Source organism: Thalassolituus alkanivorans (assembly GCF_020447205.1).
Taxonomy (GTDB): domain Bacteria; phylum Pseudomonadota; class Gammaproteobacteria; order Pseudomonadales; family Oceanobacteraceae; genus Venatoribacter; species Venatoribacter alkanivorans.
In genome coordinates, this window is sequence record NZ_JAJAEL010000007.1 from 104712 (window position 1) to 162382 (window position 57671).

General features: G+C 53.6%; 52 protein-coding genes and 4 tRNA genes (2 of these 56 cut by a window edge). 18 read left to right on the plus strand and 38 right to left on the minus strand.

Features of this window, described 5'->3' with window-relative positions:
- The 5 genes in view from sixA to LGT44_RS05160 are tightly spaced (at most 51 nt apart) and all read right to left on the minus strand, a layout consistent with a single transcriptional unit that may run on beyond the window.
- Positions 1-169 carry the 5' end (the start) of a phosphohistidine phosphatase SixA gene (gene sixA / locus LGT44_RS05140; RefSeq protein WP_145468574.1) on the minus strand. 296 nt of this gene lie to the left of the window's left edge, so 169 of the gene's 465 nt are visible here — the first part of the coding sequence; it begins with the start codon at positions 167-169; the stop codon falls past the left edge of the window.
- Positions 166-459 carry a DUF4389 domain-containing protein gene (locus LGT44_RS05145; RefSeq protein ID WP_230332278.1) on the minus strand — a complete coding sequence of 98 codons (294 nt, stop codon included), beginning with the start codon at positions 457-459 and terminating at the stop codon, positions 166-168. Before LGT44_RS05145 ends, sixA begins: the two co-directional genes overlap by 4 nt.
- A 51-nt stretch (positions 460-510) precedes the next feature.
- Positions 511-1536, minus strand: coding sequence for an NAD(P)H-dependent glycerol-3-phosphate dehydrogenase (locus LGT44_RS05150; protein ID WP_225692660.1), 1026 nt, complete (start codon positions 1534-1536; stop codon positions 511-513).
- 36 nt (positions 1537-1572) lie between these two features.
- Positions 1573-2067: an STAS domain-containing protein gene (locus LGT44_RS05155; RefSeq protein WP_230332279.1), complete on the minus strand. Its 495-nt coding sequence runs from the start codon at positions 2065-2067 to the stop codon at positions 1573-1575.
- Entirely contained in the window at positions 2064-3236 is a 1173-nt protein-coding gene (locus tag LGT44_RS05160) for a fused response regulator/phosphatase (protein ID WP_230332280.1), read from the minus strand. The genes LGT44_RS05155 and LGT44_RS05160 overlap by 4 nt, the downstream gene beginning before the upstream one ends.
- Before the next feature lie 270 nt (positions 3237-3506).
- On the opposite strand from LGT44_RS05160, the gene LGT44_RS05165 reads away from it, so the two are divergent.
- Positions 3507-3809 carry a PilZ domain-containing protein gene (locus tag LGT44_RS05165; protein ID WP_186435864.1) on the plus strand — a complete coding sequence of 101 codons (303 nt, stop codon included), beginning with the start codon at positions 3507-3509 and terminating at the stop codon, positions 3807-3809.
- A gap of 68 nt (positions 3810-3877) precedes the next feature.
- Here the strand turns inward: LGT44_RS05165 and nfuA are convergent, their stop codons facing one another.
- On the minus strand, positions 3878-4468 hold the full coding sequence (gene nfuA, locus LGT44_RS05170; protein WP_145468562.1) for a Fe-S biogenesis protein NfuA: 591 nt from the start codon (positions 4466-4468) through the stop codon (positions 3878-3880).
- Between the two features lie 143 nt (positions 4469-4611).
- Here nfuA and metH point away from each other — a divergent pair, with 143 nt between their 5' ends.
- The 6 genes from metH (at position 4612) to LGT44_RS05200 (ending at position 14083) form a co-directional block, all read left to right on the plus strand.
- Positions 4612-8322 carry a methionine synthase gene (gene metH, locus LGT44_RS05175; RefSeq protein ID WP_230332281.1) on the plus strand — a complete coding sequence of 1237 codons (3711 nt, stop codon included), beginning with the start codon at positions 4612-4614 and terminating at the stop codon, positions 8320-8322.
- A gap of 3 nt (positions 8323-8325) precedes the next feature.
- A complete protein-coding gene (locus tag LGT44_RS05180; protein ID WP_230332282.1) occupies positions 8326-9684 on the plus strand; it encodes an MATE family efflux transporter in 1359 nt (452 codons plus the stop codon).
- A 38-nt stretch (positions 9685-9722) separates the two neighbouring features.
- Positions 9723-10514 carry a glycerophosphodiester phosphodiesterase family protein gene (locus tag LGT44_RS05185; protein WP_230332283.1) on the plus strand — a complete coding sequence of 264 codons (792 nt, stop codon included), beginning with the start codon at positions 9723-9725 and terminating at the stop codon, positions 10512-10514.
- Positions 10515-10682: 168 nt separating this feature from the next.
- Positions 10683-12344: a nitrite/sulfite reductase gene (locus LGT44_RS05190; RefSeq protein WP_145468556.1), complete on the plus strand. Its 1662-nt coding sequence runs from the start codon at positions 10683-10685 to the stop codon at positions 12342-12344.
- A complete protein-coding gene (locus LGT44_RS05195) occupies positions 12328-12816 on the plus strand; it encodes a DUF934 domain-containing protein (protein ID WP_145468554.1) in 489 nt (162 codons plus the stop codon). The genes LGT44_RS05190 and LGT44_RS05195 overlap by 17 nt, the downstream gene beginning before the upstream one ends.
- A gap of 106 nt (positions 12817-12922) precedes the next feature.
- Positions 12923-14083 carry a cation:proton antiporter domain-containing protein gene (locus LGT44_RS05200; RefSeq protein ID WP_230332284.1) on the plus strand — a complete coding sequence of 387 codons (1161 nt, stop codon included), beginning with the start codon at positions 12923-12925 and terminating at the stop codon, positions 14081-14083.
- Between the two features lie 10 nt (positions 14084-14093).
- Here LGT44_RS05200 and LGT44_RS05205 read toward each other — a convergent pair whose 3' ends face one another.
- From LGT44_RS05205 to sohB, 4 genes are all read right to left on the minus strand, one after another.
- The gene (locus LGT44_RS05205) at positions 14094-14474 is read right to left on the minus strand and encodes a VOC family protein (protein ID WP_145468550.1); all 381 of its coding nucleotides are present in this window, start codon (positions 14472-14474) and stop codon (positions 14094-14096) included.
- Between the two features lie 73 nt (positions 14475-14547).
- Entirely contained in the window at positions 14548-15261 is a 714-nt protein-coding gene (locus LGT44_RS05210) for a helix-turn-helix transcriptional regulator (protein WP_230332285.1), read from the minus strand.
- Between the two features lie 124 nt (positions 15262-15385).
- Positions 15386-16378, minus strand: coding sequence for a YhdH/YhfP family quinone oxidoreductase (locus LGT44_RS05215; protein ID WP_230332286.1), 993 nt, complete (start codon positions 16376-16378; stop codon positions 15386-15388).
- Positions 16379-16403: 25 nt separating this feature from the next.
- Complete coding sequence (gene sohB / locus LGT44_RS05220) at positions 16404-17465, minus strand: protease SohB (RefSeq protein WP_225692651.1); 1062 nt, start codon at positions 17463-17465, stop codon at positions 16404-16406.
- A 234-nt stretch (positions 17466-17699) separates the two neighbouring features.
- Here sohB and LGT44_RS05225 point away from each other — a divergent pair, with 234 nt between their 5' ends.
- The gene (locus LGT44_RS05225) at positions 17700-18014 is read left to right on the plus strand and encodes an SCP2 sterol-binding domain-containing protein (protein ID WP_145468542.1); all 315 of its coding nucleotides are present in this window, start codon (positions 17700-17702) and stop codon (positions 18012-18014) included.
- A 64-nt stretch (positions 18015-18078) separates the two neighbouring features.
- Here LGT44_RS05225 and LGT44_RS05230 read toward each other — a convergent pair whose 3' ends face one another.
- Complete coding sequence (locus tag LGT44_RS05230; RefSeq protein ID WP_145468540.1) at positions 18079-18720, minus strand: cation/multidrug efflux pump; 642 nt, start codon at positions 18718-18720, stop codon at positions 18079-18081.
- A 1-nt stretch (position 18721) separates the two neighbouring features.
- Complete coding sequence (locus tag LGT44_RS05235) at positions 18722-20365, minus strand: hypothetical protein (protein ID WP_145468538.1); 1644 nt, start codon at positions 20363-20365, stop codon at positions 18722-18724.
- A gap of 259 nt (positions 20366-20624) precedes the next feature.
- Between LGT44_RS05235 and nhaB the strand changes: the two genes are divergently transcribed.
- Positions 20625-22136 carry a sodium/proton antiporter NhaB gene (gene nhaB, locus LGT44_RS05240; protein ID WP_145468536.1) on the plus strand — a complete coding sequence of 504 codons (1512 nt, stop codon included), beginning with the start codon at positions 20625-20627 and terminating at the stop codon, positions 22134-22136.
- 31 nt (positions 22137-22167) lie between these two features.
- Here the strand turns inward: nhaB and dnaQ are convergent, their stop codons facing one another.
- From dnaQ to LGT44_RS05255, 3 genes are read right to left on the minus strand one after another with little or no spacing between them, the layout of a single operon-like run.
- The gene (gene dnaQ / locus LGT44_RS05245; RefSeq protein WP_145468534.1) at positions 22168-22866 is read right to left on the minus strand and encodes a DNA polymerase III subunit epsilon; all 699 of its coding nucleotides are present in this window, start codon (positions 22864-22866) and stop codon (positions 22168-22170) included.
- Positions 22863-23303 carry a ribonuclease HI gene (gene rnhA, locus LGT44_RS05250; protein ID WP_230332287.1) on the minus strand — a complete coding sequence of 147 codons (441 nt, stop codon included), beginning with the start codon at positions 23301-23303 and terminating at the stop codon, positions 22863-22865. The genes dnaQ and rnhA overlap by 4 nt, the downstream gene beginning before the upstream one ends.
- 1 nt (position 23304) lies before the next feature.
- A complete protein-coding gene (locus tag LGT44_RS05255; RefSeq protein WP_230332288.1) occupies positions 23305-24075 on the minus strand; it encodes a class I SAM-dependent methyltransferase in 771 nt (256 codons plus the stop codon).
- A gap of 126 nt (positions 24076-24201) precedes the next feature.
- On the opposite strand from LGT44_RS05255, the gene LGT44_RS05260 reads away from it, so the two are divergent.
- The 3 genes from LGT44_RS05260 to LGT44_RS05270 all read left to right on the plus strand — a co-directional run bounded on the left by LGT44_RS05260 (position 24202) and on the right by LGT44_RS05270 (position 28358).
- On the plus strand, positions 24202-25695 hold the full coding sequence (locus LGT44_RS05260) for a lytic transglycosylase (protein ID WP_225692648.1): 1494 nt from the start codon (positions 24202-24204) through the stop codon (positions 25693-25695).
- Between the two features lie 87 nt (positions 25696-25782).
- Entirely contained in the window at positions 25783-27516 is a 1734-nt protein-coding gene (locus tag LGT44_RS05265; protein WP_230332289.1) for an ABC transporter substrate-binding protein, read from the plus strand.
- Between the two features lie 44 nt (positions 27517-27560).
- A complete protein-coding gene (locus LGT44_RS05270; RefSeq protein ID WP_225692646.1) occupies positions 27561-28358 on the plus strand; it encodes an enoyl-ACP reductase FabI in 798 nt (265 codons plus the stop codon).
- An 87-nt stretch (positions 28359-28445) separates the two neighbouring features.
- Here the strand turns inward: LGT44_RS05270 and LGT44_RS05275 are convergent, their stop codons facing one another.
- The 10 genes from LGT44_RS05275 to LGT44_RS05320 form a co-directional block, all read right to left on the minus strand.
- A complete protein-coding gene (locus LGT44_RS05275) occupies positions 28446-30281 on the minus strand; it encodes a SurA N-terminal domain-containing protein (protein WP_230332290.1) in 1836 nt (611 codons plus the stop codon).
- A 66-nt stretch (positions 30282-30347) separates the two neighbouring features.
- A tRNA-Asp gene (locus LGT44_RS05280) sits at positions 30348-30424 on the minus strand.
- Positions 30425-30438: 14 nt separating this feature from the next.
- Positions 30439-30711 carry an HU family DNA-binding protein gene (locus LGT44_RS05285; RefSeq protein WP_145468521.1) on the minus strand — a complete coding sequence of 91 codons (273 nt, stop codon included), beginning with the start codon at positions 30709-30711 and terminating at the stop codon, positions 30439-30441.
- A 117-nt stretch (positions 30712-30828) separates the two neighbouring features.
- Positions 30829-33219, minus strand: a complete 2391-nt coding sequence (gene lon, locus LGT44_RS05290) for an endopeptidase La (protein WP_145468519.1) — start codon at positions 33217-33219, stop codon at positions 30829-30831.
- A gap of 131 nt (positions 33220-33350) precedes the next feature.
- Positions 33351-34637, minus strand: coding sequence for an ATP-dependent Clp protease ATP-binding subunit ClpX (gene clpX, locus LGT44_RS05295; RefSeq protein ID WP_145468517.1), 1287 nt, complete (start codon positions 34635-34637; stop codon positions 33351-33353).
- Between the two features lie 95 nt (positions 34638-34732).
- The gene (clpP, locus tag LGT44_RS05300; protein WP_145468515.1) at positions 34733-35356 is read right to left on the minus strand and encodes an ATP-dependent Clp endopeptidase proteolytic subunit ClpP; all 624 of its coding nucleotides are present in this window, start codon (positions 35354-35356) and stop codon (positions 34733-34735) included.
- Positions 35357-35470: 114 nt separating this feature from the next.
- Positions 35471-36784: a trigger factor gene (gene tig, locus LGT44_RS05305; RefSeq protein WP_230332291.1), complete on the minus strand. Its 1314-nt coding sequence runs from the start codon at positions 36782-36784 to the stop codon at positions 35471-35473.
- A 171-nt stretch (positions 36785-36955) separates the two neighbouring features.
- Positions 36956-37031 (minus strand) — tRNA-His (locus LGT44_RS05310).
- A 27-nt stretch (positions 37032-37058) separates the two neighbouring features.
- Positions 37059-37135, minus strand: a tRNA-Arg gene (locus LGT44_RS05315).
- Between the two features lie 23 nt (positions 37136-37158).
- Positions 37159-37235, minus strand: a tRNA-Pro gene (locus tag LGT44_RS05320).
- Between the two features lie 225 nt (positions 37236-37460).
- Between LGT44_RS05320 and folD the strand changes: the two genes are divergently transcribed.
- The gene (gene folD, locus LGT44_RS05325) at positions 37461-38318 is read left to right on the plus strand and encodes a bifunctional methylenetetrahydrofolate dehydrogenase/methenyltetrahydrofolate cyclohydrolase FolD (RefSeq protein ID WP_230332292.1); all 858 of its coding nucleotides are present in this window, start codon (positions 37461-37463) and stop codon (positions 38316-38318) included.
- A gap of 79 nt (positions 38319-38397) precedes the next feature.
- On the opposite strand, the gene cysS is transcribed toward folD, so the two are convergent.
- Both cysS and LGT44_RS05335 read right to left on the minus strand, forming a co-directional pair.
- Entirely contained in the window at positions 38398-39768 is a 1371-nt protein-coding gene (gene cysS, locus LGT44_RS05330; protein WP_230332293.1) for a cysteine--tRNA ligase, read from the minus strand.
- Between the two features lie 8 nt (positions 39769-39776).
- A complete protein-coding gene (locus LGT44_RS05335; protein WP_230332294.1) occupies positions 39777-41447 on the minus strand; it encodes a glutamine--tRNA ligase/YqeY domain fusion protein in 1671 nt (556 codons plus the stop codon).
- 161 nt (positions 41448-41608) lie between these two features.
- On the opposite strand from LGT44_RS05335, the gene LGT44_RS05340 reads away from it, so the two are divergent.
- Both LGT44_RS05340 and LGT44_RS05345 read left to right on the plus strand, forming a co-directional pair.
- Complete coding sequence (locus LGT44_RS05340; RefSeq protein WP_230332295.1) at positions 41609-42103, plus strand: peptidylprolyl isomerase; 495 nt, start codon at positions 41609-41611, stop codon at positions 42101-42103.
- A complete protein-coding gene (locus LGT44_RS05345; RefSeq protein ID WP_230332296.1) occupies positions 42103-42828 on the plus strand; it encodes a UDP-2,3-diacylglucosamine diphosphatase in 726 nt (241 codons plus the stop codon). Before LGT44_RS05340 ends, LGT44_RS05345 begins: the two co-directional genes overlap by 1 nt.
- Positions 42829-42918: 90 nt before the next feature.
- On the opposite strand, the gene murB is transcribed toward LGT44_RS05345, so the two are convergent.
- The 8 genes from murB to LGT44_RS05385 form a co-directional block, all read right to left on the minus strand.
- Positions 42919-43944: a UDP-N-acetylmuramate dehydrogenase gene (gene murB / locus LGT44_RS05350; RefSeq protein WP_230332297.1), complete on the minus strand. Its 1026-nt coding sequence runs from the start codon at positions 43942-43944 to the stop codon at positions 42919-42921.
- Positions 43941-44438: a low molecular weight protein-tyrosine-phosphatase gene (locus LGT44_RS05355; protein ID WP_230332298.1), complete on the minus strand. Its 498-nt coding sequence runs from the start codon at positions 44436-44438 to the stop codon at positions 43941-43943. The genes murB and LGT44_RS05355 overlap by 4 nt, the downstream gene beginning before the upstream one ends.
- A 5-nt stretch (positions 44439-44443) precedes the next feature.
- Positions 44444-44659: a Trm112 family protein gene (locus tag LGT44_RS05360; protein ID WP_145468501.1), complete on the minus strand. Its 216-nt coding sequence runs from the start codon at positions 44657-44659 to the stop codon at positions 44444-44446.
- Positions 44652-45659, minus strand: coding sequence for a tetraacyldisaccharide 4'-kinase (gene lpxK / locus LGT44_RS05365; protein ID WP_230332299.1), 1008 nt, complete (start codon positions 45657-45659; stop codon positions 44652-44654). The genes LGT44_RS05360 and lpxK overlap by 8 nt, the downstream gene beginning before the upstream one ends.
- A 7-nt stretch (positions 45660-45666) precedes the next feature.
- Positions 45667-47406, minus strand: coding sequence for a lipid A export permease/ATP-binding protein MsbA (msbA, locus tag LGT44_RS05370; RefSeq protein ID WP_230332300.1), 1740 nt, complete (start codon positions 47404-47406; stop codon positions 45667-45669).
- 5 nt (positions 47407-47411) lie between these two features.
- Entirely contained in the window at positions 47412-47834 is a 423-nt protein-coding gene (locus LGT44_RS05375; protein ID WP_145468495.1) for an ExbD/TolR family protein, read from the minus strand.
- The gene (locus LGT44_RS05380) at positions 47835-48467 is read right to left on the minus strand and encodes a MotA/TolQ/ExbB proton channel family protein (RefSeq protein WP_145468493.1); all 633 of its coding nucleotides are present in this window, start codon (positions 48465-48467) and stop codon (positions 47835-47837) included.
- Between the two features lie 115 nt (positions 48468-48582).
- Positions 48583-50937 carry a DNA internalization-related competence protein ComEC/Rec2 gene (locus LGT44_RS05385; RefSeq protein ID WP_230332301.1) on the minus strand — a complete coding sequence of 785 codons (2355 nt, stop codon included), beginning with the start codon at positions 50935-50937 and terminating at the stop codon, positions 48583-48585.
- A 57-nt stretch (positions 50938-50994) separates the two neighbouring features.
- Between LGT44_RS05385 and LGT44_RS05390 the strand changes: the two genes are divergently transcribed.
- Positions 50995-51540 carry a DUF2062 domain-containing protein gene (locus tag LGT44_RS05390; protein WP_145468489.1) on the plus strand — a complete coding sequence of 182 codons (546 nt, stop codon included), beginning with the start codon at positions 50995-50997 and terminating at the stop codon, positions 51538-51540.
- Between the two features lie 50 nt (positions 51541-51590).
- Here LGT44_RS05390 and LGT44_RS05395 read toward each other — a convergent pair whose 3' ends face one another.
- Together LGT44_RS05395 and LGT44_RS05400 are read right to left on the minus strand one after the other, a co-directional pair.
- Positions 51591-52280, minus strand: coding sequence for an ABC transporter ATP-binding protein (locus LGT44_RS05395; RefSeq protein WP_145468487.1), 690 nt, complete (start codon positions 52278-52280; stop codon positions 51591-51593).
- Complete coding sequence (locus LGT44_RS05400) at positions 52273-53523, minus strand: lipoprotein-releasing ABC transporter permease subunit (protein WP_230332302.1); 1251 nt, start codon at positions 53521-53523, stop codon at positions 52273-52275. The genes LGT44_RS05395 and LGT44_RS05400 overlap by 8 nt, the downstream gene beginning before the upstream one ends.
- Before the next feature lie 269 nt (positions 53524-53792).
- On the opposite strand from LGT44_RS05400, the gene LGT44_RS05405 reads away from it, so the two are divergent.
- Together LGT44_RS05405 and LGT44_RS05410 are read left to right on the plus strand one after the other, a co-directional pair.
- A complete protein-coding gene (locus LGT44_RS05405) occupies positions 53793-54431 on the plus strand; it encodes a hypothetical protein (protein ID WP_230332303.1) in 639 nt (212 codons plus the stop codon).
- Positions 54432-54618: 187 nt separating this feature from the next.
- Entirely contained in the window at positions 54619-55896 is a 1278-nt protein-coding gene (locus LGT44_RS05410) for an alpha/beta fold hydrolase (RefSeq protein ID WP_225692632.1), read from the plus strand.
- A 67-nt stretch (positions 55897-55963) separates the two neighbouring features.
- On the opposite strand, the gene dinG is transcribed toward LGT44_RS05410, so the two are convergent.
- Positions 55964-57671 carry the 3' portion of an ATP-dependent DNA helicase DinG gene (gene dinG / locus LGT44_RS05415; protein ID WP_230332304.1) on the minus strand. It continues 383 nt past the right edge of the window, so the window shows 1708 of its 2091 coding nt (coding positions 384-2091); its start codon lies off the right edge, out of view; it ends in the stop codon at positions 55964-55966.

The following is a 57671-nucleotide window of genomic DNA, read 5'->3' on the forward strand; positions in this document are numbered from 1 at the left end:
GTGCTCGCAAAAAAGGGCTGGCAAGAATGCGGGGATTGTTAAAGGTTTGTTGTGCCAGCCAGCGGCCGGCACCTGCGGCCTGACCGGCACCCCTGTCAGTCAGGCCGCGATTCTGATCCTGAACAGCCCCACTGACCGCAGAACCATGACGAACAATACAGATTTTCACTCGGCAGAAGCCTTCTCTTTACTGTTAGGCCAGTCCTGAAACGGAAAAGGCTTTTCATCGCTGGCACCAGACAGGTAGTGAATAATCTGCTTCACATACTCTCCCAGTGCCAGGCCAAATTCCGTCAGTGACGCATTCGGCTCGCCGGATACCAGACGGAACACCCACTGCACCAGAGTAATCAGCAGCAAAACCAGATCCAGCACACGGTAGACGATGAAAAATCCGATGATATAGAGCGTTTTTAACCAGAACGCATCGGACGTGACATTTTCTTTAAAATCGTTCATTTCTGACCTCATGAATAAAATTGCGCAACCATACTGACAACCCTGTCCGCGTTATATTTCACAGCGGGGTAAGGCAAACTCCACATCAGAGGCATGCTCGCCGGTCATCAGACCCTGCGCAACCACCCGGGGATCGGCCGCATTGAACAATACCTCATAAGCGCCCATCACCAGGGGCATATAAATACTCAATTCCTGCGCTTTTGCCCTGACATAACGCAAGGTATTAACACCTTCAGCCACTTCGCCCAGTTCGTCCACGGCCTCAGCCAGACTTTTACCCTGACCAATGGCGTAGCCAACCCGGTAATTGCGGCTCAGCGGTGATGTACAGGTCACCACCAGATCACCCACACCTGCCAGGCCGAGGAATGTCAGCGGGTTGGCCCCCAGCGCTACGGCAAAGCGGCTCATCTCGGCCAGCGAGCGGGTAATAATCATACTGCGGGTGTTTTCACCCATGCCAAGAGCGGCGACGAAACCGGACACAATGGCGTAGATATTCTTCAGCGCCCCGCTCAGCTCAACCCCATACAGGTCGTTGGATGCGTACACACGGAAGTAAGGACAGCTCAGCGCTTCCTGAATATTGCGTCGTAAGTCACTGTTTTCACTGGCAATAACAGTTGCCGCCAACTCGCGCTTAGCAATTTCTTTGGCCAGATTGGGGCCACTGAGGACACCAACCGGATTGTCCGGGCAAATCTCCGCCAGTACCTGGCTCATCAACAGGAAACCGTCCGGCTCAATACCTTTGGTGGTGCTGACCAGCGCCTGATCCGGTGTCAGTTCAGCTGCAAATGATGACACTACTTCACGTACCGATTTGCTCGGCACAGAAACAAAAATCACCTCCGCTCCGCGAATCGCCTCAAGCAGATCAGTGGTCGCCGTCAGAGACGGATTCAGACTGACATCCGGCAGGTACTGTGGATTGGTGTGCTGCTCATTGATGCTGCGGGCAACGTCATCGTTGCGCATCCACTGCACGGTGTGTATTTGATTGTCGGCAAGAATATTGGCCACTACTGTGCCAAAGCTGCCACCGCCGATTACGGCCGCCTTCTGGATGACCACTTAGCCCCCTTGGGTTCGCAGGATGAATTTCAGCTGTTAAGAGTGGAAACGGTCAGATTCAAGCGAATCAACCAACTCCCGGAATGCATCTTTATTTTTATCATTGAGGCTCATCAGAACCCGATGAGCAGAAATAACCTGTTCGCGTGCCTTTTCTTCATCGACAGCATCCGCTGCCCATTCGCGAAAATCGGCCTCATCCGAGAACGGTTCGTTAATAATATGGAAAACCTGGTCAAAGCCCATGCTGAGCAGAATCCGGGTAATGCCCGGATTAGGACTGGAGATCGTTGGAGTAATGCCAAAACGTTCGCGGCAGATGATGGATATTTTGGCAATCTGACCCAGTGTTGTGCTGTCGACACCTTCCGCCAGTGACAGATCAACGATGACGTTATCAAAATCCGGATGGTTCAGGATGTCATCAAGGTAGTGCTCCAGTGCAGAGCACAGGTTAAGACGAACATCACCGATGAGTCGGATCACATGAATGCCTTTGCAAAAGGCTACCTGCACTTTACCTGATGTCATAACACACCCCGGCCAATAGCAACCATCGCGATGTCATCCGGAACCTCAGGGAGGTCGTCAATACCCAGCTGCCCACAGATCTGCTCAAGGTTACCGCGACTTTTTGCCGCCACCTTTAATAATAAGGCTTCTTTATCATTCAAGGTCGGTTCCGCCATGATTTCCAGTATTCCATCCGAAAACAACAACAGACTGAAGGGTTCCGGCAGTTGCAGCTGATAATTCTGATATTCAGCTTCACGGAACATGCCCACCGGCATACCACGCCCGGTCAGATATTCAGCCGAATCGCCATGCAGCAGCACCGGCATTGGAAAATGGCCGCCAACGCTGTATTCCAGCATCAGGGTTGCGGTATCAATCACGCCGTAAAACATAGTCAGGTGCTTTTCCAGCTCAGAGGCCAGCAGTTCTGAATTGATACGGGACAATACCTGCGACGGATGCAGCAGATCATCACTGGAGCCACGCTGCAGGTTGCGGCGCAGGCGGTAAGTCAGGTTTTTCAGCAACACCGTCACGAATGCAGAAGATGCACCATGGCCGGACACATCAGCGATGTAAAACACCAGACGTTTATCGTCCAGTTCGAAATAGTCGAGGAAGTCGCCGCTGAGCATCAGTGAAGGGATGATTTTATGGTCGCAGCGGATGCCGTCGAGTAATACCGGCTCGGGCAGCATGCGCAACTGCGCCTGACGGCCGGCAAGCTGATCATTACGCAGCTCATCAAGGCCACGTTTAAGCTCGGTATTGGTTTTTTCAAGATGCTCGCGGTAGGCATTATTATCGGCCTCCAGCTGTGCACGTTGCAGGGACTTTTTCAGCGAGTGATGCAGCACTTCCATATCCAGGATGGGCTTCACCAGATAATCGTCAGCTCCCAAGCGCAAAGCCTTCACCACATCATCCATCACCCCGGCGCCAGAGACGACAATCACCGGTAACAAAGGCTGTTGCTGTTTCAGCTTTTCAAGCAGCTCAATGCCGTTCAGACCTGGCATCTTGAGGTCACAGACAACAGCATCCACGCTGCGCTCGGCCAGCAGCTGTAAAGCCTCGCGGCCACAGGCGGCAGACAGCACCTGATAATCATAGTCATCCAGAAAGGCAACCATGCTATCGCGGACAGTCGAATCATCGTCAATGACCAGCACACTCGCGGCCATCAGTAACTCCCGGCATACGCTCAATTGGGGCGAACACTAACGTCATCTGCCCCCCCTTGCAATCCCTAAAATTAAGCCGCCCGGCAAAAAACTCTCCGCACAGTCAGGTTCCTGATTTAAGCACTGAATAATGGTTCTTAAAGCAGACTTTTAGCGGGATTAAATTATTAGCTGAAGGCGCTTATGGCACGGGGAATGCTGAATTTTTCTCAATGTACAAAAATTAGTCACCACGATAGCATCGGAAAGACTCTAATAAGGAGAAAAACCATGTCCAGTCTGGCGAGAAACTACCAAGAAAAACGGAATTTTATCCGCATGCAGGTATCCGCTCCGGCGACCCTGACGCTCAATGACGGCAACAGCTACGACCTGACCTGTCTGGACCTCAGCAGCAGTGGCGTACAGCTGCAGCACTTTGAGGCCATCCCCATGGGCATGAGTGGCCGCCTGACGGTATCCAGTGGCGGAGGCTACACCACCCCGCTGGAAGCTCAGGTAACGGTTTGCCGGATCGAAGAAGACGGCAGTGAAAACTACCGTATAGGCGCCACCATCGATTCTTTTCTCTGACGGTTCAATCAGCAACAAAAAAGCCAGCAATCTGCTGGCTTTTTTGTTTCAGACAACGTGCTTATGCCTTATTTGAAATAAGCATTATCGGCCTGAGTATGATCCGTCACGTCACGTACCGCTTTTACTTCCGGGATCTTGGCAATCAGCGACGCTTCGACACCATCTTTCAGAGTCATATCCACCGCACTGCATCCCTGACAGCCGCCGCCAAATTTCAGCACAGCCACGCCATCTTCGGTCAGTTCAACCAGACTGACATCGCCACCATGTGCTGCCAGGCCAGGATTGATTTCGGTATACAGCAAATAGTTGATGCGCTCTTCCACCGGGCTGTCGGCGGTAACTTTTGGCATTTTGGCATTCGGCGCCTTGATGGTCAGCTGACCACCCATGCGGTCCTTGGCAAAATCGATGATGGATTCTTCCAGATAAGGAATGCTCATCGCCTCAACAAACACCCGCAGCTTGTCCATTGCCTGCAACTGGTCTGAGGCATGAACTTCTTCCGGACGGCAGTAGGCCAGGCAGGTTTCAGCGTATTTGGTGCCGGGCTGAGTAATAAAAACACGAACAGCCATCCCCTCGACATTCTGCTTTTCCAGCAACTGTGCCAGATAGTCTTCCGCATCCGGGGTGATGGTTACATAGGTTGTCATAGTCTTTACCTCTATCAAGTGTCGCCATTGTAACGAATGGCGCTGCGCGGCGAAATACCCCAGCAAAATGGTTGGATAAGACAAGTGTTTCCACCTCTGGTACAATCCGGCGCCATTTTTCCGGTTTAAGACATCAGAGATTTATGAGTCAGACTACCTCTTCCCTTACGGCCATTCGTCAACAGCGTATCGCCCGCCTGAAAGACAACCTGAAGCAGCGTATCCATATTCTGGACGGCGGCATGGGCACACTGATTCAGTCGCACATGCTGGAAGAAAAAGATTACCGTGGCAGCCGTTTTGCCGACATCAGCCAGGATGTCAAAGGCAACAACGACCTGCTGGTACTGACTCAGCCGGACATCATTGCCGGTATTCACAAACAGTATTATCTGGCCGGCGCCGACATCGTTGAAACCAACACCTTCAACTCGACCCGCGTCTCCCAGGCCGATTATCAGATGGAAGATCTGGTACCGGAGCTGAACCGCGAAGCGGCTGCTCTCGCCCGCCGCGTGGCCGACGAAGTTGAGCGTGACACCGGTATTCCGCGCTACGTTGCCGGCGTGCTTGGGCCGACCAGCAAAACCGCGTCGATTTCCCCGGATGTAAACGACCCCGGCTACCGCGCCATCAGTTTTGATCAGCTGGTGGAAGAATATGTGGAAGCCACCCACGGCCTGATGGACGGTGGCGCCGACATTATTCTGATCGAAACCATCTTCGATACCCTGAACGCCAAGGCCGCGATTTACGCCGCGCAGGAAGTCTTCGAACAGCGTGGCGAAGAGCTGCCGATTATGATTTCCGGCACCATTACCGACGCTTCCGGCCGCACCCTGTCGGGCCAGACCGCAGAAGCCTTCTGGAACTCGGTTGCCCACGCCCGTCCGCTGTCGGTCGGCCTGAACTGCGCACTGGGCGCCGAAGAACTGCGCCCACACGTTGAAGAGCTGTCGAAAAAAGTCAGCACCTTTGTTTCGGCCCACCCGAATGCCGGTCTGCCGAACGAGTTTGGTGAATACGACCAGTCCGCCGCCGAAATGGCCGTGATCGTCGAAGAATTTGCCGCCTCCGGCTTCCTGAACATTGTCGGCGGCTGCTGCGGCACGACCCCTGCGCACATCAAAGCCGTTGCCGAAGCGGTGGCCAAACACGCACCCCGCGCCCTGCCGGACATCAAACCCGCCTGTCGCCTGGCCGGTCTGGAGCCGTTCAACTTTGACGAAGACAGCCTGTTTGTGAACGTCGGCGAGCGCGCCAACGTCACCGGCTCGGCCAAGTTCAAGCGCCTGATTATCGAAGAAAACTATGACGAAGCACTGGAGATCGCCCGCCAGCAGGTCGAGAACGGCGCCCAGATCATCGACATCAACATGGACGAAGGGATGCTCGACTCCCAGGCGGCCATGGTGCGCTACCTCAATCTGATCGCCTCCGAGCCGGATATCGCCCGCGTACCGATCATGGTCGACTCCTCCAAGTGGGAAATCATCGAAGCCGGCCTGAAGTGCATTCAGGGCAAGGCGGTAGTGAACTCCATCAGCCTGAAAGAAGGCGAAGAAGAATTTATCGCCAAAGCCAAGCGCTGCCTGCGCTATGGCGCCGCCGTGGTGGTGATGGCCTTTGACGAAGACGGCCAGGCCGATACCGAAGCGCGTAAGAATGAAATCTGCGAGCGCTCTTACCGCGTACTGGTCGATAAAGTCGGCTTCCCGCCGGAAGACATCATCTTCGACCCGAACATCTTTGCCGTTGCCACCGGCATCGAAGAACACAACAACTACGCCGTTGATTTCATCAACAGCTGTAAGTACATCACCGAGAACCTGCCCCACGCCAAGATTTCCGGCGGTGTCTCCAACGTATCGTTCTCTTTCCGCGGTAACGAGCCGGTACGTGAAGCCATTCACTCCGTGTTCCTCTATCACGCCATTCAGAACGGTATGAGCATGGGTATCGTCAACGCCGGTCAGCTGGCGGTGTACGACGACCTGCCGGCGGAACTGAAAGAGCGCGTTGAAGATGTAATCCTCAACCGCCGCGCCGACGGTACCGACCGCATGCTGGAAATCGCCGAGAAATACCGTGGCGACGGCAGTGTGCAGGAAAAAGAAACGGAAGAGTGGCGCAGCCTGCCGGTCCGTGAGCGCCTGACCCACGCCCTGGTAAAAGGCATCAACGCTTACGTTGAAGAAGACACAGAAGAAGCCCGCAAAGGCTTCGCGCGTCCGATCGAAGTGATCGAAGGTCCGCTGATGGACGGCATGAACGTGGTCGGCGACCTGTTCGGCTCGGGCAAAATGTTCCTGCCGCAGGTGGTAAAAAGCGCCCGCGTTATGAAGCAGGCTGTAGCCTATCTGCTGCCCTTTATCGAAGCCGAGAAAAACGGCAAGTCGGAAACCCAGGGCAAGATCCTGATGGCCACCGTCAAAGGCGACGTGCACGACATCGGTAAGAACATCGTTGGCGTAGTGCTGCAGTGTAATAACTTCGAAGTGATCGACCTCGGCGTGATGGTGCCTGCAGAGAAGATTCTGAAGGTTGCCAAAGAAGAGAACGTCGACATCATCGGTTTATCGGGTCTGATTACCCCGTCGCTGGATGAAATGGTGCACGTGGCGCGCGAGATGCAGCGTCTCGACTTCCATCTGCCACTGATGATTGGCGGTGCCACGACGTCCAAGGCGCACACCGCGGTAAAAATTGAGCCGCAGTACAAAAACGACATCGCCGTTTATGTTGCCGATGCGTCCCGCGCCGTTGGCGTAGCTCAGAAGCTGGTGACTCCGGCCGCCAAAGCCGAGTTTATTGCCGAGCGCCGCGACGAATACGAAGCCGTGCGTATCCGCAATGCCAACCGTAAAGCCAAGGCCCTGCTGACCTACGAACAGGCCTGCGCCAACGCTTATCAGGGCGACTGGGATAACTACCAGCCACCCAAGCCTAACAAGCTGGGCATCACCGTTTACGAAGACTTCGATATTGCCGATCTGGCCAAATACATCGACTGGACACCGTTCTTTATGTCCTGGGAACTGGCCGGCAAATACCCGCGCATTCTGGAAGACGAAGTGGTCGGCGAAGCCGCCACGGCCCTGTTCAAAGATGCTCAGGCAATGCTGGCGCGCATCATCGATGAAAAACTGTTTAATGCCCGTGGTGTGGTTGGCTTGTGGCCGGCGCAGCGCCGAGGTGCGGACGATATTGCGGTATTTAATGAAGACCGCAGCGCTGAGCTGGCGGTTCTGCATCAGCTGCGTCAGCAGACCGATAAGCCCAACGACCAGCCTAACTACTCGCTGGCTGACTTTGTGGCGCCGGAAGGCAGTGTCGACGACTACATGGGCGCTTTCGTGGTCACCGCCGGTATCGAAGCCGAAAAACTGGCCAACGATTACGACGCAGCGCACGATGATTACAACAGCATTCTGATCAAGGCTCTGGCCGACCGTCTGGCCGAAGCCTTTGCCGAACGCCTGCATGAAATTGTGCGTAAGGAGCTGTGGGGCTACGCCAGCGATGAACAACTGAGCAATGAAGAGCTGATCAAAGAAAACTACAAAGGTACCCGTCCGGCTCCGGGTTACCCGGCCTGCCCGGATCATACCGAAAAAGCCACCCTGTTCCGCCTGCTCAATGCCGAAGCCAATACCGGCGTCAGCCTGACCGAAAACTTCGCCATGACCCCGGCAGCCTCCGTCAGCGGCTGGTATTTCTCACATCCGGATGCCAAATACTTTGGTCTGGGCAAGATCGATAAAGATCAGGTAACGGATATTGCCGCCCGTAAAGGAATGGATCTGGAGCAGATGGAGCGCTGGCTGGCCCCCAACCTCAGCTACGACCGCTGAGTTGTGAACTGGCTGCAGCCGTTAAGCAGCCTGCTGCGGATTGAACCGCAGCGGCTGCTGCGCATCCTCACCATCGGCGTGCCGATTATCGGCGGTATGCTGTCACAGAGCCTGATCAATCTGGTAGATGCGGCCATGGTCGGGCGCCTCGGCGATGCCGCTCTCGCCGGTGTTGGTGTCGGCGGTTATGCCACCTTTATTACCGTGTCGATGGTGATGGGTTTATCTGCCGGCGTGCAGGCCCTGGTCGCCAGACGCTTCGGCGCCGGTGAACATGAGCGCCTGTTCGAACCCTTAATCGCCGGTCTTATCCTCGCCCTCGCCATCAGCCTGCCGCTTACGCTGCTGTTTGTTCTGATCGCGCCCTACCTGATTCCGCTCTTTAATTCCGACCAGCAAGTCCTTGATATTGCAGTGCCTTATTTTGAATGGCGCACATTGGCCACCGTTGCCGTCGGCATGAACTTTGTCTTCCGTGGTTTCTGGAACGGCATAGGAGAAGGCAAAACCTATCTGCAGACACTGCTGGTGATGCATTTGGTGAACGTCGGCGTCAGCTATCTGCTGATTTTTGGTATTGGCAGCTGGCAGGGACTGGGCGCCGTCGGTTCCGGCATCGGTACCACCATCGCCCTGTTCTTTGGTTGTGCGCTGTATTTCTGGCAGACCTTTACCCGCCACCGTCAGCGCTTCCATGGCCATAACCGCACCCGCCGCGGCACCATTATGAGCGTGATGCGCCTTGCCCTGCCCAACTCGACCCAGCAAACACTGTTCGCCCTTGGTGTCAGTGTGCTGTTCTGGATCATCGGCCAGGTCGGCACCCAGGAGCAGGCCATCGGCCATATTCTGATCAGCCTCGCGCTGCTGCTGATTCTGCCAGCCGTGGGGCTCGGCATTGCCTCCACCAGTCTGGTTGGTCATGCGCTGGGACGTGGTGACTGCGATGACGCTTACCGCTGGGGCTGGGAGGTGGTACGGGTGGCCATGCTGATGATGGCCCTGCTCGGTCTGCCGTTGTGGCTATTCCCCGAGCTGGTGCTGCGTTTGTTTACTCCGGAGCAGCACCTGATTGAGCTGGGACTCTGGCCGCTGCGCATCACCGGCATCAATATCGTATTTGAAGTCACCGCCATGGTGCTGACCCAGGCACTGCTGGGCGCTGGCGCCAGCCGTCAGGTGATGCACATTAACCTGCTGATGCAATGGGGCATACTGCTGCCGCTGGCCTTCCTGGCAGGGCCTGTCGCGGGCTTCGGTCTGTTGGGAATCTGGTTGCTTCAGGGCGGCCAACGTATTACGTTGTCGCTGATTTATGGCCTGATCTGGCGCTCCCGCCGCTGGGCTCATATTTCTATTTAACGATCATCAACTCCGGATCAATCACACCGAGTCCAGCCATGCCTACCATGATTCCTTTTTCCAGCCCTGATGCCTACGAAGAGATAAGCCCGGTTATTGCCCATCGCGGAGCCAGCGGCCATGCGCCGGAAAATACCCGCGCAGCCATTGAGCTGGCGGCCCGCCAGGGAGCACGCTGGGCCGAGGTTGATGTCACCATTTCTGCCGATGGTATTGCCGTTATTCACCACGACGCCGATCTTAAACGCTGCTCAGACGGTGACGGACTGGTGATTCAGAAGCGTCTGGCTGAGCTGAAGCAGCTCGATGTAGGTAGCTGGTTTGCTGAGCAGTATCGTGGCGAACAGATCCTGACTTTGTCGGAATTGCTGGTGCTGGCCAATCATCTGGAGCTGGGACTCAACCTCGAGATCAAACCGACCATCGGGCGCGAGCCGGAAACCGTCTGGGCCATTCATAAAGCCTTACAGCAGGTTCACTTTGAGCAGCCACTGCTGCTCAGCAGCTTCAGCATCCACGCACTACAGTCTGCACGCCGGCATATGCCCCACATCACCCGCGCGCTGAACGTCGAAGCCATTCCGGCCGACTGGCAGCATCGCCTGGAAGAAGCCGACTGCGCCGGACTGCATTTCGCCAAAGAATTTTTCGATGCCGCACAGGTGAGAGCCATCCGTGAAGCGGGCTACCATATGCTGGTGTTTACCGTGAATGATGCCGACACCGCCCAGCGCCTGCTGCAGGCCGGTGTCGACGGTGTCTTTACCGATCTGCCGCAGGCCCTGGAGCAGGCACTGGGCAATGCCCGCGGCGGCAGTGTCAGCCACTGATAGCGCGCTGAAAAATATGGCGCCGGAATGCCGCAGCCAGCTGATCGCTGCTAGATCAAACGGTTATTTGTATATAGATAAATATTAATTTTAAGAATATACAAGCTCTGCTATCGTTCGCCGCCATAACGACTTTTCTAATAACCACAGGTTAGCAACCGGTTTTTTATGTACGTATACGATGAGTACGATCAGCAACTGCTGAATGAGCGCGTCGCCCAGTTTAAGGGGCAAATGGAGCGCTATCTCGCCGGCAAGATCGCCGATGACGAGTTCCTGCCACTGCGTCTGCAAAATGGCATTTACGTGCAGCGCTACGCGCCTATGCTGCGGGTTGCTGTGCCTTACGGTCAGATGAACTCAGCTCAGATGCGTGCCCTGGCGCGTGTCGCACGTGAATATGACAAAGGCTATGCCCACTTCTCGACCCGTCAGAACGTACAGTTCAACTGGCCGAAACTGGAACAATGCCCACAGATTCTGGCCGATCTGGCTGAAGTTCAGATGCACGCTGTGCAGACCAGTGGTAACTGTATCCGTAACACCACCACCGACGAATACGCCGGGGTCATTGCGGAAGAAACCGTTGATCCGCGTCCGTACTGCGAAATCATCCGTCAGTGGTCGACCTTCCACCCGGAATTCGCCTTCCTGCCGCGTAAGTTCAAAATTGCCGTGAACGCGGTGCCCGGTGCCGACCGTGCTGCCATTCAGGTGCACGACATTGGCGTGAACATCATCCGCAATGCCGAAGGCCAGATCGGCTATCGCATTCTGGTCGGTGGTGGCCTCGGCCGTACGCCGATCGTGGGTGAAGAAATCCGCAGCTTCCTGCCGGAAGAAGACCTGCTGACCTATCTCGATGCTGTTATCCGTGTGTACAACCAGTTTGGTCGCCGCGATAACAAGTACAAAGCCCGTATCAAGATTCTGGTGAAAGCACTGGGTGTTGAGCGTATGGCTGAGCTGGTTGAAGCCGAGTGGGAACGCATTAAAAACGGTGACAGCAAACTGACTGCTGCCGAGCTGGAACGCGTGAAAAAACACTTCACCGACCCGGCGTACAAAACACTGAGCGATGAACCCGCCGAGCTGACCTCAGCCCGCGCTGAAAATGCCGCCTTTGCCCGCTGGCTGCAGCGCAACGTGCGCGCCCACAAGCAGGCCGGTTACGCCATCGTGACCCTGACGCTGAAGCAGAAAGGCACACCACCGGGTGATGTAACGGCAGAGCAGATGGATCAGATCGCCATGCTGGCCGACAAATACAGCTTTGGTGAAATCCGCTCTACGCACCAGCAGAATCTGGTACTGGCCGATGTCGAACAGAGTGAACTGTTTGCCCTGTGGCAGGAAGCCAAAGCGCTGGGTCTGGCCACGCCGACTCTGGGCCTGCTGACCGATATGATCTGCTGTCCGGGCGGCGATTTCTGCGCCCTGGCCAACGCCAAGTCCATTCCGGTTGCCGAAGCCATTCAGCTGCGCTTCGATGATCTGGATTATCTGCACGATCTGGGTGAAATCGACCTGAACATTTCCGGTTGTATGAACGCCTGTGGTCACCACCACGTTGGTAATATCGGCGTACTGGGTGTCGATAAGAAAGGCGAAGAGTTCTATCAGATCTCTCTCGGCGGCAACGCCGGTGAAGATACGTCACTGGGCAAGATCCTTGGGCCATCTTTCGCCCGCGATCAGATGCCGGACATCATCGCCAAGATTCTCGACTTCTATGTCGCCAAGCGCAGCGAAGGTGAAACCTTCCTCGAAACCTACCGTCGTATCGGTCATGACCCATTCAAGGAGGCGATCTATGGCCCAGCTCATTAAACAAGGCCAGCTCGTCAGCAACGACGAATGGCACCTGATCGAAGACGATGCCATCATCGCTGACTACGGCATCATCAGCCTCAAGCGCTGGCAGGAAAACGCTGCTGCCCTGCTGCCGCTGGCCCAGGCCGGTAAAATCGGCCTGCTGCTGAACAGTGATGAAACCGCCGACCTGATTGGCGATGATTGCCGTCAGTTTGTACTGATTGCCGTGAACTTCCCGAAATTCAGCGACGGCCGTGGTTACAGCACCGCCCGCCTGCTGCGTGAACGTCATGGTTTTAAAGGCGAACTGCGTTCTGTCGGTGACGTACTGATCGACCAGCTGTTCTTTATGAACCGCTGTGGCTTCAACAGCTTTGCACTGCGTGACGATCAGGATCTGAACGACGCTCTGGCTGCGTTCGCGACCTTCACCGTCTGCTATCAGAACGACGTTAACGATCAGCGCCCGCTGTTCCGTCGCCGCTAGTTCTTTCCGGCCCCCGCGCAGTGCTGACAATGTCAGATTCTGCGCCGGGGGCATGGCACATCCCCGCCCCCTGCCTTACCCTTATGGCTGAACCCGGGGATTTTTCATGCCACAAGATATCGTTTTTTCGTTTTTTCTCGTCTTTGCCGGCGCCCTGGTACTGGCAACCTTTGCACTCTTTACCCGCCAGCCATTACTGATTGCTTATATTGCCCTCGGCGCCATCGTTGGCCCTTTTGGCATGGGCTGGATTGAACACCCGGATGAACTGGCCGACATGGCCGATATCGGCATTATTTTTCTGCTGTTTCTGCTGGGTCTGGATATGCAGCCATCTGCTCTGCTGGCGATGTTGCGTAAAGCGATGCTGGTGGCACTGGCCAGTTCGCTGGTGTTTTTTGCGGCGGGCTTTGGCCTGACTCAGGCCTTTGGGTTCAGCAGCATGGACAGCATCATCATCGGTCTGGCGATGATGTTTTCCAGCACCATTATCGGCCTTAAACTGCTGCCCACCACGGTTCTGCACCATAAGCACATCGGCGAGCTGATGATCGGCCTGCTGCTGATTCAGGACATGCTGGCCATTCTGGTATTGATTCTGCTCGGCGTGCTCGAAGGCGGTAGCAGTATGCCGGTCTGGCAGCCCTTTGTTGCGCTGCCTCTGCTTGCTGCCGCCTGCTACCTTCTGGTTAAAGGCGTTCTGCTGCCATTGATAGTGCGTTTCGACCGCTACCACGAATACCTGTTTATTCTGGCCATCGGCTGGTGCCTGGCTGTGGCAGAAGGTGCCAAACTGGTTGGCCTGACCCATGAAATTGGTGCTTTTATCGCCGGCGTTACCCTCGCCACCAGTCCGATAGCGCAGTTTATTGCTATCAGCCTGAAGCCGTTGCGGGATTTCTTTCTGGTGATGTTTTTCTTTGCTTTGGGCGCGCGCTTCAATCTGCAGTTACTGGCCGATGTGGCCCTGCCGGCAAGTCTGCTGGCCCTGTTGGTACTGGTACTGAAACCGGTGAGTTTCAGGCTGTTGCTGGGGCGCTTCAGTGAGCGCCGCGAACTTGCCTGGGACGTTGGCCTGCGCCTCGGCCAGATCAGTGAGTTTTCGCTGCTGATCGGCTTTGTCGCCGTGCAAAGTGCCCTGCTCAGTGAACAGGGCTCATTGCTGATTCAGGCAACGGCCATTCTGACCTTTGTTATTTCAAGCTACATCGTGGTGTTCAGTCTGCCCAATCCCATTGCTGTCAGCGATAAACTGCGCCGGGATTAGGGCCTGTTAATCAGTTCGCGCCTGACGGTGCATAGATGCGCAGACGGTGGCCATCCGGGTCCAGCACGGTAAAGGTATAACCAAATTCCATCATGACCGGCGCCTGTGCCACCGCAATCTGCCGCGCAGACCAATCGGCATACAGTGCATCCACCTGAGCAGCATCGGCCACCGGAATGGCTATTTCTCCGCCCCCTGAAAGCTGTGTGCCGCTTACTTTCGGCTGTACGTCACTGCGCGACCAGACACCGAAACGAAATGCCGGGTTCAGGGCAAACAGAGCAAAATGTTCCGTGGCTTCAACCGGTACACAATCAAGCAGCCCGGTGTAAAAATCGGTGCTGCGACGGGCATCATTAACGTAAAGAATGACAAGGTTCGGGTTTAACATAAGGATATTCCTGTGCGGTGTTAAATAATCCGGGGCTCCTGCCCCGGTCCGTACAGAATATAAAAGCCTGCTGTCAGTTTTTGTCAGCAGTGTGAATTGCCTGTGCAGGCACCCCAGTGACCCTGCGCCATTCCGCCAGCAACTGCTGACGCCGGCGCGGGTAGCGCTCTTCCAGTGGCGTCAGCGCCAGAACCCGGTCGGTACGGAAATGGCGAAAATCCCCGCGCACTTCACACCAGGCAACCAGCACCCGTACACGATCAAAATATCCCAGCGCAAAAGGCCAGATCAGCCGCTGCGACTGCTGGCCGTTCTGATCGCGATAATCGATATTCACTTTATGTCCGCTGCGGATAGCCCGACGCAGGGTGGCAACATCGACACTGTCTTCCATACGCTCAGCCGCAGGCCCGACCAGCAGCGCATTGGCATCCAGAGCATCGCGTAAATCCTGTGGCAATACCGCTGCAATCCGGCTCAGTGCACTGCTGGCAGCAACCGCCATCTGTCTGTCGGTACGGCCCGCGACCCAGCGCATTCCCAGAACCAGTGCTTCCAGTTCTTCTTCACTGAACATCAGCGGCGGCAACATAAAACCGGGCCTGAGCATATAGCCAACTCCGGCTTCTCCCTCAATATTCGCCCCCTGCTGCTGCAGCGTGGCGATATCGCGATAAAGAGTACGCAATGAGATGCCCAGCCGCTCCGCCAGCTCAGCTCCGGACACAGGAAAGCGGTAGCTGCGCAGCAACTGGATAAGATCGAGCAAACGTTGAGAACGGCTCATACGATTTCCGGCCGGTAAAAACGCCATACTGCCAGATAATGGCAGCAAGAAAAGCTAAAAACTGAACACTAAAACGCAGGCACAAAAAAGCCCCGCATGGCGGGGCTTGTCAGCTAACAGAAAATCAATCGCGCTTCAGGTTCACCCGGTAACGACCAACGCCCTGGCCCGCCAGAATGGCTGCCAGTACCGCAGGTAATTCTGCACGACCAATCTCGGTGGTCATCTCTTCGAGCTGCGGCAGACGCCAGGCAGAAGCCACCTTATTCAGTACCGCCTGCTTATCGGCCAGCGGGATTTCAACCGAGTCCACACCCAGCAGGCTGACGCCGCGCAAAATAAACGGAAATACACTGGCTTCGATTTTGACGCCGGCAATCATGCCACAGGTCGTCACCGCGCCTTCCGGCTGGATCTGCGGGATCAGTGCAGAGACCAGATCACCACCAACGGTATCAATGGCGGCCTGATACAAAGGCTTGGCCATCGCCTTGCCCTTCAGTGCCAGCACCTCATCGCGGCCGATGACCCTGCTTGCTCCCAGACCTTTGAGAAAGGCTTCCTGCTCAGGCTTACCAGACAGCGCCACAACCTCGTAACCCTGAGCGGCGAGCAATGCCACCGCCACCGAACCCACACCACCGGTGGCACCGGTCACGACCACAGGGCCTGCATCCGGGCGAATACCGGCACGCTCCAGCTTTTGCAGGCTCAGGGCGGCCGTAAAACCAGCAGTACCCCAGGCCATACTTTCCGCCATGTTCAGTGTCTGCGGTTTATGCAGCACCCAGCCGGCCGGCACACGAACGTGCTGGCCAAAACCACCGGCGGTATTCATGCCCAGGTCGTAACCGAAGACGACGACTTCGTCACCGGTTTTGAACTGCGGGTCGTTACTGGCCAGCACAGTGCCGGCAACATCAATACCCGGCGTATGCGGGTAAGCACGGGTTACACCTTTATTACCACTGGCGGACAGTGCGTCTTTGTAATTGACCGAGGAGTAAGCCACGTCAATCAGCACATCCCCTGCGGGCAGATCGTCATCGCTCAGAGTCTGCCAGGCGGCCTTCATGCCCTGTTCGGTTTCTTCTACCCGGTATGCGAGAAAAGTCATAGTTACTCCTTATTTTTTATCAGTATCAGCCTTTGCTTTGCTGCTGTTTGTTCAGCAGGGTCAGCAGACGGGTAAAGGCGCCCTCTGCACCCTTCTGTACCGCCAGTCCCAGCTTTTCCTGCAGAGACTTTTTGTATTCATAGCGCACGCTGTAAACATCAGAATTAGCGCAGGCCGCCACAAGATAATCATCGCTGGTGCCGACATCATCAATCAGACGATGATCCAAGGCCTGCTGGCCATACCAGATATCTCCGGTAGCCACGGCCTCGATATCGATGCGTGGACGGCTGTGCTTCACATGCTGTTTGAACAGTTCATGGGTATCTTCCAGGTCAGACTGGAACTTATCTTTGGCTTTTGCTGAGTTATGGCCAAACATGGTCACCGTACGCTTGTATTCACCGGCGGTGAACAGCTCGTAATCAACATCGTGCTTTTTCAGCAAACGGTTGAAGTTAGGCAACTGCGCTACCACACCAATAGAACCAACAATAGCAAAGGGCGCAGCAATGATACGGTTGGCCAGACAAGCCATCATATAGCCACCACTGGCAGCCACTTTATCGACACAGACCGTCAGCGGGATACCACGGTCACGGATACGCTTGAGCTGCGAAGCTCCAAGGCCGTAGGTATGCACCATGCCACCGCCACTTTCCAGACGAACAACGATCTCATCATCGCCGGTCGCCATGGTCAGTACCGCAGTAATCTCCTGGCGCAGCAGCTCAACCTGGCTGGCCTGAATATCGCCATCAAAGTCGAGCACATACACGCGCTTGCGCTTTTCGGTATTTTCGATACCGTCTTTAATACGTTTCTTTTCCGCTTTTTCTTTGGCTTTTTCTTCTTTCTTCTTGTCTTTTTCCAGCGCTTTCAGCTCTTCTTTCGAATACAGCGCATACTCAAGATCTTCTTTGTGGTTATCGAGCTCATCATTAAGCTTCTTCACAACCAGCTCGCCGTCCTCTGAACGGCGGTTACGCATGCCGATAGAAACCACGCCCCCAACGACCACCAGAATGGCCACCACAACGGTGACCGCCTTCAACAGAAAAGCTCCGTACTCTGCCAGGAATTCCACGCTTTGTTCCTTAATGAATTTAAAATAGTCCGCAAGCATAACTGAATGGCAGGCGCGTACAAGTAAGCGCACTTTGTGCGTTTCAAACAATCGTATGATTTTTCGTTGACACCCGCATTGCCAGCCCATAGAGTTGTGCGGTCTGACGCAAGACAAAGTCCTGACAGGATGCTGATATGCGCATCACCCATCAGCAGATCTCCTGTCTTTTGTAGCAATAATAAGGAAACCGTTATGGCATCTGTTGCAGAAATCATCGAAACCATGAACAGCAAGTTCAACGCCGCGGCTGCTGCCGGTGTTGACCTGATCTTCCAATTCAACATCGAAGATGGCGAAACCTATCACCTGATCGTTAAAGATGGCACTTGTGCTGTTGCTGAAGGTGCAAACGATGACGCTAACGTTACTCTGATCATGAACACCGAAACCTTCGCAGGTATCGCTTCTGGTGAGACTGACGGCATGCAGGCTTTCATGTCTGGTCAACTGCGCGTTGAAGGCGACATGATGCTGGCAACCAAGCTGGGCGAATTCTTCCCTGCTTAATTGCTGACAGCATAAAAAAAGCGACCGAATGGTCGCTTTTTTTATGCCTGCGGTTCAGACACTGTTACCACTCACCCTGCAGAGCCTGCTCCGCCACGTCATTCAGTGGCCGCGCAATCAACCCCTTGGGGCTCAACTGCACAGAATAAACAGCGCCATTTACCAATGGCATATAAACCGCACTGCCAAACTGAGCATCCAGCCAGAGTTTGTGATGACGCAGGGAATCCCAGAGATCAAACCAGCGTGACTCAGCCAGACTGTAGACACTTCGCTCTGCTGTACGCTCCTGTTCCAGAGAGAGGTAGCGTCCGGATAAACGGTCAAGGCGATACAGAGGTGTCGCGCCCAGCGCAGCAAAAGGCCCATTCCAGACCAGCAAGCGAACATCCAGCTGCCACTGATCACCCAGAATTTTAAACCGGCGTTCATGGTTATCAGTATCGACCAGAGTCAGATCGAACACCTGATCATCCAGCTGATAAACACTGACACTGACCAGCGGCTCTTCTTTGAGCAGCTGCTTGTAACTCCAGATATCAACCAGCATAAACACGGCGACAATGCTGCTGACCAGCAGGACCAGACCAACAGTCCCCTTAAGCCACTGAATGAACCAATCACGCCCCCACCACAGCACAACAATGACCGCCAGCGCGACCAAAAGAAAGACGAGCGTAAAGCCCGTCAGGCTTCCCTGCAGCATGTTATTTCCTCAGATGCGCAATACTTTCTCTGGCCAGCTGCAACGCTTCTTCCGCTCCGGCAGACTGCCCATTAAGGGAGTCAAGGAAGTATTCAATGGCGGTAATTGCGTCAGCAAAAGCCTCCATTTTGGCTTCTGACGGCGGCAGATCTTCTTCCAGAACCTGTTTGGTTACAAAGGTATCCAGATCAAGCAGCATGTTGTATACCGGCTCTTTTTCCAGAAACATCATGGCGCCGGCCACATCAATCAGGCTCTTCCCAACATTACGTACGTGCAACTTGTCACCACTGGAATCAAGGTAAGCTCCAATGGCGCGCTTGATCATGGTCAGAGCGGTCATAGATTCCGACAATACGGCAATCTTGGCTTCACTGAGGCTGACCGGGTCAACCAGAGAGTCCTTTTCCAGCCCTTTATGCGTCAGAGCCCGCATTGCCTGTTCGATATGAATGATTTCATCGGCAATAAAGGCCATATCAGCCAGCACACCTTTCGGACCCGCGGCACGCAAACGCTGACACAGATGACCTGTACGCTCCGCCGCTTCAGCCAGGTTGGCTATCTGCAGGGTGTCACCAATACGCGCCAGCGATGAAACTAACTCGTCAAAGTTAGCTTCACTAACGTCCGTACGTTCAAACAGATCGGCCAGATCTTTTACCGATTGCAGTTCTTCCTGCAAAGCATCCGACAATGACTCCAGCGCTGACTGATCAGGGCCGGATAATTTAGCCCGCGATACAGCCAGCTGCTTTTCTTTGATGCTGCGGTCAATATGGAATTCCTGCTGCAGCTGGCTCAGCAGATCCGTTTCCGGTTCAGCTAAAGCAACCAGATACAAAAATTCTTTCAGCAGCCAGTCAGGCAGTTTCTCGTTAAACGCCTTACCTTCAGTATCCTGAATTTTACGCACCTGACGATCCAGGGTGCCCAGCAGCAACAGGCGCTGCGGTGTCATCTCAAATGAATCCTGCGATAAAGCATCAAGCGCACCGCTGACAACATGCCAGAACAACCAGGCCGCTCCACCACGGCTGGCACGCTCAAAACGACGCACTGCCCGCAGCATTACCTGCAACGGTCCGCGACGCCCATTCCCCCGCATCAGACCAATCAGCCCCAGCTGATATAGCTGACGCGCGCGGCGATAGGGAAAACTGGCAGCTCCGGCTTCTGCCGCCGGAACGGCCAGTTTGGGCCGCAGGTTAACCAGAAAGAAATAAGCTTCCGGCAGCGGCTTTTCGTGGCGCTCTTTGCGGACAAGATTAATCGTCGGCAGCAACAGACTCGGTGCCACCGGGTCGCCGCTGACCACAAAGTCTACATATCGCTTCAGAAAAACAATGGCCTGAGTAAAAGCAGCCAGTGTAGATTCGGCTACACTCTGGTTGCGCACTACCCGTCCGGTTTCTGCCAGTTCTTCGCACAGACGCTCGCCTGCCCGGAAGTCCAGCATTTTGAAGGTACCCCGAACCTGCTGCACCTCTTCAAGAAAGGCACGCAGGTTATCGGCGTTTCCATGTTCCGAGTACACATCAAGCTGCGCAGCGGCCTGATCCAATGCATTGGCAATTTCAGCCTTCACCAGATTCAGGGAGGCGGCAAATTGTGTGATTTCACTTCCTGTCGATATATCAGCCATTACTAGCGTCATTCATTGTTATGATCTGTGTGATTCTAACGACTATAAGAGCAAAGCGCGAAGCGTTTTCCGCAAAGCCTTGCCCTTCAACTATACTGAGTACACAAAAACCCACTTGGCAATTCAGACAAACGGGGTCAGCTTTGGTTTCAACGGCTCAATATGTACGATTCCCTTCAAGGATGAGTTGCAAATAATTGAAAACCCATTAAATTGCCCACGCGCTTAGCCCTTCGGCCTGATCAAAAGGAATCCCACCATGCAGTCCTCCCTGTCAGCTGCTTTTGTCAGTAATTTTCTTGGCAACGCCCCGCTCTGGTACAAAAAAACGATCCTGGCCTTTCTGGCCCTGAACATCGTCTTTCTTTACACCCTGGGTTCTTACATCACGGGCTGGATTCTGATCGTAGAATTCATTTTCACCCTGGCGATGGCACTGAAATGCTACCCGTTACAGCCCGGCGGCCTGCTCGCCATTGAGTCTATCCTGCTCGGAATGGCAAGCCCTGAGATCGTGTATGAGGAGACTCTGGCTAACTTCCCGGTCATTCTGCTGCTGATGTTTATGGTGGCGGGCATTTACTTTATGAAGGACCTGCTGCTGTTTGTATTCACCAAGATTCTGCTTGGTGTCCGCTCTAAAATGGCACTGTCCTTTCTGTTTTGTGCCGTTGCCGCGGTTTTATCAGCGTTCCTTGATGCTTTAACCGTAACGGCTGTTCTGATCAGTGTATCGGTGGGTTTTTACAGCGTTTATCACAAAGTCGCGAGCGGCAAGAACTTCAACAACGACCACGACCATGGCAACGATGATGAGCTGAAAGAACAGCATCGTGTCGATCTGGAAAGCTTCCGCGCGTTTCTGCGCAGCCTGATGATGCACGGTGCCGTCGGTACCGCACTCGGCGGTGTCTGCACGCTGGTAGGCGAACCGCAGAATCTGCTGATTGCCAAAGTTGCCGGCTGGGAGTTCGGTGAATTCTTCACCATGATGGCACCGGTCACAATGCCTGTACTGGTAGCTGGCCTGCTGACCTGTCTGTTACTGGAGAAAATGAGCTGGTTCGGTTACGGCGCCAAATTACCAGACGATGTACGCAGCATTCTGGAAAACTTCAATGAAGAACAGAAGCAGCACATGACTCAGAAGCGTGTAGCTCAGCTCTGGGTACAGGGACTGGTCGCTATATTCCTGGTGATTGGTCTGGCTATGCATCTGGCGGAAGTTGGTCTGATTGGTTTGCTGGTAATCGTATTACTGACCGCATTTAACGGTATTATCGAAGAACATCAGCTGGGCAAAGCCTTTGAAGAAGCCCTGCCTTTCACCGCACTGCTGGTGGTGTTTTTCTCAATCGTCGGCGTTATCCATGCCCAGCATCTGTTCACGCCGATCATCACCTGGATTCTGAATACTGACAACGTATCAACCGCTGCTCAGCCGGGTGTGTTTTTCCTGGCCAACGGCGTACTGTCGATGATCAGTGATAATGTTTTCGTGGCAACCGTCTACATCTCGGAAGTAAAAGCTGCCCTGACGGCCGGTGATATCACCCGTGAGCACTTCGACCTGCTGGCCACCGCAATTAACACCGGTACCAACCTGCCAAGTGTCGCCACGCCTAACGGTCAGGCCGCATTCCTGTTCCTGCTGACCTCGGCCCTGGCTCCGCTGATCCGCCTGTCTTATGGTCGCATGGTGGTTATGGCTCTGCCTTACACCGTTGTGATGACCGGTGTTGGCTATATCGCGGTAACCCACTGGCTCTGAGATTTCAGAGCCGGAAAGCACAGAGCATATATCAGCGGCGCCAGATGGCGCCGCCGCTTTTTTTATCGATCAGATCGAGCATTTTCTCATGCGCGGCAGTCTCTTCAGCACTGGCCCGGATGATACGCTGATTAACTGCATCCAGGTCGATATCACCGATATCGATCACCACTTCTTCCTCTTCTTTTTCTTCTTCAACCGCCAATGCCAGCGCGGTCTGACCACCGGTCATGGTCAGGTAAACATCCGCCAGAATCTCAGCATCCAGCAAAGCGCCGTGCAAATCGCGATGACTGTTATCGATGCCATAACGCTTACACAAAGCATCCAGGCTGTTTCTTGCCCCTGGGTGCAGATCCCGGGCCATTTTCAGCGTATCGAGCACACCACAGAAGTCGCGGGTCATGGATAAGTTCAGGCGGCGGAACTCGGCATCCATCATGCCCACGTCGAACGCCGCGTTATGGATCACCAGCTGCGAACCGGCAATAAACTCGCGGAATTCTTGCGCAACCTGAGCGAAAACCGGGGCCCCCTGCTCAATCAGCCATTCGTTGGTAATACCGTGTACCGCGGCAGCTTCAGGATCAATATCACGTTGCGGATTGATATAGACGTGATAATGCCGCCCGGTCAGCTTACGCTCGAAAATCTCAACGCAACCGATTTCAACGATACGGTGCCCCTCACCAATACCGGTGGTTTCAGTATCCAGTACGACCTGTCTCATGCTTTTACTCCGGCAACGCCTTTATTGGCCAACTGGTCGGCCCGTTCATTCTCTGCGTGGCCGGTATGACCACGTACCCAGCGCCACTCGATCTGGTGACGCTGACATTCAGCATCCAGCTGCTGCCAGAGATCCTGATTTTTAATCGGCTGTTTGGCAGCATTACGCCAGCCCTTCTTCTTCCAGCCGGCCAGCCATTCATTAATGCCCTTCATCACATACTGCGAGTCAGTGGTCAGAATGACCTGACACGGACGTTTCAGCGCCTTGAGCCCTTCAATCGCCGCCATCAGTTCCATACGGTTATTAGTGGTATTGGCTTCTCCACCAAAGAGTTCTTTCTCCATCTCACCGTAGCGCAGCAAGGCCCCCCAGCCACCCGGGCCAGGATTGCCCTTGCAGGCACCGTCGGTAAAGAGTTCGACTTTCGCCGTCATGTTATTTTCCACAATGTTGAGTGCCCGCAACGCTTGATGCGACCGGTGCCGCCAGGCCAAAGCCGGCTTCCGCCAACTGCCAGCGGCGCGGACGGATGGGTGTCAGTCCGGCTACGGTCTTGCGGGCGACAAGTACATAGGCGTTCGCTGGCAGCCAGCGTGTTCCAGCCAGTACCCGATCAATCCGCCGGCTGACCGATTCAGAAATAATATTAAGAGGCCAGGCATGAGCAACCGGAGATACCTGCTCGACCCGGAAATCCAGCAGCAGCAACCAGTCGCGCAGACGGGATTCGCTGACCGGGTTAGTCAGCCACGGCAGCTCAGTTGAGAAGGTTCTCAGCCAACGCATACCTCCCCACCAACTGTATGGGTTAAAGCCAACCACAATCAGATAACCGTTGGGCATGACCGTTCGCGCCGCCTCCCGGATCATCTGGTGCGGACGGTGGCTCATATCGAGCGAATGCTGCAACACCACCACATCCAGGCTTTCATCAGCAAAGGGCCAGGCGCCATCAGCCATTTCCCCCTGAGGATCAACTACTCCACGGGCCCACGGCAGCCCCATGCGGAAACTGTGCTGCAGGCGGCTGCGCTGCAGAAAACGGGGTTCGGCATCAATGCCACTGTAAAGAAGATGACAACCATGCAGTTGACTGACCCAATCGCGCAACCAGCCGGCTTCGAGAGCCAACAGCCGCTGAGTCGCCGGGCGCAGTAGCCAGCGTTGGTAAATTTCCGGTTTGATCCGGCTGCCGACGGTATTCATATGACCTCGTTTACTTGCTACCCGACGCCCTGGAAACTAGACTGGCCGGCCACGTAGCGACATTGTAATCACATGCAGCAATTCACTCTATTACTGTCTGTCCTTTTTATGGCTGGTTGCAGCCAGTTGACCACCAGAACAGACAGCGAGCCGGAACAAAAACGTTCCGATATGGTTCTGACCGTCCTTGAAGACTGGCAACCGCAGGATATATCCCATACAACCTATGAAGATATCTGGCAACGTATCATTGCCTCTTATCAGCTGGACACCAATATCGACAACCCGCGGATTGAAGCGCAGCTGAACTGGTATAAGTCACACCAGGCGTATATGGATCGCGTAGCGGAACGTGGGGTGCGCTATCTGCATTTTATTGCTGAGCAGATTGAAGCGCGCAATGTTCCCGGTGAACTGGCCCTGCTGCCGATTGTGGAAAGCGCCTTTGATCCTTTTGCCTACTCCCACGGTCGTGCATCCGGTGTGTGGCAGTTTATTCCGTCGACCGGCCGCGATTTCGGCCTGCAGCAGGACTGGTGGCATGATGGCCGGCGCGACATCCGTGCCGCTACTGAGGCCGCACTGATGTATCTTGATGCCCTGCAGCGTGAGTTTAACGGTGACTGGCTGCTGGCACTGGCGGCGTATAACTCCGGAGCCGGTACCGTGCGGAAGGCAATGCGTAAAAACCGTGCCCGTGGTCGTGCAACCGATTTCTGGTCGCTCGATCTGCCCAAAGAAACCCGTGATTACGTACCCAAACTCATCGCTCTGGCAAAACTGATTAAATCGGCAGAAGAATATCAGGTCACACTGGTGCCCGTGCCGGATGAACCCTACTTTGCCGTGGCAGAAACCGGTGGTCAGATTGATCTGTCACAGGTGGCAGAACTGGCCCAGACACCACTCGATGAAATCTACAAACTCAACCCCGGATTTAATCGCTGGGCCACACGCCCGACGGGGCCGCACGAGGTACTGATCCCTGTGGCTCAGTACGAAGTCTTCACCGAGCAACTGGCCGCACTGCCACCAAGCGCCCGCCTGAAGTGGCAACGCTATGCAGTCCGTAACGGTGACAGCCTGATAACCATTGCCAAGCAGTTTCATACCACCCCGGAAGCGTTGAAGCAGGCTAATGGCATTCGCGGCAATATTATCCGCGCGGGTGAACAGCTGTTGATTCCCGGCGCCTTCAAAAGCCAGGACGCTTATTCGCACAGCGTATCCCAGCGCCTTGACCGCCTGAAAACACTGCGCCGCCCGGGTAACAGCGAACGGGTTGAATACCGCGTCCGCTCAGGCGACAGCTTCTGGGAAATAGCCCGTTCACACGATGTTAAAGTCAGCGAGCTGGCACGCTGGAATGGCATGGCACCCGGCGATCCACTGCGCGCCGGACAAACGCTGGTCATCTGGAGCAAGAAAAACATGCCGGGCAAGCGCGAAGTTATCCGCAAAGTGAATTACCGCGTCCGCCCCGGTGATTCTCTGGCCCGTATCTCACAAAAATTCAACGTCCGGGTCTCTGATGTGAAGCGCTGGAATTCATCACAGGTAAAAGAGAAATATCTGCAACCGGGCCAGACATTAACGCTCTATGTGGACGTTATGCGCTGAGCGGGCGTCATTATTAACGCTGTGGACACAATATGTGGAATAACTACGGATTGCCAAAGTGCAGGCACTGCCCATAGGATGGGCCATATGACGCTCATACCACTCAACAACCGATCAGTCCTGCCGCTGGCTCTCCTGATCAGCCTTATACTACTCAGCCAGATTGCCCGTGCCAGCATTGCTGTAACTGACAACCCCAGCAGTGAGCTGGCCGGCGTTGCCTGGCAAAGCAATGACGACAGCGCTCCCTGGGGAGATGCAAGCGCACAACGTGGCGGCATCTCACGTCAGCCCTTACTGCACTTCCCTCCAAATATCCGCCGCATCGGCCCGCAAACACCACACAGCTTCAGCGCTACGCTGGAAAACCTGCAACTGCCGCTTATCGCCCGCCACCCACAGGACTCCCGCTGGATTCCTATGCTGGCCAGCCGCTGGCTGGTCAATGAGCAGGCCATGCGACTGTATTTTGAACTGGACGCCGATGCGCGCTGGTCTGATGGTGTCGCAGTTACCACCGAGGACATACGTTTTACTCTCGAATTCCTAACTGACCCGGCGACAGCGGCTGCCTGGCAGGCAGAACGTCTGCAACAACTGATCAGCGGGCTGGAAGTGTTTGACCAGCAGAGATTTGCCCTGGTTCTGCAAAAGCCGGCCACTATGAACAGCATTCGCGAACTGGCTTCACTGCGCCCTTTTGCCGCCCATGTTTACCGTAATCCACGCGGCTGGCCAAAAAGTTTTGACTGGTACCCAGAGCCAACAACTGGACCTTATTATCTCGCGCAATTGAACCCTAACGCGCAGATTGTCTTGCGCGAAACCAGTGACTGGTGGGGACGTGACAAGCGGTATTTTAAGCATCGCTTCAATGTCCGCCGGGTTAACCTGCGTATGCCGGACAAGGACTATTCTGTTGTCGATCTGCTGGAACGCGGTGAACTGGATGTCATTCCGCTTAACACTACCGAAAACTGGCAATCTGAGCAGATTAGCCAGCTCAGCAACAGCAAGCGCATTAACCGGATTCAGTTCTACCATCAGGCTCCGCTCCCCTTCACTGGCCTGCTATTAAATGCCAATCACCCGAGACTGAGCAGCAAGTCCCAGCGAGCTGCCGTTCTCTCGGCACTGAGTCCGCAAACAGCCATCTCAGAACTGAACGAAGCTGAATCACTCAGCGCTGATTTTATCCGCCGTTCTGAGACATCTGATCAACAGCCGAATGCAGAAATATCGGTATTGCCAGACGAGCTGACCCTAATCTATAGCGACCAGCAGGATCTGATGTTTTTGCGCCTGCTGCAGCAACAGGCAAAGATAAAGGGGATGAGTATCCTTTTGGAAAAAGTTTCACCTGCGAAATTACGCAGTGCCCTGCAGCAGGCCAATTACGATCTTACCTGGCTCCGCTTTTCATCCCCGCTGAATGGCGAGAATTTCCTGTCGCTATTCCAGTCCGGAAACGGGCAGATTTTTATCAGCATGGATGCGGTACAGCGTTTTATATCCGGGACAGGCAATACGGCTACAGCAGAACAGCTTTTTAAGTACCTGCAGGATGAATCAATATTTCATACGGGCTACGGCTACCCCTACTGCCGCTCAGCAAGCTGGCAATGGTTAAAGCTGCCCGAAAATCAGGGAACACGAATCAGCACTGATTTGTTCAATCCTTTTGATGCCGTTACCGGCGGACTTTTCTGGATAGACCGCAAGCAACGTGCTGACATACTGGCGAAACCTGAGCGTGGTAAAAACGATGACAGTAAGCCACATATTAATATTCAATACAGACTGAACAATAATCAGCTCTGACAACCAAAACCGACTGTTTCAGTCCGGAATAAAAGGATCTCAACATGGGTATGTTAACCGGTAAAAAAGCTCTGATTGTTGGCGTGGCCAGCAAGCATTCTATTGCTTATGGCATTGCTGATGCGTTCCATCGCGAAGGTGCAGAACTCGCTTTTACCTATCAGGGCGAAAAATTAAAAGAACGGGTAGAGAAAATGGCCGCCGGCTGGGATTCTGATATCTGCCTGCCATGCGACGTAGCCTCTGATGAAGAAATCGCTGCCGTTTTCACCGAACTGGAAAAGAAATGGGGTCATCTCGACATTCTGATTCACTCCGTAGGCTTTGCACCGGCTCACGAACTGGATGGCGATTATCTGAGCGTGACTACCCGCGAAGGTTTCCGTATTGCTCACGATATCAGCTCATACAGTTTTGTCGCCCTGGCAAAAGGCGCACGTCCGTTAATGCAGGGACGTAACGGCGCAATGCTGACCCTGACCTACCATGGCTCCCAGCAAACCCTGCCAAACTATAACGTTATGGGGCTGGCAAAAGCGTCTCTGGAAGCATCGGTGCGCTACCTTGCAGGTTCTCTGGGTAAAGAAGGTATCCGTGTTAACTCCATTTCAGCAGGTCCGATTAAAACCCTGGCAGCGGCTGGTATTAAAAGCTTCCGCCGCATGCTGAAAAAGAACGCAGACCGTGCACCTTTAGGCCGGAACATCACCATCGACGAAGTGGGTAATACCGCAGCCTTCCTGTGCTCTGATCTGGCATCTGGTATTGCCGCGCAGAATATCTATGTTGATGGCGGCTTTAACACCTGCGCCATGAGCGTGGATGAGATGGAAGAATCCTGAGCCGCAAAAATAAGGTAATAAACAAAAATTAGTTAATAAAAAAGGGGCCTGAGCCCCTTTTTTATTGCCTGACACTATCTGCCAATATTATGAGCCGGAACGCTCAATCTTAGTGGCTGACTTAGCCCATGCCTGATAGCTCAGCATATCAGCGCGGCTGTTCTGGGCACGCCCTGCTTCTTTCGCTTCGTCACTAACGGCCATGTCCTGCCAGTTTTTTGCATCAACCGCATCCAGCGTTACTACGGTAAAGCCGCCCGGAGTTTTAACAACATCCGATTGACCAACGGTGAGTGCAAACGCTTTCTGCTGCGCCAGACGAGGAGCCTCACTGGACTGCTGGAAGGTCGCTGAAACTTTCTTCCAGGCTTTTGCCTGCTCATCACCACTGACGATCGCATCAGCCAACACACGAGCCTGAGCAAGCGCACGTTCACGCTTCAGGCTCATCACAACCTGAGGCTTAACTTCAGCCAGAGGTTTTACCGATGCGTCTTTATGCTCACTCACCGCCAGAACAACAGCACCATCCTGCAGCTCAACGACTTCGCTGATTTGCTTATCCAGCATCACATTTTCTTCAAAAGCAACCTGGCGTACACCTTCGTTCAGAGCAATGCCGTTACCATTTTCACGGCTGAAAAATTCCGTGCTCTGTAATTCCAGATTCAATGCTTTGGCAACATCGTCAATGGATTCAGCAGAAAATGAAATATTCGACAGCTCCTGCATCTGCTCGGCATAAACCGCTTCCGCTTTACCTTCACGAACCTCACGGCTCAGTTCAGCTTTAACATCAGCCAGTGATTTAACACTTGGCGTTACGATGCTGTCGAGGCGAATGATGTGGTAGCCAAATTCACTTTTAACCGGTGAAGAAATCTGGTCTTTCTGCAACGCATACAGAGTATCTTCAAATTCCGGAACAAAGCTTCCTTTGGTGCTCAGGCCCAGATTACCACCGGCATTTTTTGTACCGATATCATCAGAGTATTCTTTTGCCAGTGCAGCAAAATCTTCGCCTTTATCCAGACGTGATTTAATGTCGTCAGCCAGAGCCAGAGCTTCAGCATCGCTGCGATCATCATTTACTTCGATCAGGATATGGCTGGAACTGCGTTGCTCTTTCGCCAGTTCACGGGACTGATAATCGATGTAAGCGGCCTGCAACTCATCCTCTGTCACATCCTGCTTAGCTGCAATGTCAGCACGCTTAAGCTGTACATACTGAATGCGCACCTGCTCTTCAGTTTTGTAACGGTCTTTATTTGCTTCGTACGCCAACTGAATATCTTCATCCGATAATTCGATACTGGCTTCCAGATCTTTGGCGTTGACTTCGTAGAAACTGAAGGTGCGCAATTCGTTATTCAGTGCTTCACTCACCTGAACAGCAAACGGGGTTTCCACACTGCTTAAAACAAAAGCCGCACGCGCCTGATTGGTTTTAATATCGTCTGCCAGGCTGGCACGGAACGTGAGTGGCGACAGACCATTCATGCGCAGTACGTTCTGGAACTGTTCTTTATCAAAACGACCATCCTGCTGGAAAGCAGGAATGCTTACGATGGTTTCATCAATAGCACTGGAAGCTGCACGCAACCCCAGTTTATCGGCCTGAACCAAAGCAACTTTTTGCTCAATCAGCTGCTCAAGCGCGGATTGACGCAGAAATTTTTCGTTAAACAGATTTTCATCATACTGCTCACCAAACTGGCGACGCAGGTTAGCTTTCTGTTGTTCAACGGTCCGTACGATATCTGCTTCCGTGATTTCCTGATCGCCAACTGTCGCTGTGGCCGGTGTTCCACCGCCCAGGCTGACAATGCTTTCAACGCCCCACAGCGCAAAGACAAAGATAATAAAAAATACAATTACTTTAGCGATCATACCCTGAGCATTATCGCGCATTGTCTGTAGCATGCTTCCTCCAATGATTATTCGAGCCACCAATACAAAAAAAGCGCATCAGGGATGCGCTTTTAATTTTGGCGGACCGGACGGGACTCGAACCCGCGACCCCCGGCGTGACAGGCCGGTATTCTAACCGACTGAACTACCGGTCCTTAATCCAACTAACTTAGTTGACAGCGTCTTTCAGTGCTTTGCCTGGTTTGAAGCCAGGAACTTTAGCTGCCTTGATTTCGATCGGAGCGCCGGTCTGTGGGTTACGGCCAGTGCGAGCAGCACGCTCTTTAACCATAAAAGTACCAAAACCAACGAGAGCGACCTGATCGCCTTCTTTCAGTGCACCGCCAATGCTTTCGATCATGGCGTCTAAAGCACGGCCAGCTGCTGCTTTTGGAATGTCCGCAGAAGCTGCGATTGCATCGATTAATTCAGATTTGTTCACACTTATCCCCTTACTCTGTGCGCAATAGTGAATTCTTGTTATGCGACTGGGCGATCGCTACAGGAAAATATTAGAGCGACGATTTATACCAAGCGCTCCCCAGACCGTCAAGCGGCCTTAGTGTGTGCTGGGCCTGGTATTGTCGTCTTTTTTACCGGCAGCCTCATCTTTGGTGATAATTTCACCAACATGAGGCTCCGGTTTGCTTTCCAGTGCCAGATCCAGCACTTCGTCAATCCAGTCAACCGCCACAACATTCATATCTTCCAGAATGTTCCCCGGAATGTCGCGAAGATCCTTTTCGTTCTCTTTTGGAATAATTACGGTCTTAATACCGCCACGATGAGCTGCCAGAAGTTTCTCTTTCAGGCCACCAATGGCTAATACCTTACCGCGCAGGGTAATCTCACCCGTCATCGCTACATCTGCACGCACAGGAATGCCCGTCATCACAGAAGCCAGGGCCGTTGCCATACCAATACCGGCACTCGGACCATCTTTCGGTGTGGCGCCTTCTGGCACGTGCACATGCAGATCGTGCTTTTCAAAGTACTCGGGCGACACCCCCATACCAACAGCACGGCTACGCACGACAGTAAGCGCCGCCTGGATGGATTCCTGCATAACGTCACCCAGAGAGCCTGTTTTCACAATACGCCCCTTACCGGGGGTTGCAGCCGATTCCAGTGTCAGCAACTCACCACCGACCGAGGTCCAGGCCAGACCTGTCACTTGCCCGATCTGATTATCCAACCCGGCCAGACCATAACGGAATTTCTGTACGCCCAGATACTCGTCCAGAAGCTCGGCGCTGATGTCGCGGGTCTGCTGGTTTTTCTCCAGCATGTTAGCTTTGACAACGCGGCGGCAAAGCTTGGCAATCTCACGCTCAAGACCACGCACGCCAGCCTCACGGGTGTAATGGCGTATAATGTCGCGCAAGCGATCATCACTCACTTCAATTTCACGCTCATGCAAACCATTCAGTTTAATCTGCTTCGGCAACAGGTAACGCCGTGCAATGCTGACCTTTTCCGCTTCGGTATAACCCGGAATACGGATCACTTCCATACGATCCAGCAACGGACCAGGAATATCCATACTGTTGGACGTACATACAAACATCACGTCTGACAGATCGTAATCGACTTCCAGATAGTGGTCCGCAAAGGTCGAGTTTTGTTCAGGATCAAGCACCTCCAGCAATGCAGATGCAGGGTCGCCACGATGATCCATGCCCATTTTGTCGATTTCATCGAGCAGGAATAACGGGTTTTTCACCGCAACCTTAGACATTTTCTGTACAAGCTTACCTGGCATCGAACCGATATAGGTGCGACGGTGCCCGCGGATTTCTGCCTCGTCACGCACACCACCCAAAGCCATACGCACAAACTTGCGGTTTGTTGCACGGGCGATGGATTTACCCAGAGAGGTTTTACCAACCCCCGGAGGCCCAACCAGACACAACACAGCGCCTTTTACTTTTTTCACACGGGTCTGAACTGCGAGGTATTCCAGAATACGCTCTTTCACTTCTTCCAGACCAAAGTGATCAGCATCCAGAATTTCTTTGGCATTGGTCAGGTCATGATTTACACGGCTGCGTTTTTTCCACGGCAGGTTAACCAACCAGTCCAGATAGCCGCGTACAACCGAAGCTTCGGCTGACATCGGTGACATCATGCGTAATTTCTTCAGCTCGGCATCAGCCTTTTCACGGGCTTCCTTGGTCATGCCGGACTGTTCGATTTTATGCGTCAGTTCATCAAACTCATTGCTGCCGTCTTCCAGATCACCGAGCTCTTTCTGAATAGCCTTCATCTGCTCATTCAGATAATACTCGCGCTGGCTTTTTTCCATCTGCTTTTTAACGCGACCACGGATACGTTTTTCAACTTTCAGCAGATCAATTTCGGATTCCATTAATTCCATTAAATGTTCGACACGCTCACGCGGATCGAGCATTTCCAGAACATTCTGCTTTTCATCCAGTTTTAGTGAAATATGTGCTGCAATGGTATCGGCCAGACGCGAAGCGTCTTCGATTCCGGAAATCGTTGACAATACTTCGCTCGGAACTTTTTTAGACAATTGGACATACTGTTCAAAATGCCCGGTCAGGGAGCGAACCAAAACTTCGTTTTCACGTTCTGTTAATTCATCCGCAGATATGGCTTCAACCGTGCCACGGAATAATTCTTCTTCGTCAATCAATTCAGAAAGCTGCGCCCGCACATCACCTTCAACCAGTACTTTTACGGTACCATCCGGCAGTTTCAATAACTGCAGAATATTGGCGATGGTGCCGACGGTATGCATATCTTCACAGCCCGGCTCATCATCCGATGCATCTTTTTGTGCGACCAGCATAATCCGCTTGTCGAGACTCATCGCTTCTTCCAGTGCGTTGATTGATTTTTCCCGTCCCACAAACAGCGGAATCACCATGGCAGGAAAAACGACCACGTCACGAAGGGGTAATAGTGGTAATACTTCTTGAGTCATGAACAATGCACCTAAAAACTGCGTCTTTGACGCCAATATGTCAGGAAGTGAGGGCGAAGCGCAAGAAATACAAGGCCTGAAAAAACAAAAGGAGCCAAAGGCTCCTTTTGTTGACGGGATTATGATCCGTATCAGTCGTTGTCCGGAGACACCTTACCAACATCAGCGGTTTCATAAATGATCAGCGGCTCAGACTCACCATTGATCACACTTTCTTCGATCACTACCTTCGCCACATGCTCTTCCGACGGAATACGGTACATAGTGTGAAGCAATGCACCCTCCATAATAGATCGCAGACCACGGGCACCGGTTTTACGCTCCATCGCACAGGTTGCAATTGCATCCAGCGCGCTGTCACGGAATTCCAGCTCAACCGATTCCATTTCAAACAATTTCTGATACTGACGCACCAGAGAGTTGCGTGGCTCAGTCAGAATACGCACCAGCGCATCTTTATCGAGCTCATCCAGCGTTGCTACAACCGGCAAGCGGCCAATGAATTCCGGAATCAGACCGTATTTCACCAGATCACCCGGCTCCACTTCACGCAGAACCTCACCAACCGCCTTCTGCTCTTCTTTACCTTTCACGGTAGCCGAAAAGCCAATACTGCTCTTCTCTGAGCGATCACGGATGATGTTATCCAAGCCGGCAAAAGCACCACCACAGATAAACAGAATGTTGGAGGTATCTACCTGCAGAAATTCCTGCTGCGGATGCTTACGGCCACCCTGCGGCGGAACAGAAGCGACTGTACCTTCAATCAGTTTCAGCAGTGCTTGCTGTACACCCTCACCCGACACATCACGGGTAATCGATGGGTTATCAGATTTGCGTGAAATTTTGTCAATTTCGTCGATGTAAACAATACCACGCTGAGCTTTCTCAACGTCGTAATCACACTTCTGCAACAGCTTCTGAATGATGTTTTCAACATCCTCACCCACATAACCAGCTTCAGTCAGCGTGGTTGCATCAGCAATGGTAAAAGGAACATTCAGCAGTCGTGCCAGTGTCTCAGCCAGCAGAGTCTTACCACTACCGGTTGGCCCAATCAGCAGAATATTACTCTTGGACAGCTCAACCTCTGCCTTACCTTCACCACTCTGCAGGCGCTTATAGTGGTTATAAACCGCTACCGCGAGAACGATCTTGGCCTTCTCCTGGCCAATAACGTATTCATCCAGTGTCGCCTTGATTTCTTTTGGCGTCGGCAGTTTATCGCCTGAGCCTTTGTTCTCGGCTTCCTGCACTTCTTCACGAATGATGTCATTACACAGGTCGACACACTCGTCACAGATGAACACCGAAGGCCCGGCAATCAGCTTGCGTACTTCATGCTGGCTCTTACCGCAAAACGAGCAGTAGAGCAGCTTACCGCTATCGTCGCCTTTGCCCTTTGTATCGTCGGTCATTCGACTGCCTCATTATTCGTTGCACTGATCCAGAAGATGGATCTTTTTATCGGGTATTTCAAGGCCGGAAACAGAGTAATCCAGCCTTAAGTCAATCAGCGGTTTGTAACAACCTTGTCGATCAGACCGTAAGCCAGCGCAGCTTCCGGATCCATAAAGTTGTCACGCTCAGTATCCGCGGTCACTTGTTCAATACTCTGCCCGGTATGATGAGCCAGAATACGGTTCAGGCGTTCTTTGGTGTCCTGAATGTTACGCGCATGGATCTGAATATCCGTTGCCTGCCCCTGCGCACCACCACTCGGCTGGTGAATCATAACGCGGGAGTTAGGCACACTGAGACGCTTGCCCTTGGCGCCAGCTGCGAGCAGAAATGCCCCCATACTGCAGGCCTGACCAATCACCATCGTACTGACATCCGGCTTGATAAACTGCATGGTGTCATAAATAGACAGACCTGCAGACACCGAACCACCCGGCGAGTTGATGTACAGGTGAATATCCTTGTCCGGATTCTCAGACTCAAGGAACAGCAACTGCGCCACCACCAGATTAGCCATATGGTCTTCGACCGGGCCAACCAGGAAGATTACGCGCTCTTTCAGCAAGCGTGAGTAGATGTCGTAAGCACGCTCACCGCGGGCTGACTGCTCTACCACCATTGGTACCAGACCGCTTGCCTGGATGATTTCTGACTGTTGTTTCATGGAGTCAAACATTCGACCCTGTACTCCCTGACATAATTAGCTTTTTTACAAAAACAGCCGCAATGTGTGCGGCTGTCTCTGAGTTTAGCCATTGATTGGCGTTGTGTCAGTCACTCTGTCGAGTGATCAGGCAGGCTGATTAGCCGCGCGGATCACTTCTTCGTAAGTGGCTTCTGACTGGCTGATCTTAGCCCCTGCCAGAACTTTCTCAACCGCCTGCTCTTCCAGAGCCAGCGCTTCTACCTGAGATTTCTGCTGTGGGTTGCTGTTGTAGTAGTTGCGGACTTCTTCAGGATCCTGATATGTCGCGGCAACTTCTTCAATCAGCTCAGCCACTTTTTCGGCCGAAGGCGTCAATTCGTTCGCTTCGATAACGGCATTCATCAGCAGACCGATAACAACGCGCTTCTCAGCCTGATCTTTGAACAGCTCAGCCGGCAGCATGTTAGGATCCAGTTTCTGACCACCGCCAAACTGCTGAACAGCCTGTTTGCGCAGACGATCGATTTCCTGCTCAACCAGAGAAGACGGAGCTTCAACGGTGTTAGCAGCAACCAGACCAGCAATCACCTGCTGCTTGGTCAGGCTGCGCAGAGCACGGGCCAGTTCGCGATCCATGTTCTTACGGATTTCGGTTTTGAATTCAGCCTCATCAGCGGTTTCGACACCAAAACCTTTGAAGAATTCTTCGTTCAGTTCAGGCAGCTGAGGCTTTTTAACCGCAGTAACCGTTACTTTGAACTGAGCAGGCTTACCTTTCAGTTCTTCTTTGTGGTAGTCCTCAGGGAAAGCAACGTCCAGAGTCTTCTCTTCACCGGCTTTCGCACCCACCAGGCCCGCTTCGAAGCCAGGAATCATAGAGTTGGAACCCAGAGTCAGGCTGTAACCTTTGGCTGCACCGCCTTCAAATGCTTCACCGTCGATGAAACCTTCGAAATCGATCACTACCTGGTCGCCATCAGCGGCAGCTTCAGCAGACTCTTCCCACTTGGCATTCTGCTTACGCAGAGTATCCAGCATGGTGTCCAGATCCGCGTCGGTTACGGTAGCGGTTTTCTGTTCAACTTCGATGCTGCCGAAATCGGCCAGAGTGATTTCCGGGTAGACTTCAAACGTCGCTTTAAATTCCAGATCCTTACCGTCTTCATCAACGGTAGGCTCGAAAGTTGGCATACCGGCCAGTTTTACATTCTCGTCCTGCACGGCTTTAAAGAAAGACTGTTGCATTTGCTGGTAGATAGCTTCGTAACGCGCCTGCTTACCAAACATACGCTTGGCAACAGCCGGAGGCAGCGGCTTGCCTTTACGGAAACCATTTACGCGCTGGCCTTTGGAGATACGCTTCAGTTCAGCAGTTACTTTACCTTCTACTTCTGCTGCAGGAACGCCAATGGTCATTACACGCTGAAGACCGGAAGTGGTCTCAATGGACACTTGCATAGATGCCTCTCAATATACTGTTCAAAAAATAACGCACAGGCCTCGCCCGGCGCCGATAAAATCAGAAAGGCGCGGATTATAGCGCAAGGCACTGCCCGAATAAAACCATTTAGAATGCTTGAGCAATCAAACACTTAGGAGATATAAACAAAAGGAATTAAGAAGGGGAAGTGGGGTGGCCGACGGGGCTCGAACCCGCGACAACAGGAATCACAATCCTGGACTCTACCAACTGAGCTACGGCCACCACAAAAGTTCTGCTGAGATTGCCAAATGGCGCACCCGGCAGGGATTGAACCTGCAACCCTCGGCTTAGAAGGCCGATGCTCTATCCAATTGAGCTACGGGCGCATGTCAATTCATTCAGACATTAGTGGTCGGGGTAGAGAGATTCGAACTCCCGACATCCTGCTCCCAAAGCAGGCGCGCTACCAGACTGCGCTATACCCCGAACTTACTTGCTTTGCGAAGTGCCCTGCAAGTGGCTGCGCATATTATAGATGAGCCCCTACCCCGTCAACGACTTTTTGAAAAAAATTAATAAAAACAATCGGTTCGGTGATTTTTTGAGCGTTTCTGCATTTATCCGCAGGCTGGCGCCAGCGGTATCTTTGTTTTTCTCAGCGCACATGAGAAAATCGCGCGCTTTGATAACTGCTACAGGTTTACTGCGCTTATGACCGCTCAACTGATCGATGGCAACGCCACTGCCAAAGCGATTCGCGAATCCATTAAACAGCAGGTTCAGGCCCGCACAGAGAAAGGTCTGCGCGCACCCGGTCTGGCGGTCATATTAGTAGGCAGCGACCCGGCGTCCGAAGTCTATGTGGCGCATAAGCGTAAAGACTGCGAACAGGTCGGCATTGTCAGCAAGGCCTTTGACCTGCCGGCAGAAACCACCCAGCAACAACTGCTGGACCTGATCGACGAACTGAACCATGACAGCAGTGTTGATGGCATCCTGGTGCAACTGCCCTTACCTGCCGGCCTGAAAGCCGATGAAATTCTTGAGCGTATCGACCCGACCAAAGATGTTGACGGCTTCCACCCATTCAATCTTGGCCGCCTGGCACAGCGCATGCCGATGCTGCGCCCCTGCACTCCAGCTGGCATCGTTGACCTGCTGGACGGCACCGGCGAGGAAGTTCGTGGCAAGCATGCGGTCATTGTTGGCGCATCCAACATTGTTGGCCGCCCGATGGGACTGGAACTGCTGCTGAAAGGCTGCACAGTAACCACCTGCCACCGCTTCACCAAAGATCTGGCGCATCACGTTCAGCAGGCCGATATTGTGGTCGTTGCTGTCGGTAAGCCGGGTATTGTCAAAGGTGAATGGATCAAACCCGGCGCCACCGTGATTGATGTTGGTATTAACCGCCAGGCTGACGGCAAACTGATTGGCGATGTGGATTTTGCCGCCGCCGCCGAACGCGCCGCCTTTATCACCCCGGTTCCGGGTGGTGTAGGCCCAATGACCCGCGCCAAATTGCTGGAAAATACCCTGTTTGCCTGCGAGACCCTGCACAAGCAGTAATCACTGAATATTAAGAAAACAAAAAAGCCCGGACAGATCGCTCTGTCCGGGCTTTTTCATATCGGCCACTAACGGCGGATTATTGCTTTGACCAGCTGGTACCTTCCGGACCATCACGCAGCACAATTCCCTGCGCCAGCAACTCATCACGCACCTGATCCGCCGTAGCGAAATCTTTGGCTTTTTTCGCCTCAGCACGTTTACTTATCATCTCCTGAATCCAGGCCTCATCCACATCAGCACCGGACTGCAAAAAGGCTTCCGGCTCAGACTGCAGACAACCCAGAACACCGGCCAGATAACGCAACTGACCAGCCAGCGCTGCCTGCTCTGCACCTTCGGCTTTATTCACTGCCCGCACAAGATCAAACAAGGCGGCAATGGCTTCCGGCGTATTGAAGTCATCATCCATTGCAGCATGGAAGCGTTGCGAATATTCATTATCAATATCCGCAACCTCGCCAACCACAACACCACGCAGCGCATTATAAAAACGCTCCAGCTTGGTGTGCGCTTCTTTCAGGCTGTCTTCGGAATAATTGATCGCGCTGCGATACTGACTGGAGAGCAGTAAAAAGCGCACCACTTCCGCCGGATATTTTTCCAGAATTTCGCGAATGGTGAAAAAGTTGCCCAGCGATTTGGACATCTTTTCGCCATCAACACGAACAGCTCCGGCATGCATCCAGGTATTCACGTACTTTTTACCTGTTGCTGCCTCCGACTGGGCAATTTCATTTTCATGGTGCGGAAATTTAAGATCCGGACCGCCACCATGAATATCAAAGGTTTCACCCAGACAGCAGGATGACATCGCCGAACATTCAATGTGCCAGCCCGGGCGACCAATACCCCACGGCGAATGCCAGTGTGGTTCGTCGGCTTTGGCGGCTTTCCACAACACAAAATCCAGAGGATCTTGTTTATGCTCGTCAACATCGACACGCGCGCCGGCTTCTAAATCATCCAGAATTTTGCCGGATAATTTGCCGTAACCTTCGAATTTACGCACCGAATAATACACATCGCCATTCCCCGGCGCGTAGGCATAACCTTTGGCAATCAGGGTTTCGACCAGACGGATAATATCGTCGATATGCGCCGTGGCTTTTGGCTCTGCATTCGGGCGCTCAATTTCCAGCAGGTCGGCATCCTTGTGCATCTCAGCAATAAAGCGCTCGGTTAATGCATCAAAAGCTTCGCCGTTTTCGTTGGCGCGTTTGATAATTTTATCGTCGATATCGGTGATATTACGGATGTAATTCACCTCATAACCACGATGACGCAAGTAACGGGCAATAACGTCAAACGCCACCATCACCCGCGCATGCCCCAGGTGACAGAAGTCATAAACCGTCATACCACAGACATACATACCAACCTTGCCTGGCTGTAACGGTTTAAATTCTTCTTTCTGACGCGTCAGCGTATTAAAAATCTGCAAAGTCATAATCAGCCTTAATCTGCCTGCAGTGATTTATCTTCACGCAAGCCAATGGTCAGGTTAAAGACCGGCTTGTCAGCGCTGTGATCGTAGCGGTCGGCAACAAAATAGCCTTCACGCTCAAACTGGAAATTACTTTCTGCACCGACATTGGCCAGTGCAGGTTCAACCCAACCGGTGGTGACGGTGAGCGAATCGCGATTTACAAACTGCATAAAATCGCCGTCGACTTTATCCGGCGTCGGGTGATTAAACAGACGCTCATACAGGCGCAATTCTGCCTGCACCGAATGGCTGGCCGAAACCCAGTGCACCACCCCTTTCGGGTTATCACCGTCGGCCGGATTTTCACCCAGCGTGCCTTCGATTAATTTCGCCCGCACCAGCACAACATTGCCGGCTTCGTCTTTTTCGTAGCTGGTTGCTTCGATTACATAAGAATGACGCAGGCGGATACGTTTACCCGGCGTGAATTTCTTTTTGAATTTCTTGCTGTACTCTTCTTTAAAATCATCCTGATCGATATAGATCTCACGGGTAAACGGCATTTCGCGCGAACCCAGATCCAGCTCGTGATGATATTCGGCGCTGAGCATTTCCAGATGATCGGCGGCCAGATTTTCGATCTCGACTTTTAACGGCCGGATCACACACATCGCACGCGGTGCATGCTTGTTCAGATCGTCACGCAGCGCGTGCTCCAGCATCGCCACATCGACCATACCGTCACTGCGGGTCACACCAATCATTTCGCAGAAATTACGCACCGAGCGCGGAGTAAAACCACGACGACGCATACCGGCGATGGTCGGCATGCGCGGATCATTCCAGCCCGCCACAACCTGATCATCCACCAGAGCCTTGAGCTTACGCTTGGAGGTTACGGTGTAATCCAGATTCAGGCGGCCAAATTCGTACTGACGCGGCTGTGCCGGCACCGGCAGGTTGGCAATAAACCAGTCGTACAGTGGTTTGTGGTCTTCAAATTCCAGCGTACAGACCGAATGGGTAATGCCTTCGATGGCATCCGACTGACCATGGGTAAAGTCATAGGTAGGGTAGATACACCATTTGTCACCGGTCTGATGGTGATGCACTTTACGGATACGATAGATGATCGGATCGCGCAGGTTCATGTTTGGCGATGCCATATCAATTTTAGCGCGCAGTACACAGGCACCTTCGTTGAAATCACCGGCACGCATTTTCTCAAACAGCGCCAGGTTTTCTTCTACCGTGCGCTCACGGAACGGGCTGTTTTTACCCGCTTCGGTCAGGGTGCCACGGTATTCACGCGCCTGCTCCGGACTGAGGTCACAGACATAAGCCTTGCCTTCACGAATCAGGCGCAGTGCCCACTGATGCAGCTGGTCAAAGTAATCCGAGGCATAACGCACCTCTCCGGCCCAGTTAAAGCCCAGCCAGGTGATGTCGTCTTTGATCGCATCAATAAATTCCTGGCTTTCTTTTTCCGGGTTGGTGTCGTCGAAACGCAGGTTACACTGGCCGTTAAACTGTTCGGCCACGCCGAAGTTCAGGCAGATTGATTTGGCATGGCCCACATGCAGATAACCGTTAGGCTCAGGCGGAAAGCGTGTCACAACGCTCTGAACCTTACCGCTGGCGAGGTCATCCTGAACGATTTTGGCAATGAAATTGTGGCTGTTTGGAGTTGTGTCTGTCATAACCATCCGTTTCTGAGTAGTACCGGCAGCTTGCCGCGCGGAGGCTGTTCCGGGCGGAAATTCCGGCAATCGTGCCACGGCGCTGTCAGGCCGCGAAAAAGGCGGTATTATACGCACTCAATCCCATGAAGGGATACACGATTCAATGACAGAGGCTTCACATGATCCTGCTTAAAACCAACTTCGGCGACATCAAAATCGAACTGAACCACGAGAAAGCGCCAAAAACTGCGGCCAACTTCGAGAAGTACGTAAAAGAAGGCTACTACGACGGCGTGATTTTCCACCGTGTGATCGACGGTTTTATGATCCAGGGCGGCGGCTTTGCCCCGGGTATGGTTAACAAAGAAACCGACATGCCGATTGAAAACGAAGCAGACAACGGTCTGAAAAACACCGTTGGCACTCTGGCCATGGCCCGCACCATGGACCCACACTCCGCCAGCGCGCAGTTCTTTATCAACGTATCGGACAACGACTTCCTGAACCACACCAGCAAGTCCACTCAGGGCTGGGGTTATGCCGTATTTGGTGAAGTAGTTGAAGGCATGAACGTGGTTAACCGCATCAAAGCCGTTAAAACCACCACCCGTATGGGCCACCAGGACGTTCCGGTCGAAGACGTCATCATCGAAAAAGCTGAAATCATCGCGTAATGGCGGTTTATTTCATCTCCGATCTGCATCTTGAGCCTGGCCGTCCGGCCATGGCTCAGGGCTTTGTGCACTATCTGCAGAACCTGCAGGATGCCGATGCGCTGTATATTCTCGGCGACTTCTTTGAAGTGTGGATGGGCGATGACTTTGATCATCCCTTCGTCAGCAGCATCAAAGACGCCCTGCGCGCACTCAGCAACAAAGGTACCCGCCTGTTTCTGATGCACGGCAACCGCGACTTCCTGCTGGGCCAGACCTTCTGCGAACAGACCGGCGCCACCCTGCTCGATGATCCGGCCGTGATCACCTTAGGTGACGACGCGGTACTGCTGATGCACGGCGACAGCCTCTGCACCCTTGATGTGGAATATATGAAGATCCGTCAGATGTTCCGCAACCCGGCCTGGCAGCAGGACTTTCTCAGTAAACCACTGGAAGAGCGCATTGCCTTCGCCCGCCAGGTTCGCAGCGAGAGTAAGAGCGGTCAGCAGATGAAAAGCTCCGACATCATGGACGTCACCCAGGAAGAGGTAGACCGCGAAATGGATCAGGCTGGCGTTACCACCCTGATTCATGGCCACACCCACCGCCCGGATGATCATCGCTGGATGCACAACGGCAGCGAACGCCGCCGTCTGGTACTGGGCGACTGGTCAGACGATTGCGGCTGGATGATCCACTGGAGCGAAGAAAGCGGACTGCAGCTCAGTCAGTTTACGTTCTGAATGAAGTGACGAAGCAGCTCCTGACTACAGTAATAAAAAAGCCGGCTTTATGCCGGCTTTTTTATTACTGACGTGTTTCTGCAATCCTGTTCAGAACGGCTGCGGCTCAGGCTCCAGCTGCACACCAAATTGCTCGCTTACACTGGCAACTACCGCATCTCGCAGCTGCTCAATATCGGCATAGGTTGCCGCGCCATTGGTGGTCAGCACCAGCGCCTGCTGATCGTGCATCCGTACCGGGCCAAGCCAGCGCCCTTTCCAGCCGGCCTGCTCAATCAGCCAGCCCGCCGCCAGCTTGATACGGCCATCGGCCTGCGGATAGGTTGGTAATGACGGGTACTGAGCACTCAGCTGTGTTGCCTGATATACCGACACCAGCGGATTTTTAAAGAAAGAACCGGCATTGGGAATTTGCACCGGGTCCGGCAATTTACTCTGGCGAATCGCACACACCTGTTCAATCAAAGCCTGTGGACTGATCGCATCGCCCTGCGCCGTCGCCCAGCTGGCCAAAGGGCCATAACTCAGATCCGGCGCAAAGGTTTTACCCAGGCGGAAGACCACGCGGGTGACAATAAAGTCACCGGCCAGCTCATGCTTGAAAATGGAATCTCGATAAGCAAAGCGGCATTCGGCGGCACTCAGCGTGCGCCACTGGCGAGTGCTGAGCTGAATGCCGGATACCGAGTCGATAGAGTCGGCGACTTCAACCCCGTAAGCGCCGATATTCTGAATCGGCGAAGCACCGACAGAACCCGGAATCAGCGCCAGATTCTCCAGCCCATGGCCAAACTCTGTACTGTCCTGTACCCACTGATGCCAGCTCATGCCGGCATCCACCGCCAGCCAGCGATGGGTTGCATCTTCACGCAGCAAGCGCACCGAGGTCATGGCCGATTGCAGCACCAGACCGGGCACGTCGTCGGCCAGCAACACATTACTGCCACCACCCAAAACCCGCACCGGCCAGTTGTTCCGCTGCGCCAGCGCCAGCAAACTGAGCAATTCCGAGACGGAAGAAAAATGCGCAAAGGCTTCGGCCTGCGCCGGTAAGCGCAGCGTATTCAGCGCCGACAGGTCGTAGTTTTGCTGCACCTCGGGTACGGGATGATTCACGGTGTTTCCTTTGCGCGCTGGTTTAAACGCTGACGAATATCGGCCAGCAAACCTTCACAGGCGTCTTCAACCAGATCCAGCACCTGCTCAAAGCCATCGGCACCGCCATAGTATGGGTCCGGTACTTCGTCGCTGTTAAAGCGGCGGGCAAAGCTGCGTAAAAACAGCTGGGGTTCAGTACGCGCAGCGGCGGGTTTTAACGCGCGCAGATTGCTGAGGTTTTCCAGATCCATCGCCAGCACATAATCAAACTGATCAAAATCGGCGGCCAGCGCCTGACGCGCACGCAACTGCGATAAATCGTAACCGCGCTCAGCCGCGGCTTTAATAGTGCGCGGATCGGGCGTTTTGCCGATATGCCAGGCAGCGGTTCCGGCGGAGTCCACCTCAACCTGATCACTCAGCCCGGCAGAGGCAACCATGCTGCGGAAAACGCCGTCGGCGGTCGGTGAACGGCAGATATTGCCCAGACACACAAAAAGCACACGCAGCACAGTGCTTACTCAGCCTGTTCTTTGGCGGCTTTCTGCGCTTTTTCGAGCTTTTCTTCTTCGCTCATACGGCGTGCTTCACCTTCCAGCATCACCGGCACACCATCTCGCAGCGGGAATGCCAGACCGTCGAAGGTACACAGCAGCTCCTGTGCATCTTTTTCATACTTGAGTTTGCCCTTGCACAGCGGACATACCAGCATGCTCAGTAATTGCTTATCCATGAGTTTTTCCACTCCAGGTCATTAATAAAGAATCCAGCCGCGCTTCTATCTCAGGCTGTGCCACCGCACTGACCTGCAGATACCACCAGTCGGGCCGGGCAAAGTTACGGCATTTTACCCAATCTTTTTCCGTCATCACGAGCGGCAGATCAGGCATTTGCTGATGAAAGGCCAGATCATCGGGCTGAAACTGATGATGATCGGCAAAACTGTGCTCCTGTGGTTGCATTCCAAGACTGCGCAGTGAGTCGTAAAAACGCTGCGGATTGCCAATACCGGATACCGCCACCACCTCGCGCCCACTGAAGCTTTGCAGAGCAATCTGCTCACCACTGACAGCATTTACCAGTGCCGTTGGCTGCACCTGAAAATCCGCGCCGTTGCGCAACACCAGATCCACCGTTTTAAGCCGTGCCAGCGGCTCGCGCAATGGCCCCAGCGGCAACAGCCAGCGGTTACCAAAACCACGGGCATGATCGACCACCACGATTTCGGCGGCTCTGGCCATAGCGTAATGCTGCAGGCCGTCATCGCTGAAAACGATATCCGCCCGGCCGACAAGCTCAGCCACCGCACGGCGGCGCTCAGGATCGACCACTACCGGACAAAAGGAGGCAGCGGCATTCAGGCGGTTAAACAGCAAGCGGGGTTCGTCACCACTGTGTTCTACCGGCGTATCAGCCGTCAGATCCAGAGGATATTGCGGGGCTTTAGCGCCGTAGCCACGGCTGACGACCGCGGGTCTGAGACCCAGCGCCCGGGCACGCTCGGCCAGCAAGGTAATGAGCGGCGTTTTGCCGGTTCCTCCAACGGTAATATTACCGACCACCACCACAGGCACAGGATTGGCTTCTGGCGGATGACGCAGAAAGCGCCGGCGGCGCAGGTGCACGACCGCCCAAACCAGAGGCCAGAGCGGCAACAGCCACAGATTGCCCAGCACCGAGCCATACCAGTTACGTTCAATCCGTGCCGCCAGCCCGGCGAGAGCATTGCTCATAGTACTGTTATTCGCTGAACTGAATCTGGTGCAGCTGAGCGTACATGCCCTGCTGCGCAATCAGCTCGGCATGGGAGCCGTCTTCACGCACTTCGCCCTGATCGATCACCACAATACGGTCAGCGCTCTCAATGGTGCTCAGGCGGTGGGCGATCACAAAGGTGGTACGGCCTTTCATCACCTCTTCCATGGCCGCCTGAATATGGCGTTCAGACTCGGTATCCAGCGCAGACGTCGCCTCATCCAGAATCAGCACCGGAGCGTTTTTCAGAATCGCCCGGGCAATGGCAATGCGCTGACGCTGGCCGCCGGATAACAGCACGCCGTCTTCACCGACCTGGGTGTTGTAGCCTTCCGGCAGACGGGAAATAAATTCATCGGCATGGGCGGCTTTGGCGGCGGCGATGATTTCTTCATCGGTTTTATCCGCCAGCGAGCCGTAGGCAATGTTGTCGCGGATGCTGGCGTTGAACAGTGTCACCTGCTGACTGACGATGGCAATCTGCTCACGCAGACTGTCGAGGGTCAGATCACGGATATCTTCACCATCAAGCAGAATACGGCCGGAACCTACTTCGTAAAAACGCGGAATCAGATTCACCAGCGTGGTCTTACCACTGCCGGACCTACCAACAAAAGCGACCGAAGTGCCCGGTGTCACTTTCAGACTGATGCCTTTCAGCGCATCGTTTTCGGCGCCCTGATAGCGGAAGCGAACATCATCGAAGCAGACCGTCCCCTTAGCGCGGGTCAGGGTTTTGGTGCCCTGATCCACTTCGGCGTCGGCATCCAGCACCGAGAAAATAGATTCTGCAGCGGTCATACCTTTCTGAATCACGGCATTGATATCGGTCAGCGCGCGCAGCGGCTTGGCGATCAACGAGGCGGCGGTCATAAACTGCAGAAACTCAGCGCTGCTCATACTGCCGTCGGCCACCCGCTGAAACATCAGATACACCATCAGACCCAGGCCGACAGCGACAATCTGTTGAGTCAGCGGCACGTTAATGGCTTCGGTCAGACCGAATTTCAAAGATTGTTTGCGGTTATAGTCACTGGCTTTACGGAAACGCTGCTGCTCATATTCAGTTCCGCCAAAAGTACGCACTTCACGGTAACCATTAATACTCTCGTTGGTTACCTGAGTCACATCCCCCATCGCTTTCTGAATACGCTGGCTGTAACGACGGAAGAAGCGACTGGCGAAAGCAACCACCAGAACAATCACCGGGACCAGACCAAGGAAAATCAGCGTCAGGCTGTAATCCAGCCAGATCAGATAAGCCATCAGCAGAATAACGGTAACGCCTTCCTGCACCGTGGTGGTTAATGCGCGGGTTGAGGCGCCGGTCACCTGGTCGACATCAAAAATAACCCGCGAGATCAAACGGCCACTGGATTCACCATCGTAGTAATGACTCGGTAACCGGGTCATTTTATTGAACAGCTCAGTACGCAGACTGTGCACAACGTTGCGGCCCACCACCGCAATAAAGAATTTTCCCAAGAAGGTACCGATACCGCGGTAAAAAAAGATCCCCATCAGCATCAGCACCAGCAGCAGAATTTTATCCGGCTGCGGATCTGACAGGGTCTGCTCGACCACCCCCATCAGATGCGCCATTGCCGGTGCTGCCGAGGCGAAAATAATGTAGCCAACAATGGCCACGGAAAAGGCCAGTTTGTGTGGCCAGACATACGAAAGCAGGCGTCCGTACAGACGCCTGATGGAGGTTTCGTTACTCATGGGGTTTATTCAGATTTCCCAGGTTGACGGGTGGTAATGCTCAGATTGACCAGACCGAGCTGGCCGGCGGCATCCATCGCCCGCACCACCGCTTCATGCGGTGTTTTGGCATCAGCAGTAATCACCACTGGTGCCGTCTGTCTGTTTGCCAAGGCCTTCTGCAGACCACGCTTCAGCGTATCCAGCTGATGATTGATAAGCGTCTGATCATTAATACTGTATTCGCCGCTGGCCGAAATCAGTATTTCAATCGCCTGCGGCTGAGTTTCAGACGCTTCTGCCGTTGCCTCCGGCAGATCAATGCTGAGGTGATTTTCTTTGGTGAAGGTGGTCGACACCATAAAGAAAATCAGCAGCAGAAATACGATATCAATCAGTGGCGTCAGATTGACGTCCACCGCTTCACGATTCTGTCGTTTGAAGTTCACTTAGGCCGCCTCTGAGGAATCCGCCACTTCACGATCACCATGCAGAACATCCACCAGTTTGATGGCTTCCTGTTCCATAAAGACCACAATTTCATCCACACGGCGTTGCAGCATACGGTGTGCAACCAGAGCCGGAATACCGATGATCAGACCGGCTGCGGTCGTAATCAGAGCTTCAGAAATACCACCGGCCAACATATTCGCCTGTCCGGTACCCTGCGTCATGATTTCAGAAAACACCTGAATCATGCCGAATACGGTTCCCAGCAGACCCATCAGTGGAGCAACCGCAGCAACCGTACCCAGCGCATTAAGGTAACGCTCCATTTCATGAATTTCATGGGAGGCCACTTCTTCGATGCTTTCTTTCATGATCTGGCGACCATGACGGGAGTTAATCAGACCAGCCGCCAACACGCGGCCCAGCGGGCTGGAAGCACGCAATTCTTTGATACGGGCACTGTCGAGCTGATTGTTTTTCATCCAGCCCCAGACCCGCGCCAGCAGATCACGCGGTGCAATCTGCGCCGCCCGTAAGGTCCAGAACCGTTCAACGGTAATTCCCAACGCCAAAATAGAAGAAATGATGATAGGTACCATCATCCACCCACCGCTCTGGATGATTTCCAGCATTGTCAGCTACTCCTGCCAGTTATTTTGGCCCGTACTCTAGCACAAGCCCGGGCGGCAGCATAAGACCCGCAACGCCGCTGAAAGTGCCGGACTGTGAGCAGAATCATGAATAAAATCAAGGCTGTCGCCAGGGCGGCTGCCAACCGGATCGTGCCGTCGCCACCTGACCGTCCGGTGCCATCAACACCGCCCCATCGCGCGCCGTCAGATACCAGGGAATCTTCAGCGCCTCCAGCCGGGCCGTTACATCCGTATGGGGATGACCAAAACGGTTATTAAATCCCGCCGAAATCCATACCTGCGCGGGCTGCACAGCGTCGAGAAAAACAGAGGACGAACTGCTGCGACTGCCATGATGGGCCAGCACCAGCACATCCGAACGCAACTCCGTACCAAAATACTCAACCAATCGCTCTTCAAGATCGCGTTCAATATCACCGGTTAATAAGAAGCGCCGCTCATGCCAGCGCACCTGTACCACACAGGACTGATTATTATCCGAAGGGTTGACCAGTGCCTGCTGCTCATCCGGCAGAAGCAGCAAGCGGTAATGCAGATGCGGTCCGACTTCCTGCCAACCGGCTGTTATAAGTTCACGACAGAGGTGAGCCTGCGGCTGTACAGGCAGATCCGGCAACAGCTGTCCCAACAACAGCTGTTGTACCGGTAATCCATCCTGCAATACAGAGTTCAGGCCGCCGGCATGATCCAGATCGGAATGACTGACAAACAACGTATTAACCTGAGTCACACCAGCCTGTTTAAGCAATGGCAGTAATAATGCTGCACCGGCATCAAAATGTTCCGAGAAGCGCGCACCAGTGTCATAAACCAGCGTGTGTTGCCCACCGATAAAAGCCAGACTCTGCCCCTGCCCGACATCCAGCATCATTGCCTGCTCCCGGTACGGACCTGCAGATGACAGAGGCCAGAACAACGCCAGCAACAGCATCAGCATTGCTCCAAAGCTCAGCGCAGTGCTGACACCCAGACGCAGCATTACCAGCAGACAAGGCCAGAGCAGCAATAACGGCCAGGGCTGGTAAAAGTGTACCACCCAGGACTGTTGCTGCAGGGCACTGAGCACTGACCAGAAGAACTCACCCACGGCCGCCAGCAAGGCGTCAGGCACAGTGATAACCATCTGCGCCTGCGTATCACTGAGTGCCGCGCCAGCCAGCCAACTCAGCCCGGCATCCAGCAACGCCAGTGGCAGAATTACCAGGCTAAGCAGCGGAATTACCAGCAGGTTCGCCCCCACCTGCACCAGACTGACCGGCAGCAGCCAAAACCACAGTAGCGGCAGCATCGCGACAAACACGACCCACTGGGGCAGAAACAGTGCCTGTAACCAGCCTTGCCGGCGCCCCGTAAAAAACGCCAGCAAAGCCAGTACAGCAACAAAAGAAAAACCGAAACCGGCCCGGGTCCAGATCAGGGGATTAACCAGCAGCACCAGCAACAACGCCAGTGAAAGCGCCGTCAGCCAGTTAAAACGCCAACCGCTGAAGAGCAACCACAGCAGTGCCATGATCATGATCCAGGCACGCTGCAGCGCAATTCCCATTCCCGCCAGCCAGACATAACCCGCCGTCAGTCCGCCAATCAGCAACAGACGCAACAAAGCCGGATGACGTAAACCGCGGCCACTGAGCAGCCCCCAAAGCTTGATACAGGCAAGCGCCAGCAACCAGCCAAGAGCGGCTACCATCCCCACATGCAGACCACTTACAACAAGAAGATGCAGCGTGCCGGTCTGCTGGGCCAGCCGCCATTGCTCAACACTGAACGCCTGCTGCTCACCAAACACCAGCCCCGCCAGCCAGGGCCAGGCCTCCGGCGAATGACGCTGGCGTTGCGCAGCCAGCAATGTGTCGCGTAACGAGGACTCGCCGCCGTCGATCAGCCGCGCACTGCGGATATAGCCGCCGGCATCGATGCCTGATGACAGCAGAAAAGCTTCATAATCAAAGGGCAAATCATTGTCGAAAGCACGCGGACTGCGTAATACCAGTTCAGCATTCAGCTGCATACCGCTGCGCACCGCGATCGCAGGGTGATACCAGCTGAGTTGCAGGCGGCGCAATTCCGGCAAGCCCCTGACTTCAGATCCGGACCGGATGCCCGGTAAAAACTGCCCGTGAGCAACGCGGGCAACAAGGCGCAGACCCTGCCCTCGCTCTTCAACCTGCTCAACCGTGATATCCAGAGTCAGCCTGCTGCGGTCCAGTGCCGTTGGCAGACGGTGACTGAGGTTGTATTGCAGCCAGAAGCTGCCATAGAGAAGTCCGGCAATCAGCCAGAACAGAGGCTTAAGAGAAACCGGCAGGACATTAGGCCAACGGCTGTTTACTGCAGAGACAGCAGCCAGCGGGATAACCCCCGACAACACAAGGGCTAAAGCCTGTAACGGAGTCAGCAGAGTACCGCTGACGATTCCTGCAGCACAGAACAGATAAATCTGGTGCATTGCCACTCCATGGCATTATCGGCATAATCGGCGCGCATAAATCAGCTGGCGATGTTCATGCCTAAAAAGTTTTTACAGAAGTTTTTTCCATCGCCGGAACAGGTACAGAGTAATCCTTCTCTGCGTTTCCTTTCCCCGCTGTTCAGCAAACCCAATCTTTGGCACGTTAACCGCCGCTCGGTAGCGCGTGCATTCCTGGTCGGTTTATTTACTGCTTTTCTGCCGATGCCATTCCAGATGGGTATTGCTGCATTCTTTGCCTTTTACGCCAATGCCAATGTACCGATTTCGGTTGGTCTGGTCTGGGTCAGCAATCCGATCACGATTCCCCCATTGTTCTACGGTACTTATCTGTTCGGCACCTGGCTTCTGGGAACACCAAGCAACAGCTTCAGCATTGAGCTTTCACTCGACTGGGTGCTGAATGAACTGGTTTCCATCTGGCAACCCTTGCTGGTGGGATCACTGACCGTTGGCATCTTTCTTGGTTTATGCGGATATTTTGCCATCCACCTTGCATGGCGACTGCATATTGCCAATAACTGGAAAAAACGCCGTATTAATCGCCTGAAGCGTGCCGCAGAAAACGAAGAAAGTAACTGACAGCCGGCGGTAATTAATACTGCCGGCCGATGTGAAAGAATCTCCCGGCGTTATCCCTGCCAGGGAGATAACGTGAGGTCGCGCAACTGCAGACAGCGGTTCATCCGGCCGGCCAGTTCGCTGTCATGAGTTACCATAATAAATGCCGTCTCAGCCTGCTCGGTCAGAGCTAACATAGCAGCCTCGACCTGTCGCGCGGTTTGCTGATCCAGATTACCGGTTGGTTCATCCAGCAACACCAGTCGTGGACGATTCACCAAAGCCCGGGCAATCGCCGTACGCTGACGCTCACCACCGGACAGCTCCGCCGGTTTATGATCAACACGATGTTCAAGCCCCAGCTGCGCCAGGCATTCACGCGCCCGGGCGGCCGCGGCCTTACGTGCAACACCGGCCAGCAACTGCGGCATCATCACATTTTCCAGCGCCGAAAATTCCGGCAATAAATGATGAAACTGATAAACGAATCCAATTTCCTGATTACGCAGGCGGGTACGCTGCGCATCACTCAATTTGGTCAATGGCTGGCCACCAATAATGACGGCACCGGCATCAACCGTGTCCAGTCCGCCAAGCGCATTCAGTAATGTGGTTTTACCGGAACCCGAGGCACCGACAATGGCGACCGACTCCCCTGCTTTGATCTTTAAATCCACATCCTGCCAGACTGTTACCGCCTGTGGTCCGGATGTGTAGGTTTTACGCAGGCCCGTGGCCTCAAGCACCCAGGACTCACTCATAGCGTAATGCCTCCGCAGGCTGAACACGCGATGCGCGATACGATGGATACAGCGTCGCCAGGAAACTCAGCAACAAGGAAGCACTGGTTACAATCACCACATCACTCCATAACAACTGTGACGGTAAATATGAAATAAAATACACGTCGGCACTTAAAATCTGGAAACCAAAAGTCTGCTCAACCCAGGCAACAATCTCGGAAATACTTAACGCTCCCAACACGCCCAGTATCGTGCCAAGGACAACGCCAACCAGACCAATAGACAAACCCTGCACCATAAAAATACCCATCACGGTCGATGGCCGTGCGCCCATGGTACGTAAAATCGCAATATCGGCTTGTTTATCGGTTACGACCATAACCAGCGTTGAAATAATGTTAAAGGCAGCCACCGCAACGATAATCAGCAACAGCAGGCCAATCATGGTTTTCTCAAGTTTAATCGCCTGAAATAAATTGCCGTGGGTACGGGTCCAGTCGCTGCCGGTGTAATAACCGTCCAGCGTATTGACCATGCGCCAGATACCGGCCGGCGCATCGAATAAATTACTGAATTTAACCCGCAAAGCCTGAGCCTGAGCATTGATGCGCCCAAGCTTGCGCGCATCTTCCAGATTCACGACGGCAAGATTGGCATCCAGCTCAGCCCCTACCGAAAAAATACCCACCACCGTTAAACGTTTAATGCGTGGCAATACCCCGGCCGGTGACAGAGTCGCTTCCGGCAGCATCAAAGTAATTTTATCGCCCACCACAACATTCAGATGTTGCGCCAGCAAACTGCCCAGCAGCACACCAAAACTGCCGGGCTGTAAATCGTCCAGCTGACCATCAATGACATGCTGCGGCAAAATCGAAACCCGCGCCTCTGCCGCGGGTTCAATCCCGGTAACCATCCCCCCCTGAACACGACCGCCATAACCCAGCATGCCCTGCAGACGGGTTAAAGGTGCGGCAGCCACGACACCCGGCTGCTGTTCAACCTGTTCAGCCAGCACCTGCCAGTCGTTGATACCACCGCGTTCATACAACACGCCATGGGGCACCATTCCGAGAATCCGCTCGCGTAATTCGCGATCAAAACCATTCATTACCGACAGCACCAGAATCAGGACCGCCACACCCAGTGTCATACCAACCATCGAAGATGCTGAAATAAAAGAAATAAAATGATTTCGTCGCTTAGCTGCCAGATAACGCAAGCCTATCCATAAAGGCAGAGAGGATTCTGAAATGTTCATTGTGACCTTAATCAAACAGAGAGAACGGGGTGGACAACAATCCGGACGCAATAGTGCCCGACAATGCCGGATTTAGCGACACCCGTGCACGGAAAAGCTGCGGATTGTATAGAGACGATGCCTCTTCAATCACAAAAATATGCGGCATTCCGGGCCATCAGTTCCACCACAGACGCCGCACAGAGAACCAGAGGCAAACTTGACGTAAAGAACCTTGTCCTTTTATCGCCCTGCTCTAGGATAAAGAAAAACTAACCGGACACACCGCCATGAACCGTTCCTTTCTTTCCGCGTTGCTGCCTCTGTCACTCATACTGCCGGCCAGCATACTGATCAGCGCGTCCGTTCAGGCCGAAATCACAGAAATTCCGCCCGAAGAAATGACCGAAGCCTACATTAAAGACACCACGGTCATTGTCCGCCGGCAGCCCGCCGCCCAGAAAGCGGAAAACAGCCAGGAGGACGCCTCCCTGCGGGTGTCACCACTGGATAAGCCCTACAGCGAAAGTGATCCGTTAAATGGCGGAACAGAGGTCCCCTCCCAAATTGCTGATCAATATTTGTCAGAGCAGCGGGACAACGCTCTGCTGAGTCAAAGCACCTACGATTTCCACACTCCGGCACTAGACCCACAACAGGCTCTGCGAGAGGAATACCTGCGTGATGTCCTTGGCCTTGAACCCGGTACGCCGATTGACTACGGTAACCTGCAATTCCCAACGAACATCACTCCCGATGTCACGCCACCGGCCGGCCTGGGATACAACATTGCACCGGGACAGTTTGCTATCAGCATCCCGAACAGCGACAACATCAACGCCCAGACTCACCAAACGCCGGGCGGAGAATACCGGATAGATGTAACTCCTTCAGAAATCATTTTCACGATCAATCTTCCTCAGCAATAAGTCGGACATTGCGGGCCAATATCCCTGAAACGCCTCAGGAAACGGCCCGCAAAAATACAAAAACATCAATACAATCAAATACTTACAGCAACATCAGCGTTCCGTAAAGAAAACATACAACTGTGGCCATTTGTCTATAAATGGGGTAGAGTCGGGAAACTATAAGAATAAAAGAGCCAATTGTGTTATGCAGTTCTCTACCTTCTCTGCCGCCGATCTACGCAACACTCCCCGCATCCAACTGCTGGATACTCCCCGCGGGCAGTACAAAGTCGAATTCCAGGCATACAGCCTTCCGGAAAACCTCCATAAAACGCCTGTCGTTTTTCTCGGTGGTGCATTCCAGAGTTTCACCTCATTCAAAAGTGAAGTGGAATTAGTCGTCAGCACACATCCGGTAATTCTGGCCGACTTCCCCTCACAGGGCAGTAACGATCAGCTTGCTCCGGAACTCAGCCTGAATGACTACGCTGACCTGATTGAGTTGTTCTGTCAGGAACAGCAGCTGGATAAAGTTCAGATGCTGGGCATCAGCTATGGCTCGGCCATGGCCACTCTGTTTGCGGCGGCCTACCCGCAGCGGATTGAGCGTCTGCTGTTATCGGGCATCACCTGTTTCCGCCGCGAAAGCCTGATCACCCTGCTGGAAGACTCGCTGGAGTTGCTGGCCGCTGGTGATATGAACGCTTTCGCGACCACTGCAGTCTGCAACCTGATCAATCACAATCGTCTGCAGGCAACCGAAGTCAGCCCGACCTATCGCCGTCTTCTGTTCCGTCAGATTGCCCGACTGAACGACAATGAGCGTCAGCGCTACGCACAAAACACGCAACGCTTGCTCGATTTCCCGGGCTTCGAACGTTTCCCCGAATGCCCGACCATGATTGCAACCGGTGAGTTCGATAACTTCACCCTGCCATCAGAAAACGCTGCCGTTGCCCGTCAGTGTGCCAATGCTACTTTCGCCATCATCAAAAACGCTGATCATCTGGCCCAGTTTGAGCGCAAAGAAGCTTCAAGCACCCTGTTCCACAGCTTTATGTGTGGCGAGTCTCTGGAAGGTATAGACGGTACCGAAATATACAATCCGGAAGCCTATGACCTTGCCGACCAGCGCCTGCAAAGCCGCCAGCGTCCGCTGGAGCAGCCTTATCGCCTGATCGATGAAGTGAATGGCAAAGAACACATCGTTCGCATCAACAATATTAACTTTGCTGGCTGCGAACTGGAGCAAACTCATGTGGATCTCAGCCTGTCTGAATCCAGCCGTGGTTTGTACCTGGAAATTCCGGAAACCGGCGCCCGCTTCCATGTGCGTATTATGGAGCGTGAGCGCAAACAGCTGCGCTGCCTGCTGATTCAGCGCGATCTGAAAGAGGCTGATCAGCTGCTCGCCTACCTTGAAGGCCATTTACTGATGATCCGCGATCAGAATGATAATGACCTCAGAGAGCAGCTGGCCTGAAAACCCCTCCTCTGGCACAAAAAAGCCCGGTAATGACCGGGCTTTTTTTTATTCGCGTATTTCTTTATTAAATCCGCTTAAAAGGCGGCAAAGAATCCAGTAACAACTTGCCATAGCGATGCGACAACAGCCGCTTATCGAGAATACTGATGCGTCCCCGATCCTCTTCGGTACGGATTAAACGCCCACAGGCCTGCACCAGACGAATAGAAGCCGCAGGCAGGGTTAATTCCATAAAAGGATTGCGTCCACGGCTTTCCATCCATTCGCTGATCGCAGCCTGAATCGGATCATCGGGCACCGCAAACGGAATTTTAACAATCACCACATGGGTGACATATTCGCCCGGTAAGTCGATCCCTTCAGCAAAACTGGCGAGACCAAAAATAATGCTACCCTCACCATTATCAATCCGCTCTTTATGGCGGCGGACAATTTCTGCTTTCGGTAAAAAGCCCTGACACAGCAGCTGGTCATACCAGTCGTGCAAAAACGTATCACGCGTAGCCTCAAGCTGGGCACGGGAACTGAATAACACCAGCGTTCCCCGGCTCAGGTCGGTATTGTTTTTCAGCCAGTCTTCAATATCCGCCTGAAACTGATCGCTCTTGGGATCAGATGCCAGCGACACCGGTTGCAACTCACCCAGCTTCTGATAATCGAAAGGACTCATAACCCGCTGATAATTTGCCCAGTCGGGCAAACCGCTTTCCCAGCTTAATTTATTAAAGCTGTTCAGCGCCGTCAGGGTTGCCGAGGTAACCACCGCACCATAGCAGCGCCACCAGAGGTTTTTGCGTAACTGATCGGCCACCGCAATAGGCGAGGCACTCAGACGAATATCCCAGCCATCACCAAACGGGGTTTTCGACAACCAGCGCGCCACCGGCAGAGCACCCTCAGCCTCTTCGGCACAGAGCCAGGACAGCGCTTCGGATAATTGCTCCGCACGGGAAAACATAATCCCCATTGGCGCCTGCCAGGCTTCTGCTACATCACGGGTAAAATCACCATCTTCTTTTGGATCGAGGGATTTCTGCAGCATGTCATTGAGTTTATCCAGACACAGCAACAGAGGTTGCAACGGCCCTTTTATATTGATCAGCAGCTGACGTAAGTTTTCCGGCATTTTTCCCGATTCAAAACGTAACCGGTCCTGATCGCCGATCATATCCATTAGTAATGGCCAGACCAGACTGATGCTTTGCAGAATATCGCGGATATTCTGCGGTGCCTCCGTTAATGAATGCATAATACTGTGCGGAATACCGCTGGCTGCAACAAACTGCTCAATGCCCTTTTCCAGTTGCTGCAACCACTGGCGTTGCGCCCGCACGCCGATTTCAAGACGGAAATGATTGAGGGCTTTATCGGCAAGATGATGGCCTTCGTCGAACACATAAATGGTTTTTTCCGGCGCAGGTAACACTGCACCACCACCCAGCGATAAATCAGCCAGCACCAGATCGTGGTTGGCGACAATCACATCCGCATCTTCCATCGCATTGCGGGCTTTATAAAAAGCACAGTTCTGGAAATGCGGGCAGCGCCGGTTTGAGCATTCACGGTGTGTGGCGGTTAAATGCGACCATTGTTTGTCTTCGATGGCATCGGTCAGACGGTCGCGGTCACCGTCCCATTTGCCGGAGCCATACGACTGCAGTAAAGATTCATAAAGCTCCCTGTCCTGCTCTTCCGGCGTTTGCTCAAATAAATCGACCGTGGATAACAACCCGGACAAATGCTGCAATGATTTATCCAGTTTTAACAAACAC

Bases quoted from the DNA above. Each gene is read 5' to 3' on its own strand.
- LGT44_RS05345 (WP_230332296.1), top strand. From the start codon at position 42,103: ATGGCGGTTTATTTCATCTCCGATCTGCATCTTGAGCCTGGCCGTCCG.
- msbA (WP_230332300.1), bottom strand. From the start codon at position 47,406: ATGAGTAACGAAACCTCCATCAGGCGTCTGTACGGACGCCTGCTTTCG.
- LGT44_RS05265 (WP_230332289.1), top strand. From the start codon at position 25,783: ATGACGCTCATACCACTCAACAACCGATCAGTCCTGCCGCTGGCTCTC.
- LGT44_RS05165 (WP_186435864.1), top strand. From the start codon at position 3,507: ATGTCCAGTCTGGCGAGAAACTACCAAGAAAAACGGAATTTTATCCGC.
- nfuA (WP_145468562.1), bottom strand. From the start codon at position 4,468: ATGACAACCTATGTAACCATCACCCCGGATGCGGAAGACTATCTGGCA.
- dnaQ (WP_145468534.1), bottom strand. From the start codon at position 22,866: ATGAGACAGGTCGTACTGGATACTGAAACCACCGGTATTGGTGAGGGG.
- clpX (WP_145468517.1), bottom strand. From the start codon at position 34,637: ATGACCGACGATACAAAGGGCAAAGGCGACGATAGCGGTAAGCTGCTC.
- LGT44_RS05205 (WP_145468550.1), bottom strand. From the start codon at position 14,474: ATGTTAAACCCGAACCTTGTCATTCTTTACGTTAATGATGCCCGTCGC.
- LGT44_RS05195 (WP_145468554.1), top strand. From the start codon at position 12,328: ATGGCCCAGCTCATTAAACAAGGCCAGCTCGTCAGCAACGACGAATGG.
- LGT44_RS05145 (WP_230332278.1), bottom strand. From the start codon at position 459: ATGAACGATTTTAAAGAAAATGTCACGTCCGATGCGTTCTGGTTAAAA.
- LGT44_RS05255 (WP_230332288.1), bottom strand. From the start codon at position 24,075: ATGAATACCGTCGGCAGCCGGATCAAACCGGAAATTTACCAACGCTGG.
- LGT44_RS05225 (WP_145468542.1), top strand. From the start codon at position 17,700: ATGGCATCTGTTGCAGAAATCATCGAAACCATGAACAGCAAGTTCAAC.
- lpxK (WP_230332299.1), bottom strand. From the start codon at position 45,659: ATGAGCAATGCTCTCGCCGGGCTGGCGGCACGGATTGAACGTAACTGG.
- LGT44_RS05360 (WP_145468501.1), bottom strand. From the start codon at position 44,659: ATGGATAAGCAATTACTGAGCATGCTGGTATGTCCGCTGTGCAAGGGC.
- LGT44_RS05380 (WP_145468493.1), bottom strand. From the start codon at position 48,467: ATGCTGGAAATCATCCAGAGCGGTGGGTGGATGATGGTACCTATCATC.
- LGT44_RS05405 (WP_230332303.1), top strand. From the start codon at position 53,793: ATGAACCGTTCCTTTCTTTCCGCGTTGCTGCCTCTGTCACTCATACTG.
- lon (WP_145468519.1), bottom strand. From the start codon at position 33,219: ATGACTCAAGAAGTATTACCACTATTACCCCTTCGTGACGTGGTCGTT.
- nhaB (WP_145468536.1), top strand. From the start codon at position 20,625: ATGCAGTCCTCCCTGTCAGCTGCTTTTGTCAGTAATTTTCTTGGCAAC.
- LGT44_RS05385 (WP_230332301.1), bottom strand. From the start codon at position 50,937: ATGCACCAGATTTATCTGTTCTGTGCTGCAGGAATCGTCAGCGGTACT.
- rnhA (WP_230332287.1), bottom strand. From the start codon at position 23,303: ATGACGGCGAAAGTCGAACTCTTTACCGACGGTGCCTGCAAGGGCAAT.
- LGT44_RS05215 (WP_230332286.1), bottom strand. From the start codon at position 16,378: ATGACTTTTCTCGCATACCGGGTAGAAGAAACCGAACAGGGCATGAAG.
- LGT44_RS05390 (WP_145468489.1), top strand. From the start codon at position 50,995: ATGCCTAAAAAGTTTTTACAGAAGTTTTTTCCATCGCCGGAACAGGTA.
- LGT44_RS05190 (WP_145468556.1), top strand. From the start codon at position 10,683: ATGTACGTATACGATGAGTACGATCAGCAACTGCTGAATGAGCGCGTC.
- LGT44_RS05275 (WP_230332290.1), bottom strand. From the start codon at position 30,281: ATGCTACAGACAATGCGCGATAATGCTCAGGGTATGATCGCTAAAGTA.
- LGT44_RS05270 (WP_225692646.1), top strand. From the start codon at position 27,561: ATGGGTATGTTAACCGGTAAAAAAGCTCTGATTGTTGGCGTGGCCAGC.
- LGT44_RS05400 (WP_230332302.1), bottom strand. From the start codon at position 53,523: ATGAACATTTCAGAATCCTCTCTGCCTTTATGGATAGGCTTGCGTTAT.
- LGT44_RS05410 (WP_225692632.1), top strand. From the start codon at position 54,619: ATGCAGTTCTCTACCTTCTCTGCCGCCGATCTACGCAACACTCCCCGC.
- LGT44_RS05200 (WP_230332284.1), top strand. From the start codon at position 12,923: ATGCCACAAGATATCGTTTTTTCGTTTTTTCTCGTCTTTGCCGGCGCC.
- LGT44_RS05160 (WP_230332280.1), bottom strand. From the start codon at position 3,236: ATGGCCGCGAGTGTGCTGGTCATTGACGATGATTCGACTGTCCGCGAT.
- cysS (WP_230332293.1), bottom strand. From the start codon at position 39,768: ATGACTTTGCAGATTTTTAATACGCTGACGCGTCAGAAAGAAGAATTT.
- LGT44_RS05185 (WP_230332283.1), top strand. From the start codon at position 9,723: ATGCCTACCATGATTCCTTTTTCCAGCCCTGATGCCTACGAAGAGATA.
- folD (WP_230332292.1), top strand. From the start codon at position 37,461: ATGACCGCTCAACTGATCGATGGCAACGCCACTGCCAAAGCGATTCGC.
- tig (WP_230332291.1), bottom strand. From the start codon at position 36,784: ATGCAAGTGTCCATTGAGACCACTTCCGGTCTTCAGCGTGTAATGACC.
- LGT44_RS05210 (WP_230332285.1), bottom strand. From the start codon at position 15,261: ATGAGCCGTTCTCAACGTTTGCTCGATCTTATCCAGTTGCTGCGCAGC.
- metH (WP_230332281.1), top strand. From the start codon at position 4,612: ATGAGTCAGACTACCTCTTCCCTTACGGCCATTCGTCAACAGCGTATC.
- LGT44_RS05335 (WP_230332294.1), bottom strand. From the start codon at position 41,447: ATGACAGACACAACTCCAAACAGCCACAATTTCATTGCCAAAATCGTT.
- clpP (WP_145468515.1), bottom strand. From the start codon at position 35,356: ATGTTTGACTCCATGAAACAACAGTCAGAAATCATCCAGGCAAGCGGT.
- LGT44_RS05235 (WP_145468538.1), bottom strand. From the start codon at position 20,365: ATGGCTGATATATCGACAGGAAGTGAAATCACACAATTTGCCGCCTCC.
- LGT44_RS05340 (WP_230332295.1), top strand. From the start codon at position 41,609: ATGATCCTGCTTAAAACCAACTTCGGCGACATCAAAATCGAACTGAAC.
- LGT44_RS05395 (WP_145468487.1), bottom strand. From the start codon at position 52,280: ATGAGTGAGTCCTGGGTGCTTGAGGCCACGGGCCTGCGTAAAACCTAC.
- LGT44_RS05155 (WP_230332279.1), bottom strand. From the start codon at position 2,067: ATGACATCAGGTAAAGTGCAGGTAGCCTTTTGCAAAGGCATTCATGTG.
- LGT44_RS05230 (WP_145468540.1), bottom strand. From the start codon at position 18,720: ATGCTGCAGGGAAGCCTGACGGGCTTTACGCTCGTCTTTCTTTTGGTC.